Source organism: Pseudomonas sp. NPDC088322 (assembly GCF_044740745.1).
Classification (GTDB): Bacteria; Pseudomonadota; Gammaproteobacteria; order Pseudomonadales; family Pseudomonadaceae; genus Aquipseudomonas; species Aquipseudomonas shirazensis.
Genome location: NZ_JBIURK010000004.1, coordinates 571,564 through 629,234, shown reverse-complemented (window position 1 = coordinate 629,234; position 57,671 = coordinate 571,564). Strand labels below are relative to the sequence as shown.

Sequence of the window (57,671 nt, the reverse complement as noted above, 5' to 3'; positions counted from 1 at the left end):
GAGTTCAAGGAGATGGTCGCGCACCTGCACAACGCCGACCTCGAAGTGATCCTCGATGTGGTCTACAACCACACCGCCGAAGGCAACGAGCAAGGCCCGACGCTGTCGATGCGCGGTATCGACAATGCCTCGTACTACCGCCTGATGCCGGATGACAAGCGCTACTACATCAACGACTCCGGCACCGGCAACACCCTCGACCTGAGCCACCCGTGCGTGCTGCAACTGGTCACCGACTCGCTGCGTTACTGGGCCGGCGAGATGCGCGTGGACGGCTTCCGCTTCGACCTGGCGACCATCCTCGGCCGTTACCATGATGGCTACAACGAGCGCCACAGCTTCCTCGTCGCCTGCCGCCAGGACCCGCTGCTGAGCCAGGTCAAGCTGATCGCCGAGCCGTGGGACTGTGGCCCAGGCGGTTACCAGGTCGGCAACTTTGCGCCGGGCTGGGCCGAGTGGAACGACCGCTTCCGCGACACGGTGCGCAGCTTCTGGAAAGGCGACGAAGGCCAGCTGGCCGACTTTGCCGCGCGCATGACTGCCTCCGGCGACATGTTCAACAACCGCGGCCGGCGCCCGTATTCTTCGGTCAACTTCATCACAGCCCACGACGGCTTCACCCTGCGTGACCTGGTCTCGTACAACGACAAGCACAACGAAGACAACGACGAGAACAACCAGGACGGCACCAGCAACAACATGTCGTGGAACTGCGGTGCCGAAGGCCCGACCGAAGATCCCGAGATCGCCGCCCTGCGCATGCGCCAGATGCGCAACTTCTTCTCTACCCTGCTGCTTGCCCAAGGCACGCCTATGATCGTTGCCGGTGACGAGTTCAGCCGCACCCAGCACGGCAACAACAACGCCTATTGCCAGGACAGCGAGATCGGCTGGATCAACTGGGACCTGGACGAAGAAGGCAGCGAACTGCTGGCCTTCGTCAAACGCCTCACCCGCCTGCGCCTGAAGTACCCGGTGCTGCGTCGCTCGCGCTTCCTGGTCGGCGATTACAACGAAGCGATCGGCGTCAAGGATGTCACCTGGCTGGCGCCGGATGGCAACGAGATGAGCGTCGAGCAGTGGGAAGATCCGCACGGACGTTGCCTGGGCATGCTCATCGATGGCCGTGCGCAGGTCAGCGGCATCGCCCGCCCAGGCTCGGAGGCTACCGTGTTGCTGATCGTCAACTCGCACCACGACACGGTGCCGTTCCTGCTGCCTTCGGTGCCACAGGGCGAGCACTGGAACTGCCTGATCGACACCGACCGACCTGAGCTGCGCAAGGCTGAGCGGCTGGAGTTCGGCACCACCTTCGAGGTGACCGGCCGTTCGTTCGTGCTGATGGTGCTGGAGCATGACGACGACTGAGTGCGGGCTGATGACTGATGCACCTCTGCAGCGCTGTATCGCTGCAGAGGTGCAGGTCACACACCGAAAAGTCACACGCCGCTAGCAATGTTTCGGCATAGCCAATTCAGGGCAAATAGCGATCCTCGCTATGCGCCTTGAATTGTTCAACGATTCCAATCCTTTACCTCCATTTACAGTTCATCGACACGCCCTTCACAGATTCTTGACGCAAGCGCTGCGGTCTCCTTAGCTGAACTTACCAACTGAAGTAAAAATTTCGCGCCGGGCGCTCTGGCGCGCGCCTTCGTGCGCGTTGAACACGCCCTGCGTGCTGGTTTGGGTCGCCCTCTGATGTGTGCCGTACAGCCCGTGACAACAGGCCAGGCCCCTTGGCTGTATTCAATGACAACAGAGGAGAACCGCCATGAACAAGACAGCGCATCCATCACGGATGGAGCAGGTTTTCTACGCGGTTTCCACGTCGCTGCTTCTGGCAACCCCGGTGGAAACTTTTGCTTTCGATCAGCAGGACGACGAACCCTTCGCCAGCCTCTGGCAGCAACCGGCTGCGGCGCAGTTTGCGCTTGATCCGGTCAGCGCCAGCGGCTTGAACATCAATACCCTGAGCGCCCTCTCAGAACGGCTGAGCGAGCGTCAGCAGCGGCCCCGGCCTGACGTGGACGGCAACCAATGGGCGCTGCTTTTTCCCGGCCTGCCGCGCAGCAGCGCCCCAACGCAAAATCAGCTCGAAGCCCGCAGCCAGCAGTTGATCGTCGGCCCTGACCTGCTGGTGCGCGAATCATCCGCCGGCAACCTGCACCGCGCCGGCATCTTCGTCGGCCAGAACAACCTGCAGAGCTCGTTCAACGGCATGCGCCCGCTGCTTGGCGACAAGCAGCGCAATGCAGTCAGCCTCAGCGGCGAAAGCCTGGGCGTGTACTGGAGCATGAGCAATGACAAGGGCTGGCACCTGGATGCCGTGGCCATGGGCACGCGCATCGACGTCAGCGGCCGCAGCGACAGCGGCCAGCGCTTGGACGACAGCGGTCACGCCATGACCTTCTCGGTCGAGGGCGGTTTGCCTATTGGTCTGGGTGGTGGCTGGGTGATCGAGCCGCAGGCGCAGTTGATCAATCAGCAGTTCTTCCCCGGTAGCCAGGCGCAGGAGGCGACGTTGCAGGCGTTCGACAGCCAGCCGAACTGGAGCGGCCGCGTCGGGGCCAAACTGTCGGCCCGCTATGATGTACGCGGAACGCCGGTCGAACCCTACCTGCGGACAAACGTCTGGTACGACTTCAGCAATGCCGATGGCGTGCAGCTGGATCAGGTCGACAAGATTTCCAGCTCGCGCAAGTCGACCACGGTCGAACTTGGCCTGGGGCTGGTGGCGCGGATGACGCCGGATGTGGCGCTGTTCGTCAGCGCCGACTACAGCAGCGACGTCGACGACAATGACCTGAATGGGCTGATTGGCAGCCTGGGTGTGAAAATGCGCTGGTGAACCGACCCGGGCAAGCTGCAGCGAGGCTGCGGCTTGCCCGGACTGGATTCAGTTGGCTGGCTTAAGCACCAATACGCCCAGGGGCGGCAGGTTCAGCGCCAACGACAGCGGCTGCCCATGAGCCGGCAGCGCTTCAGTCGCTACGGCGCCCAGATTGCCGACGTTGGAGCCGGCATACTCCTGTGCGTCGGTGTTGAGCAGCTCTTGCCAGTGCTCGGCAAACGGCACGCCAACCCGGTAGCCCTCACGCGGCACTGGGGTGAAGTTGGCCACCACCAGCAATGGCTCGCCGCTGCTGCTCCAGCGTAACCAGGCAAATACACTGTTCTGCGCGTCGTCGCCGATCAGCCACTGGAAGCCCTGCGGCTGGCAATCCTGCTCGTGCAGCGCCGGCAGTTCGCGGTACAGACGGTTGAGGTCGCCAACCAGCTGTTTGACGCCCTGGTGCTCGGAGTACTGCAGCAGGTACCAGTCCAGCTGCTGGTCGTGGTTCCACTCACGCCACTGGCCAAACTCACAGCCCATGAACAGCAGCTTCTTGCCTGGGTGCATCCACATGAATGCCAGGTAGGCGCGCAGGTTGGCAAACTTCTGCCAGCGGTCACCGGGCATCTTGTCGATCAGCGAATGCTTGCCATGCACCACTTCGTCGTGGGAAATCGGCAGGATGAAATGCTCGGAGTAGGCATAGATCAGGCCGAAGCTCATCTCGTTGTGGTGGTGATTGCGGTGTACCGGGTCGTTCTGGATGTAATGCAGGGTGTCGTGCATCCAGCCCATGTTCCACTTGTAGTCAAAGCCCAGGCCACCCTGCTGGGTCGGTTGGCTGACGCCGGGCCAGGAGGTGGATTCCTCGGCGATAACCAAGGCCCCGGGCGCCTCATGGGCGACCACGCCGTTGAGGTGACGCAGGAAGTCAATGGCCTCCAGGTTCTCGCGGCCGCCATGCCGGTTGGGCACCCACTCGCCGGCCTTGCGCGAATAGTCGCGGTAGAGCATCGAGGCCACGGCATCGACGCGCAGGCCGTCGATATGGAAGTGCTTCAGCCAGTGCAGCGCCGAGGCCATCATGAACCCGCGCACCTCGTTGCGGCCGAGGTTGTAGATCAGCGTGTTCCAGTCCTGATGGAAGCCCTCCAGTGGGTTTTCGTACTCATACAACGCAGTCCCGTCAAAGCGTGCCAGGCCGTGCTCATCGGTCGGGAAATGCGCCGGCACCCAGTCGAGAATCACGCCGATGCCGCCCTGGTGGCAGGCGTCGATGAAGGCGGCAAAATCTTCGGCAGTGCCGTAGCGCGACGTCGGTGCGAACATCGACAGCGGCTGGTATCCCCACGAGCCCCCGAACGGGTGCTCCATGATCGGCAGCATCTCGATGTGGGTGAAACCCAGCTCCTGCACATAGGGCACCAGGCGCTCGGCCAGCTCACGCCAGTTATACAGTCGGGCTACTTCACCGCTGTCATTCAGCTCGCACTGCCACGAGCCTACGTGCAGCTCGTAGATCGACAGCGGCGCGTTGTAGGCATGGCGCTGGGCGCGTTGCTCCATCCAGTCCTGGTCGCGCCATTCGTGGCCCAACGGACCGGCCACTTTCGAGGCAGTGCTGGGCGGCAGCTCGGTGGCGCGTGCCAACGGGTCGGCCTTGAGCGGCAGTACGCCATCCTGGCCGAGCACTTCGAACTTGTAAGTTTCGCCAACGCCCAGGCGCGGCACAAACAACTCCCAGACCCCGGCCCCATGGCGCAGGCGCATCGGGTGGCGGCGGCCGTCCCAGTTGTTGAAATGGCCGACGACCGAGACCCGCTTGGCGTTCGGCGCCCACACCGAGAACAGCACGCCGTCGACGCCGTCGACCTGCATTGGCTGGGCGCCAAAACGCCCGGCCAGGTCACGGTGATTGCCTTCGGCAAACAGGTGCATGTCGATGTCGCCCAGCTGCGGGCCGAAGCTGTACGGGTCTTCGGTGACCTGTTCACCACCGGCCCAGTTGATTGCCAGTTGATAGTCCTGCGGCTGCGCCATGTGGGCGCTGAACAGGCCGGGCACGCTGCCCTGTTGCATCTCGGCAAGCACGCTGCCGTCGCTGCGCGAAATGACTTTGGCGCTCAGCGCGGCCGGTAAAAAAGCACGCACGAACTGGCCGCCCGCACCATCCGGGTGCGGCCCGAGCACGGCAAATGGATCGGCGTGCTCGGCGCGGGCCAGGGCGTCGATGTCCCGTTGCCGAAGGCCGCCGTTGTCACGCTTGATTGCGTTCATTTATGACTCTCCCCAGGTACTGATCAGTCCATGCAGACCATGCAAAGGCACGGCCAGCCAGCTTGGCCGGTTTTCGGCTTCATAAGTAATTTCGTAAGCAGCCTTCTCCAGGCAGAACAGCTCCAGTGCCGCGCGCTCGCCATCGGCCTGCTCCCAGGCGTGGGGCATGGCGGCAGTGGCCAGGCCATAGGCTTCGACGAAGGCGTGACGCGACTGGTGCAGGTACTGCCGGGCGACCCGCTGCCGGGCCTGCCGCGCGGCGTCGGACAGGTCTACTGCCGAGTCGCTGCGCAGAATCATCGCAGCAGCATAGTCGAACGAGCGCAGCACGCCGCTGACATCTTTGTACGGGCTGTGCTTGGCGCGGCGCTCCTGCAGCGGCCGGGCCGGCTCGCCCTCGAAGTCGATCAGGTAAGCGTCGCCCTGCACCACCAGCACCTGGCCCAGATGCAGGTCACCATGCACGCGCATGAGCAAGCCACCCTGGGCCTGTTGAGCCAGCTCCTCGACGCGCTTGGCAAGGCCGTCGCGCTGTTGCTGCAGGTCGTCGACCAAGGCCTGGCTTTCGCTGTCGAGGCTATCGCGGTGCTGCGCCAGCAGGTCCAGCGCGTGGGTCAGTTCGGCGCTGATCTGCTCGCCCCAGCGGGCGCTGTCGTCGGCGCTGCTGGCGCGTGGCGCGAACGCCTCGTCCTCGGTCGGCGTGGCCAGCAGCAGGTGCATTTCACCCAGACGCTGACCGAACAATGCAGCAAAGCCGTTGAGCTCGGTCAGGGCATCGGTGTGCGCTTCAGCGTCAGTACGGGTGGGCTCCATTTCATCGCGGATCGCGCGCTCCAGAGTGTTCTGAGTCCAGGCCCAGGCATCGCCCTGGTTGCTCAGGTAGCCCTGGGCGATCATCAATAGATTTGGCTCTTTCTGCGCATCCACTCGGCTGACCCACGCCAGCAGCGGCGAGATATTGGCAAAGCCGCCAGCGGTCAGGTAGGCGCTCATTTCCAGCTCGGGGTGAATACCCGGATTGACCCGGCGGATCAGCTTGAGTACTACACAATCGCCGATCACCACCGAGCTGTTCGACTGCTCGGCACTCAGGTAGCGCACCGGGCTGTCTTCATCCAGCCCAAGCGGCGCCAGCAGGTCAGTCGCCTGGAAGCGCAACTCGCCATGCTCATAAGGCAACACGGTGCCGTCCTGGCAGTTACGCAGCACCGCACGAATGAACGGCTCGAGCACGAAGGCGTCGGTGATGAGGCCAACCTGACTGCCCCGGCGCACGCGCGACAAGGCTAGTTGCTGCGGCAGCGCGCTGTGGATCTGGTCTTCAGGCAGCAGGCCGAATGGCAATTGATAATGGGTGGTCACGCCATTGCTGAGCACTTCCAGCTCGGCCAGCAACACCGGCGTGGTGGCCGTAGCCAGGCGGACGCCGTAGCTCAGCCGAACCTGGTCAATCGGTGCTTCCTTGCCGGCAAACCAGCGCCGCTTGGGCAGGTATTGCGGCAGTACCGAAGTTTCCAGGGCGTCTCGTGCGGGGGCATCAAGTAGCTCTTCCATACGTTTACGCAGCACCAATGTGGTCAGTTCAGGGAGGCTTTCTGCAGGTTCGGCATGCCAGCTGGGCATGCGCTCGCGCGAGGCGAGGACGAACCAGTAGAAGCCGTAAGGCGCCAAGGTCAACAGGAACGGCAACTGGCCTATCGGCGGGAAGGCACTGCCGCCGAGCATCTCCACCGGCACCCTATCGACGTACTGTGACAGGTCGAGCTCGGCCGCCTGCGCGGCGCGAGAAACGTTGGCCACGCAGAGGATGGTTTCGCTGTTGCCATTGGCATCGGTGTACTCGCGGATGTAAGCCAGAATGCGCCGGTTGCTCGGCGTCAGGGTCTTCATGCTGCCGCGTCCGAAGGCCTTTTGCTGCTTGCGCACGGCGAGCATGCGCCGGTTCCAGTTGAGCAGCGAATGCGGGTCGTGGGCCTGGGCCTCGACGTTGACCGTCTGGTAGCCGTAGAGCGGATCCATCACCGGTGGCAGCACCAGCCGCTGCGGGTCGGCGCGAGAGAAACCACCGTTGCGGTCCGGCGACCACTGCATCGGCGTGCGTACGCCATCGCGGTCGCCCAGGTAGATGTTGTCGCCCATACCCAGCTCATCGCCGTAGTACAGGGTCGGCGTACCGGGCATCGACAGCAACAGGCTGGTCAGCAGTTCGATGCGCCGGCGGTCACGCTGCAGCAGCGGCGCCAGGCGCCGGCGGATGCCCAGGTTGATCCGGGCGCGGCGATCTTCAGCGTAGTAATTCCATAGGTAATCGCGCTCACGGTCAGTGACCATCTCCAGGGTCAGCTCATCGTGGTTACGCAGGAAGATCGCCCACTGGCAGTCCGCCGGGATCTCGGGCGTCTGGCGCAGGATGTCGGTGATCGGGAAGCGGTCTTCCATGGCCAGGGCCATGTACATGCGCGGCATCAGCGGGAAGTGGAACGCCATGTGGCATTCGTCGCCAGTGCCCTCGCCAAAGTACGGCCGGGTGTCTTCCGGCCATTGGTTGGCCTCGGCCAAGAGCATGCGGTCCGGGTAGTTGGCGTCGATCTCGGCACGGATGGCTTTCAGCACTACATGGGTTTCAGCCAGGTTCTCGTTATTGGTGCCATCGCGTTCGATCAGATACGGGATCGCGTCCAGGCGCAGGCCGTCGACGCCGATGTCGAGCCAGTAGCGCATTACATCGATAACGGCCTTGAGCACCTGCGGGTTGTCGAAGTTGAGGTCTGGCTGGTGCGAGTAGAAGCGGTGCCAGAAGTACTGCCCGGCAACCGGGTCCCAGGTCCAGTTGGACTTCTCGGTATCGAGGAAGATGATCCGCGTGCCGTCGTACTTCTGGTCGTCATCCGACCACACGTAGAAGTCCCGCGCCTTGCTGCCACGCTTGGCATGGCGCGCGCGCTGGAACCACGGGTGCTGGTCGGAGGTGTGGTTGATGACCAGCTCGGTGATCACCCGCAAGCCGCGCTTGTGCGCCTCGGCGATGAAGCGCTTGGCATCGGCCATGCTGCCGTAGTCCGGGTGCACCGCCTTGTACTCGGCAATGTCATAGCCGTCATCACGCCGCGGCGACGGGTAGAACGGCAGCAGCCACAGCGTGTTGACGCCCAGCTCGGCGATGTAGTCGAGCTTGCTGATCAGCCCGGCAAAATCACCGATGCCATCATTGTTGGCGTCGAAAAACGACTTGATGTGCAACTGATAGATCACCGCATCCTTGTACCAGAGCGGGTCGTCGATAAAAGCTGCCGGGCGTGAACGCTTGGCCATGTGCGACTCCTGTACGAGATCAAGGCTACTGCGCGGCGCTGATACGCCAGATACCAAACGGCTGATAACTCGGGTCGATGCGCATCCACTGGGTCTTGCCGTGCCAGGTCCAGCGGTGGCCGTTCATCAAGTCCTCGCCGTAGGTGTCGGCGTTGTCATCCAGGCCCAGCTCCCACAGTGGTAGTTCAAAGTTCGCCTCCTGGACGTTGTCCGGGTCCAGGTTGATCGCGATCAGAATGTAGTTTTCGCGGTCGGCAGTGCGCTTGGCGAAGTACAGGATGTTGTCGTTCCAGCAGTTGAAGAACGCCACGCCCAGGTGCGTCTGCAAGGCAGGGTTTTGCCGGCGGATGCGGTTGAGCTGGGCGATCTCGGCAATGATGTTGCCGGGCGCGGTGAAGTCGCGTGGGCGGATCTCGTACTTCTCCGAATCGAGGTATTCCTCCTTGCCCGGAATCGCCGCCGCTTCGCACAGTTCAAAGCCTGAGTACATGCCCCACAGCCCTGAGCCCATGGTCGCCAGCGCGGCGCGAATCAGAAAGCCGGCACGGCCTGAGCGCTGCAGGAAGAATGGGTTGATGTCCGGCGTGTTGACGAAGAAATTCGGCCGGTAGCAGTGGCTCCATGGCGGCTGGTTCAGTGTCTCGAAGTACTCCTGCAGCTCCTGCTTGCTGTTGCGCCAGGTGAAGTAGGTGTAGCTCTGCGCATAGCCGACCTTGCCCAACCGGGCCATCATCGCGGGTTTGGTGAAGGCCTCGGCAAGAAACAATACGTCAGGGTACTGGCTACGCACATTGGCGATCAGCCATTGCCAGAACGGCAGCGGTTTGGTGTGCGGGTTGTCGACGCGGAAGGTCTTGACCCCCTCCTCGACCCAGCCGATGACCACATCGCGCAGCGCCAGCCACAGCGAGGGCACGGCGTCGGCGGCATAAAAGTCGACGTTGACGATGTCCTGGTATTTCTTCGGTGGGTTTTCCGCATAGCGGATGGTGCCGCCCGGGCGCCAGCTGAACCAACCGGGGTGCTCGACCAGCCAGGGGTGGTCTTGTGAGCACTGAATGGCGAAGTCGAGGGCGATTTCCAGGCCGTGCTCGGCGGCTGCAGCCACCAGCCGGCGGAAGTCTTCGCGGCTGCCCAGCTGCGGGTGAATGGCGTCATGACCGCCATCGGCACTACCGATCGCATACGGGCTGCCCGGGTCATCAGGGCCGGCCTGCAGTGAGTTGTTGGGGCCTTTGCGGTGGCTGCGGCCAATCGGGTGAATCGGCGGGAAGTACAGCACATCAAAGCCCATGTCACGGATCATCGGCAGGCGCGCATGGACGTCGTTGAAAGTGCCGTGGCGCGCGGGGTCGTCGGTGATCGAGCGCGGGAACAGCTCATACCAACTGGCGAACTGCGCCGCCGGGCGATCGACGTCCAGAGGGAATTCGATACTGCGGGTCAGGTAGCTGCGGTGCTCGGCCTCGGCCATCAGGCGCGCCGCATCTTCGCCGAGCAGCAATGCAACCTGGGCTTGCTCATCGAGCTCGGCCAGACGCGATTGCAGCGTCAGAATCTGCTCGCGCAAGGCGCCGTCCGTGCGCTCGGCGCCCTTGCCCAACAGCAGGCGGCCCTCCTCCAACTCCAGCTTGATCTCGACCGCAGCGTTGAATTTCTTTTCCAGGTCGTAGCAGTAGGTGGCGTACGGATCGATCCAGGCTTCGATGATGAACAGGTGCAGGCCCAATCCAGTCGGGGTGAATTGCCCAAGCCACAGATCATTGCCGGCGTCCTCCATCGGCACACTGTGCCACTCGCGGCTGCGCGCTTCACGCCAGTGCAGCAGCACCATCAGCCGATCATGGCCGTCGCTGTAGACTTTGCTGCTGACCATCACCGGCTGGCCGCTGATGGCCTTGGCGGCAAAGGTGCCGCCGTCGAGTACCGGTGCGGTGTCTTCAATGACCAGACGCGGCGCCAGCAACGCCTGGGCCAGGCTGATCGCCTGATCCGGGTGGTCATTGGCCATGGGCACGCTTTCGAAGGGCTCGTTGCGAGACATCGGACCTTGCTCCCTGTGGGCTTGAGGCGGTAAGGGTTCAGAGCCGTCGAACGCGTGGGGGGTTCAAAAAAAAATGAGCAAATGGCGCAGGCGTGGTTCAAAGCCTTTGCATCCCTCATTTACCCAGCGAGGTCAGGCCATGAACATTCCAATCCCGGCGGAGACACCCGATCCGAACATCGACGATCCAAGCTTGCCGCCGCCGGTGCCGCAGGATGATCCCGATGAGTTGCCGATCAAGCCGACCATGCCGCCTACGGTGGGCGATCCGCCGAGTGAGGAACCGCCGGTCAAGGTTTGAGCATAGTCAACAGGCGCGCTGAGCCTGTTTATGTTTGTTGTGGTGTGATATCCCGAGGGCCGCTTTGCGGCCCTTTTTGATGGCTCAGATGCTTGGAAAGCCTCCACAGGCAGACTAACGTTTACGTAAAGGTGATGCCGTGATTGACAGCCCTTGGCCGCAGGTTTACGTTAACGTCAACCCACACCACACCGTGTAGGAGCGGCCTTGTGTCGCGAAAGGGCTGCGTAGCGGCCCCAGATTGCAGCCTCGCCGCCGAGATTGCTGGGCCCGCTTTGCGGGCCTTTCACGACACAAGGCCGCTCCTGCACAGGGCGTGATGGTTTCAAGAACAATAAAGGTACCCAAGCATGCATTACCCCAGCCTGAACTTCGCCCTCGGCGAGACCATCGACATGCTTCGCGACCAGGTCCGCGCCTTCGTCGCCGCCGAACTGGCCCCGCGCGCGGCACAGATCGACCAGGACAACCTGTTCCCTGCCGACATGTGGCGCAAGTTCGGCGACATGGGCCTGCTCGGTATCACCGTGCCGGAAGAATACGGCGGCGCCGGCCTGGGCTATCTGGCCCACGTCGTGGCGATGGAAGAAATCAGCCGCGGCTCGGCTTCGGTGGCCCTCTCCTACGGCGCCCACTCCAACCTCTGCGTCAACCAGATCAACCGCAACGGCAGCCACGCGCAAAAGCTCAAGTACCTGCCCAAACTGCTCAGCGGCGAGCATGTCGGTGCCTTGGCGATGAGTGAGCCGAATGCCGGTTCCGACGTGGTGTCGATGAAGCTGCGCGCCGAACAGCGCGGCGATCACTACGTACTCAACGGCAGCAAGACCTGGATCACCAATGGCCCGGATGCCAACACCTACGTGATCTACGCCAAGACCGACCTGGACAAGGGTGCCCATGGCATCAGCGCGTTCATCGTCGAGCGCGACTGGAAGGGCTTCTCGCGCAGCAGCAAATTCGACAAGCTGGGCATGCGCGGCTCCAACACCTGCGAGCTGTTCTTCGACAACGTCGAAGTGCCGGCGGAGAACATTCTCGGCCAGCTCAATGGCGGCGTGCGCGTGTTGATGAGCGGCCTCGACTACGAGCGCGTAGTGCTCTCCGGCGGCCCGACCGGGATCATGCAGGCCTGCATGGACCTGGTGGTGCCGTATATCCATGACCGCAAGCAGTTCGGCCAGAGCATCGGCGAGTTCCAGCTGATCCAGGGCAAGATCGCCGACATGTACACCCAGCTCAATGCCAGCCGGGCGTATCTATATGCTGTGGCGCAGGCCTGCGACCGTGGCGAGACCACGCGCAAGGACGCCGCCGGGGTGATCCTCTACAGCGCCGAGCGCGCCACGCAGATGGCGCTGGAGGCGATCCAGATTCTGGGCGGCAACGGCTATATCAACGAGTTCCCGGCAGGCCGCCTGCTGCGCGATGCCAAGCTCTATGAAATCGGCGCCGGCACCAGCGAGATCCGCCGGATGTTGATCGGCCGCGAACTGTTCAACGAAACCCGCTGAGCACAAGGACCCGCGCCCATGGCTATTCTGCACACCCAGATCAACCCGCGCTCTGCCGAGTTTGCCGACAACAGCGCGGCCATGCTCGAACAGGTTCAGGCGCTGCGCAGCCTGCTCGCCCAGATCAGCCAGGGCGGCGGCGCCAAGGCCCAGGAGCGGCACACCGCGCGGGGCAAGCTGTTGCCGCGCGAGCGTATCGACCGCCTGCTCGACGCTGGCTCAGCGTTTCTTGAAATCGGTCAATTGGCCGCTTACGAGGTGTACGGCGAAGACGTGCCCGCCGCTGGCGTGATCGCCGGCATCGGTCGGGTCGAGGGCGTCGAGTGCATGATCGTGACCAACGATGCCACGGTCAAAGGCGGCTCGTATTATCCGCTGACGGTGAAAAAACACCTGCGCGCGCAGACCATCGCCCTGCAGAACCGCCTGCCATGCATCTATCTGGTCGACTCCGGCGGCGCCAACCTGCCGCGCCAGGATGAGGTGTTCCCGGACCGCGAACACTTCGGTCGGATCTTCTTCAACCAAGCCAACATGAGCGCCCTGGGCATCCCCCAGATCGCCGTAGTGATGGGCTCGTGCACCGCCGGCGGCGCCTACGTGCCGGCGATGGCTGACGAGGCGATCATGGTCCGCCAGCAGGCGACGATCTTTCTCGCCGGGCCGCCGCTGGTCAAAGCCGCCACCGGCGAAGTAGTGACCGCAGAGGAACTGGGCGGTGCCGACGTGCACTGCCGCATCAGTGGCGTTGCCGACCACTACGCCGACAACGACGAACACGCACTGGCCCTGGCCCGGCGCAGCGTGGCCAACCTCAACTGGCACAAGCTCGGCCGTCTGCAATGCCGCGCACCGGTTGCGCCGTTGTATAGCGCAGACGAGCTGTATGGCGTGGTGCCGGCCGACGCCAAGCAACCGTTCGATGTGCGCGAGGTAATTGCGCGGCTGGTCGACGGCTCGGTCTTCGATGAATTCAAGGCGCTGTTCGGCACCACCCTGGTGTGCGGCTTCGCCCATCTGCACGGCTACCCGGTGGCGATCCTGGGCAACAACGGCATCTTGTTTGCCGAGGCCGCGCAAAAAGGCGCGCACTTCATCGAACTGGCCTGTCAGCGCGGCATCCCGCTGCTGTTTCTGCAGAACATCACCGGCTTTATGGTCGGCAAGAAGTACGAAGAAGGCGGCATCGCCAAGCACGGCGCCAAGCTGGTGACGGCGGTGGCCTGCGCCCAGGTGCCGAAATTCACCGTGATCATCGGCGGCAGCTTTGGCGCTGGCAACTACGGCATGTGCGGCCGCGCCTATGACCCGCGCATGCTGTGGATGTGGCCCAACGCACGGATTGGTGTGATGGGCGCCGAACAGGCGGCCGGGGTGTTGGTCCAGGTCAAGCGCGAGCAGAGCGAACGCGCCGGTGCGGTGTTCAGCAGTGCCGACGAAGCCGCACTCAAGCAGCCGATTCTTGACCAGTACGAGCGCCAGAGCCATCCCTACTATTCCAGCGCGCGGCTGTGGGACGACGGCGTCATCGACCCAGCGCAAACCCGAGATGTCCTGGGCCTGGCGTTGTCTGCCGCACTCAATGCACCGATCGAACAGAGCCGTTTCGGCATCTTCCGGATGTGACCCAATGAGCGACTACAGCACCCTTGAACTGATCAAGGACCCACGCGGCTTCGCCACCCTGTGGCTGAACCGGGCCGACAAGAACAACGCCTTCAACGCGCAGATGATCCGCGAACTGATCGTCGCCGTTGACCGCCTCGGCGCCGACCCAAGCTTGCGCTTCGTGCTGCTGCGCGGCCGTGGCCGGCACTTCAGCGCCGGCGCCGACCTGGCCTGGATGCAGCAATCGGCGCAGCTCGACTTCAATACCAATCTGGACGACGCCCACCAACTGGGCGACCTGATGTACAACCTGTACAACCTCAAGCTGCCTACCCTGGCCGTGGTGCAAGGTGCCGCTTTTGGTGGCGCCCTGGGTCTGATCAGTTGCTGCGACATGGCCATCGGCAGTGAGGATGCGCAGTTCTGCCTGTCGGAAGTGCGCATCGGCCTGGCACCGGCGGTGATCAGCCCATTCGTGGTCAAGGCCATCGGCGAGCGTGCCACTCGCCGTTATGCGCTGACAGCCGAACGCTTCAGTGGCGTGCGTGCGCAGCAGCTGGGATTGCTGGCTGAAGCCTACCCAGCGGAACAACTCGATCAGCAGGTCGAGGCCTGGGTCGACAATCTGCTGCTCAACAGCCCGCAGGCACTGCGCGCCAGCAAGGACCTGCTGCGTGAGGTCGGCCACGGCGAGCTGACTCCGGCAGTACGCCGTTATTGTGAAAACAGCATTGCCCGCATCCGCGTCAGCGCCGAGGGCCAGGAGGGCCTGCGCGCCTTCCTCGACAAGCGCCGCCCCGCCTGGCAACCCACCGACAAGGAAGCACGCCCATGAGCCACGCCACCCTGACTACCTTGCTGGTTGCCAACCGCGGCGAAATCGCCTGTCGGGTGATGCGCACCGCCAAAGCCATGGGCCTGACCAGTGTCGCCGTGCACAGCGCCATCGACCGCGACGCATTGCACGCCCGCGAGGCCGATATCCGCGTTGATCTGGGGGGCAGCAAGGCTGCCGAGAGCTATCTCGATATCACTAAACTGCTGGCAGCAGCCAAAGCCAGCGGCGCCCAGGCGATCCACCCAGGCTACGGCTTTTTGTCGGAGAACGCCGGCTTTGCCCGAGCCATCGAGCAGGCCGGGCTGATCTTCCTTGGCCCACCGGCCAGCGCCATCGACGCCATGGGCAGCAAGTCGGCGGCCAAGGCGCTGATGGAGGCCGCGGGCGTGCCATTGGTGCCCGGCTACCACGGCGCTGCGCAAGATCTGCAGACCTTCCGCGAAGCCGCCGAGCGCATCGGCTACCCGGTGTTGCTCAAGGCCAGTGCCGGCGGCGGCGGCAAGGGCATGAAGGTCGTGGAAGAGGTCAGCCAGTTGGCCGATGCGCTGGCCTCGGCTCAGCGTGAAGCGCAGGCCTCGTTCGGCAATGCGCAGATGCTGGTGGAGAAGTACCTGCTCAAGCCGCGCCACGTCGAGATCCAGGTGTTTGCCGACCAGCACGGCAACTGCCTGTACCTGAACGAGCGCGACTGCTCGATCCAGCGCCGCCATCAGAAGGTCGTCGAGGAAGCGCCAGCGCCCGGCTTGGCGCCGGAGCTACGCAAAGCCATGGGTGAAGCGGCCGTGCGCGCTGCACAGGCAATTGGCTATGTCGGCGCCGGCACGGTCGAGTTTCTGCTCGATGCCCGCGGCGAGTTCTTCTTCATGGAGATGAATACCCGGCTGCAGGTCGAGCACCCGGTCACCGAGGCGATTACCGGGCTCGATCTGGTCGCCTGGCAGATCCGCGTGGCCCGCGGCGAACCGCTGCCGATCACGCAGGCGCAGGTGCCGCTGCGCGGCCACGCGATTGAAGTGCGGTTGTATGCCGAAGACCCGGCCAACGAGTTTCTGCCAGCCACCGGGCGCCTGACGCTGTACCGCGAGTCGGCGCCGGGCGAAGGCCGCCGGGTCGACAGCGGCGTCAGTGAAGGGGACCAGGTGTCCCCGTTCTATGACCCGATGCTGGGCAAGCTGATTGCCTGGGGTGAAGACCGCGAGCAGGCGCGTCTACGTTTGTTGGCGATGCTCGACGAATTCGCTATTGGCGGAGTCAAGACCAATATCGCCTTCCTGCGGCGGATCCTGGCGCACCCGGCGTTCGCTGCGGCCGAGCTGGATACCGGCTTCATCCCCCGGCATCAGCAGGCATTGCTGCCGGCAGCTGGTGAGCTGCCCGCGCAGTTCTGGGAAGCCGCAGCACAGGCCTGGCTGCAGAGCGAAGCCACGCGGGTTCGTGAAGATGATGCCGACTCACCGTGGGCGGCACGCACTGGCCTGCGCCTGGGCCTGCCTAGCCAGAGCAGCGTCCACCTGCACAGCGGCGGGCAGGCTCAAGCGGTGACGCTGCAGGCCAGCGCGCCGTCGACCCTGCGCCTTGAGGGGGAGCAGTTGTGCCAGGATCTGGACGGCGTGCGCCGGCGCCATCTGGCGATTCGTCGTGGCGCCACCCTGTACCTGCACTGGGACGGCGACATGCATGCCGTCAGCGCCTACGACCCGATTGCCGAAGCCGAGGCCAGCAACAGCCAGCACGGTGGGCTGAGTGCGCCCATGAACGGCAGCATCGTGCGGGTGCTCGTCGCGCCTGGACAGGCGGTCGAGGCCGGCACTGCGCTGGTGGTGCTGGAGGCCATGAAGATGGAGCACAGCATCCGCGCCGCCCAGGCGGGTACGGTCAAAGCGCTGCTGTGCGAAGAAGGTGACATGGTCGCTGAGGGCGCGGTACTGGTCGAGCTGGAGTAACGTCTGTGCGTGCTCCGTGGCCCGCTTTGCGGCGCCACGGAGCACGCCGATCAGAAGATGCCGTGCACGCGCACCACGACACCAAGGAATTCACAGCCCTCCTCGCACACCAGCGTTGGGTAGCTGCCATTTAGCGCCTTCAGGTAGCGTTGGCCACCCTCTTCCGTCAGCTGGCGGAAGATCGCCGATTTGCCAGGTTGGCGGGCCACAACCAAACGCCCTGGCTCCACGGCAACGCCACTGTCAACCAGCACCAGCATGCCCTCGGCAACGCTCTTGCCACTGACTGCGCTCATCGCATCGTTTTCTACCGGTAGCCACCAGGCGTTGCCCTTGGCCAGATAGTCGGTCTGCTCGAACACAGCAGGTTCGGCTGCCACCTCGCTGCCCAGTGCATCCCACGCCAGCAGCGGGTAACGAAAGCACACTATGTATTTGGTCCAGTCTTCATCTTCGACGCTGTCGTCGACGGCATAGCGCACGCGCTCTTCACCGATCTGCCCGGCCACCTGCAACTGCAGGCTGACGTGGTAGTGCGGCATGCCCAGTTCGACGAACACCTTGTTCATCGAATCGACCCGTGGTTGACGGCGTTTGCACAGCCAGTGGCCAATACTGCCCTGGGACACGCCAACGCGTTCGGCGAGCAGTTCCTGCGAGATGTCGAGCTCCTCCATCCGGTCACGGATGAGGGCAATCCATTTATCCATATTCATCGCTGGCACGATACGGACTGCCTCTAGGCGCTCAATACACATAAGGTAGTATTTCCTTGAAAGCACACAAATACATTAGGTATTAGAATCAGGCAGAGTCCTTCCCACAGCGCCGTTCCCGGTATCAGGATGAAACCCCATGAAAAAAGACGAAACAGATCTGGACAGTGAAGCTGCGCGCCGCGCGCTCGACTACTACCTCAACCCCACCCCGCCGCGGCCCAACCTGGACAACAAGGTGTGGACCTTGCAGCCCGGGGTTTCCATTGGCGAAGCCCATGACCATGCGCTGGCCCTGCTGCGCTGCGCGGCGGCAACGGCCCATGAAACCGCCACCCACCAGGACGGCATGACCCGCGAGGTGACACTGGCGCTGATGCATATGGTGAACATGGCAAGGTCACTGCTCGAGCACAAAAAGGCAGTGATGACGGACGATAGATAAGAGAAGAACGTGAAGCCAGGTAACGGCAATGGCCCCGATTGCCGGGACAGGATGAGGAGTGCAGGTAATTTTTTTACCGATTTCAACAAATATCGTTTGACTGGCAAATGATAACGATTATTATTGCACTCAGCAGGTCGCGAGACCCGCTGGATAACCTGGAGACCTTAGGTCGGACTCTCAGATTATCTCCTCATCAGGCTAATCACGGTTTTTGACCCGGCTTTTTGCCGGGTCTTTTTTTTGGTCTTCAGGCTAATGAAGATGGGTACCGCTTGATGGCCGCGATCATAGCAAAAGTGTTTCTACAGGTGAATGGATGTAACAGCCTTTTACGCAAACAGCACTTGAGAATCAATCTCGTTACGATTAAGCTGTTCGCGCATCAGGGAAGATGCCCCCACCCCTACACCTGAGCAAGGAGCCACCCATGACCCGCCTACTGCCCCTTGAACAGCACCTGCACAGCCAAACCGATGAAGACGCCTTGCTGCACCGTCTGCGCCGTCTACCGCGGCGGGTGCAACAAGTGTTTCTGCTCAGCCGCCTCGAACAATTGCCGTTCGCCGCCATCGCCGAGCGCCTCGATCTCAGCGTACACGCCGTCGAACGCCACATGCATCAAGCGTTGCAGGGCACTCAGGCTCGGTCTGACAGCTTTGCCAGCGCCGCCGGCCATTGGTATGTGCGCCTGCAAAACCCACAGGTCAGTGCCAGCGAGCGGATCGACTTCCGCCGCTGGCTGGACGCCGCCGACGAGCACTTGCAGGCCTTCCACCAGACCGAACTGCACTGGCGCCGCCTGCTCGCCCCGGCACGGCAACTGGGGCAAGACGGTTGGTACCGGCATGGTCAGGCAGCGCTGTCACTGGGCGGTTGCTCGATCGCGGCCGGCCTGGGCCTGGCCGCCCTGCTGGCGATGGCGTACTGGGTGTGAGTAAATCCAGCCCTTGAGCCAAGCGCGGCCTGGCTGCGTTGCCGAGCAATGCCGACACTCGATGAAACACCCCCTGCCAACCGGCAACACATTTGCAGTCCCAACCGGCGCTGCGAGCGGTGTAGAGTAACCGTCACAAAAAAGCCACAGGAGCCTGGCAATGACCGTGACGTCGCCCGCTGTAACCATCGACTGCGCTTTCGATTCCGGCAATATTCAGGTGCTCGACGCCAGCAATCCAGAGCAGGTGCATCTGGCCATTCGCCCGGACAGCCACAGTGGCCACTTCCAGTGGTTTCACTTCAAGGTAGATGGCCTGACGCCTGGCCACACTCACCGGTTCAGCCTCGACAACGCCAGCCAGTCTTCCTATCCCAATGCCTGGAGCGGTTATCAGGCCGTGGCCTCGTATGATCAGCAGGTGTGGTTCCGCGTCCCCAGCCGCTTCGACGGCGAGGCCCTGCACTTTGAGTTGCAGGCTACCCAGCCGCAGGCCTGGTTCGCCTACTTCGAGCCCTACTCGCGTGCCCGCCACAATCAATTGATCGACCGCGCCCAGCAGTTGCCGGGAGTCGAGTTGCTGGCCCATGGACGCAGCGTGCAGGGCCGTGATATCCCCCTGTTGCGCGCTGGTGACGGTGCGCCCGGCAAGCGCAAGCTCTGGCTGATCGCCCAGCAGCACCCGGGCGAGCACATGGCCGAGTGGTTCATGGAGGGCGTGATCGAACGCCTCGAAGCCAACGATACGCAGATTCAGGCATTGCTCGCTCAAGCCGACTTGTACCTGATCCCGAACATGAACCCGGACGGCGCCTTCCTCGGCCATCTGCGTACCAACTTCAAGGGCCAGGATCTGAACCGTGCCTGGCAGTCAGCCAGTGTCGACACCAGCCCCGAGGTGCTGTTTGCCCAGGCACAGATGAAGCAATACGGCGTCGATGCATTTATCGACGTGCACGGTGACGAAGAGATCCCCCACGTGTTCACCGCCGCCTGCGAAGGCAACCCAGGCTACACCCCGCGCCTGGCGAAACTCGAGGAGCAGTTCCGCAGCACCTTGGGCAGCATCACCGCAGACTTTCAGACCACCCACGGCTATACCCGCGACCAGCCTGCTCAGGCCAACATGACCCTGGCCTGCAACGCGGTCGGGCAACAGTACGACTGCCTCTCACTGACCCTGGAGATGCCCTTCAAGGACCACGACGACGCGCCCAATGTGCAGACGGGCTGGTCTGGACAGCGCTCGAAGGACTTGGCCGGTGCGGTACTGGAGACGTTGGCGAAAATCGCGCGTGATCTACGCTAGCTAGAACTGCACATCCAGAATCACGCTGTCGCTGTAGGTCGCAGCCGGCGGCGTCGGCTGATCGCTGTAGACCCGCGCGTTGTAGTTGAAAATCTGGCTACCGGTGCCAGTGCCTGCGCCCGGGTTGACGTTGGCATCGGTACTGGCACGCCTTGCTGTATTCAGCGAGCCCCAGCGCTCGCTGCCGGCGCTCTTGAAAATGTCATAGGCCAGATAGTTATTGGCCGGTGATTTCATCCGCCGACGGCCGCCAGCCGGGTTTACCCCATCATCCAGGCCAACGGTGTAGTTGCTGCCCTTGGTGCAGGAGATGTTGATGCTTTGATTGACCGTGGTAAACGCACTGACCACCGGCGCACTGTTGAAGACAATGTTCGGGGTGGTGATCTGGCAGTCATTGCTTACCGTCAGGCTGACGTTGAGGGTGCGGCTGCCATTGCCCTTGTCGCGGCCCAGGCAAATCGTGCCGGCACTGATGCCAGAGCAGTAGTCCCAGGCCCAGGCGATGGTCAGGGTTTCCTGGTACACGCCCGCAGCAACGTTGGCACCCAGGTTGGTCTTCACATACAGCGGCACGGTCTTGGGTGTGGTGCCATTGAGCAGGCCAAGCAGGTCGAGGATGCCATTGCGGGCGAAGTCGAACGCCACGCCACGGGTGATCGGAAAGCTCGTGCTGTTGTTGGCATACAAGGTGTAAGGGATCACATCACCGGTTGGCCCAACCAGCCCGCTGGTGCTGGAGGTGATGGTTGCGTAGAAGTGATCGCCCGAACTCAGCAGACTGAGCAAAGAACCGGTGCACTGCAAACCGGCATTGGTGCTCGAGGCGCTTTGCACAGTGCCGCGCACCAGGGTCGAATTGACCGTGCCGAAGCTCGCCGGCAGGGTATCGACCATATTGCACAGGCCCCAGGCCGGCGCCGCCATCACCGTCGCGAGCAGCGCCACTGCCCCTGCAGAGCGGTTCATTGACACACCAACGGACCAATCAACGGCACCGGCCCCTGCCCTTCCGGCAGATCAAAGGCCACCTGGCACTGGCCGCCCTCGGCCAGCTCGACCTGCAGGGTGTTGTGCGCCGAGAGGTTCTCCAGATACACCAGGCCGTCCCAGCCGACCACCGCCAGGCTGCCGCTCTGCTGATGGGTCACCCGGCTACCCAGCTTGAGGTTGTTCTGCTGCGCGTCAACCAGCACGATGCTCGCCGCCAGCACCCGCTTAAGCGGGAACTCCAGCAAGTAGCCGCTACCCCGGCGCACGGCGACCCGCTGCTCGACCTGCGGTGCCAGCACATCGGCCGACAGCTCCATTGGATCGATCTCATACTTGCCGCGGTAGTAACCGCTGCTGTAAGGCACCAACAAGTGGCCATTGCGGTCAGTGCGGCCGACCAGCTGATTCTCGTAGCGCACCGGGACATCGGCGTAACCGTCGGTACTGACAACTACAAAGGCATCGTCAATCCGGTTGGCGGCAAACAGGCCGGCGTCCATCCATACCAGCGAACCGCTGGCGTCGGCCCAGCGGGTCATGGCGTCACTACTGCCATAGGTGCCAGCCTGCAACTGCACCGACTGCAGGCGCCAGGTCGCGTCAGCCTGGCGATAGGCTTCGCGGTCGCCATCGGCATAACCGAGATTGAAACCGACACCGCCACCCACCGGTACGGCGCGGCTGTAGTTAACCCGCTGCTGGCGGCTGCCATCCTGGCTGCGCTCCATGCTCAGGGCCAGGTTGCCATGCAGGTCGAACGGGATCACCAGCTGCGCCTGCATGGCCCACTGGCTTTCGCCGATCTCGCGGTTGGCCGACAGGTACAAGCTGCTATTGCCCCACAACGAGCGGCTCCAGCTCAGGTTGAGCAGACGGGTACGCGAGCCGTCTGCGGCCTGCACATCGAAATAGCCGGCACCGAGGCTGCCATAGCGCTCAAGGTTCAGACTCAGGGTGACCTGTTCACTTCGCTTGGACAGCTGCGTATAGGGCGTGTCGACCCGCGACAGGTCGGCGTAGTCGCCATGGCGCTGCAGGCGCTGGTAACTGAAACCGAGGCGCTGGCTGTTGTATTGATACCCCAGTGCAACCTGCTGGCCCTGCTCGCCGTCGAAACGGCTTTGCGCCAACGCCGCATTGAGCACGCCAAAATTGCCCAGCCGTAGATTGCCACCCAGGCCGCCGAGGGCGAGGGTCTCGGCGGTCTCCAGATGGCCCTCGAGGGTAAAGCTGTCGCTGACACCGTGGCGCAGGCTGGCGCTGGCAACGCCTGTGCCGTAGCCAAAATCACGTACGCCGTAGTCGCGGCGCAGGCTGCCGGCCGCCAGGGAAAAGTCGCTCAGGCCTTTACCCAGCAGGCTGCTGGTGACGTAGAACGGCAGCGTGGTAGACACCTGGCGGCCGAGGGCGTCGGTGGTCACCACCACCGCTTCGCCGGCACCGTTGATGAACGGCACGTTGGTCAGGGTGTATGGCCCGGGTTGCAGGTCGGTGGTGCTCGCCTTGTAGCCGTTGATGAACAGGTCCAGCGACGTCGGTACCGCCGCCTCGCCGGCAAAGGCCGGCAGCGGATAGGTGACCAGGTCCGGGCGGGCGGCAAAATCACGCGAAAGCTGCAGGCCGCCGAGCCGCACCGAGCTGGTCCAGGGCAAGGCGCCGGTGACCAGGTCACCGGCCTCGATGGTCAGCAGGCGTTGCTCGTCGGTATAGCGCCAGGTAGTGTCGTAGCGCAGAAATCCCTGACGGGTATCGGCCTGCGGTGCGCTGTTGAAGGCCTGGCGCCACTGGCCGGTGGTGCTGAACGTGCCCCAGCTGTCGAACAGACGCAGCTCGTTCCAGGCGGCCAGGTAGGTGCCGCTCTCATCAGTGTCATTCAGGTAGACGTCGTAGTTGAGCAGCGCGCCGAAGCTGCTGCGGGCGTCGCTGGCCGAGTACAGGCCGCGCTCGCCAACCCGCTGCAGCGGCAACCAGGCAGCGGGTACCTGCAACAGCAGGCGCTGGTTGGCGCTGTCGTAGTCGGCATGCAGGTCGGCATAAGCATCCAGCGCCACCTCACCCTGAGTAACCCCCGGCAGGCTGATGCCCGCTGCAGTGAGCACCTCACTGGCGATAAACAAGCGTCCGGCGCGTTGCTGCACGGGCACCAGCTCAGCCCTGGGCATTTGGTTCACCAGCAGGTCGAGGTACAGCGTGGCATCGGTGACCGCGCTGCTCTCGCTCGGTGGCGGCGGCAGGCCGTTGGCCAGCGCCAGCTGTGGCCCCAGCAGCAAGCCCAGGCACACCTGATGGGCCATCCACGACAGCCATTTCACACACGGCTTCCAGCCATTGTCGGGTCCTCCGTGGCCCCTGACGTCGATTCATCGAAGTTTCACTTGCCCGGGCTGATGGCCTGGGCCACGTCCTGTCCGTTGACCCGGCCCTTGAGCACACTCGCTGCGGTGGGGACTGCGGGCACTGGCCAACGCATGCTGGCGCCGGGCAGCACATAGCCAAGCAGGCCTTCAACCACCGGCTTGTCCTGGCCGGCCTGCTGCAGCACTACGTCGGTCAGGCGCGCGTGGACCGGGCCGCTGTTGCGCAGCTCGACGTAGGGCTTGCCCTGCACATTGACCGCGCGCCAGCTCAGCTGCGGCTTGCCGACTCCATCGGCGCTGCGCTTGCCTTCCGGGTCGGGTTTGCCCCACAGGCCTTCGCCATACACGAACAACGGCACCGAGTAGCGCATCTGCAGGCGGATCGCCGCAGTTGGTGCCTGAGTACTGGCATCGACCGGCAAGGGTGAGGGGATTTCGTCGATGATGATGCGGTAGGCCTGCTCCTGACCGGCCGGCGAGCTGCCGGTACGGGTCAGCCGGATCAGCTGCTTTTGCCCCGGCCCGATATTCGCCACCGGCGGGCTGCCGATAATCTCGCGCTGGGCCTGGAACTGCTCCTCAAAGCCGCCCTGGCGCCAGGCAAATACACGCACCTGCAGGTTGGCCGGCGTAGTGCCGCGGTTTTCCAGCCACAGCGCCCCCGCCTTCTGATCTGCCTCCAGCACCGGGTCAATTGGCCAGATCAGCACCGAGGTTGCCGCCGCCGCTGGCTGACTGGCCAGCAGCAAGCCAACGACTATTGCTTGCGCCCACTTCGCGCCTGCCCCCATGCCATTCTCCTTGGTTTGTTGTGTTGATCCCTGCGTTCACCAGGTCACCGTGACCTGCACCACATCGGTATAGGTACCTGCCGGCAATGTCCCCGGCAGCTGCGTGCGACCGTAAACCGGCAGCTTGATCGCCGTCGGGTCGCTGTAGCTGACCGACGTCACCTGGCCGATTGCAAGGCTCTGACTGAAGCCGGCGTCGCGATACAGCTGGTAGGCGAGCAGTTGCGTACCACCGCTGCGCTTCAGGTTGCGGGTCCCGCCGCTGTTGTTCTGGCCACCGTCCAAGGCCATGCTCAATGCCACCCCCGGCGTGCACTGAAAGCTCACCGTGCTGCCACCCAGCGCTGCGCTGACGCTGGCCTTGGACAGGGCTGATTGCGTGCCGAAGTCGAGGCTGCCGTAAGCGCTCACCCCGCCCACCACCAGGCAGCCGGCCACGACCTGCGCGCTGACCTGAAAGGTACTGGTGGTCGCTGCATCCAACGGCAACGCCAGCACCAGGCCCAGCCCCGCCGTGGTTGCGCGAACCCAGCGATTCATGGCTCAGAACGTCAGCTCGACGGCAACCGTGTCGGTGTAGGTGCCCGCCGGCAGGCCAGCCTTGCCCTTGGCCTGGCCGTACAGGTTGACGGTCTGGGCAGCGCCGGTACTGGTCGGCACGGCGATGCTGCCGTCGATGGCCAGCGGCACGGTGTGTCCGGCATCGGTATAGAAGTCATACGGCACGAAGTTGCCATTGCCGTCGGCCAGCGCCCGCGTCCCTCCCGTCGACAAGCCATCATGAGCGCCGGCGCGCACGCGAATTGACGCCCCGGTGCCATTCGAGCAGAGGATGCTCATGGCGCCGCCACCCGGGCCCATGACCTGGGCATTGGCGGTACCGAACAAGGCGTCCTGAGTACCGAAGTTGAGGTTACCGAAGTTGACCCCGGAGGTACCGGCACTGCCGTTGACCTGGCAGGCGGCGATCAGGGTCAGGGTCGAGTTGATGGTCCCGGTCACGGTGGCTGCCTGAGCCTGGGACGCCAGCGCCAGGGCGAGCCCGGCGAGTACTGAGCAGGTGAGGTGTGTGCGCATCGGATTCTCCTTGGGTGTTACCAGTCCAGGGTCACGCTGAGGGTGTCGCGGTAAAGCCCGGCGGGCAGCGCGCGCGGCTGCGCGATGACCACGCCGTAGATCGGAATCGGGATCTGCTGGCTGCTGTTGACGGTGAAGGTGCGCGCCTGGCCTACCGGGTAACGGCTGTTGCCGCTGGGATCGACCGCCAGTTGGTAAGGGATCATCTCGCGACCGTTGCTCAGCCGGCGCACCCCATCGCCACCGTTCTGGCCAGCATTGATGCGCACGCTGAAGGCGCGCACCGACGGCGTGCAACTGATCTGCAGGCCACCATCGCCTGCGATTTCGTCGACCTTGCCCTGCAACGGCTCCTGCCAGCTCGGCCCGCGCGAACCAAAGTCCATGACCCCTGGCGTACCCAGCGTCGCCGGTGGCTGGTCGCTGCTGATCTGGCACGCGGCACGGATCACCAGGCGCGCTTCGATAACCCCGGTGGTGCTGCCATGCACGGCGCCTGGCAGCAGCAGCGGGCCCAGGCTCAGGAGCAGAATGCTGGTGCGACTCATGACGTAGCCTCCTTGCTCATGGCGATGCCCCTACCAGGTGACCGTGACTTTCAACAAGTCGGCGTACAGGCCAGGCCGTGGCACCCAGGCCAGGCTGTCGATGCGCGCATACAGCGGCAATTCGACCGAGCCACTGTCTGGCACCCGCGCCGATTGTGCGCTGCCAACACTCAGCGGCTGGCGCCAGCCTGCGTCGCTGTAAAGCCGATAGGGAATGGGCCTGGCTTGCGCATCCGCGCTGGCCAGGAAGCGCAGCTCGCCTACGCCGCCATGCAGACCGCCGTCGACGCGGATTTGATAAGGCGTGTCCGGGTTGCATTCGAGCCGTGGTGGCCGAGGGCTGAGCAGCACGCCAGTCAGCGGCGCTGCGGCGCCGTCAAGGCGTGCTGCGCTGCCCAGGTCGATCTGGCCCAATGCTTGCGCCGCCGCATCGCGGGGTTGGTTGACCAGCATGCAACCACGCTCGACCTGCACCCGCACCTCGACCAGAAAGTCCGCCGCCAGGCTGTTCACGCTCAACAACAGCCCCGACCACATGGCCACTCCGCGTACTTCCACCGCACTATCCCTGTTCCAGGCCCTGTTTCCAGGCTATGCCCTTGAGGGTAGCAGCGCAGTCTGATCCCGCCGGGTTTGCCCTACCCTTCATTGGCATTAACAACAATGGCTTAGGTGGCTATTTGCCGCGTTAAAGACCCCCGTTCCGCACCTTTCACGGCACTGCACGCTATTTTTGTACTCAAACGGCGAACCCCTGAACTAATCAGACCTCAAATGGCCATATGCCGGCAAAGCAGCCGACAATCTGATACTTTTGCAGCAGCAACAGCCTATGCCATGCGCTTTCCGCCGGGCGAGGACAGAATCACCAGGAGTACCGCTTTGACAACTGCCCCCACCGCATTCGACCAGGCTGTCGAGCGCTGCGCCCAGGAGCCTATTCAGGTCCCCGGCAGCATCCAGCCGCAGGGTTTCATGCTGGTACTCGACGAGCAGGACCTGTGCGTGCTGCAAGCCAGCGAGAACGCTGAGCGCTGGCTTGGGTCTGCGGCGCCCGAGCTGCTTGGGCGCACCTTCGCTGATCTGATCAGCGACAGTTTCGACCTGCGTGCACAGATGCAGTATCTGCCGGTCGATGAGGTATTCCCGTTTCATATCGGCGACGTTGAACTACGCCAGCCCAGCCCAGACTGCAGCCACATGCGCGTGCTGGTGCATCGTCACGACCAGGTCCTGATCACCGAATTCGAACCGATCCGCACGGCCAGCGGCCCGTCCGGGCATGGCGATTACTACCCGCTGGTACGCGCCTTCGTCGGCAGCGTGCACAACGTCAGCTGCATCGTCGAACTGTTGCAGCAGTCGGTCATGCAGATCAAACGCATTACCGGCTTTGGCAGGGTCAAGGCCTACCGCTTCGATGCCGAAGGCAACGGCGAGGTACTTGCCGAGGTCGCCGACCCCGGCTACCCGAGCTATCTGGGCCTGTGCTTCCCGGCCTCCGATATTCCACGCCAGGCCCGCGAGTTGTACCGAGTCAATCGGATTCGGGTCATCGAAGATGCCAACTACATTGCCTCGCCGCTGTATCCCCACAGCAACCCGCGCACCGGCAAGCCGCTGGACATGAGCTATGCGGCGTTGCGCGCGGTATCGCCGGTGCACCTACAGTACATGCGCAACATGGGCACCCTGGCATCGACCTCTTTGTCGATCGTCGTAGACGGCAAGTTGTGGGGGCTGATCTCCTGCCATCACGACCAGCCGCATGCCGTCGACCTGCCCACTCGCACGGCCTGCGAGCTGCTGGCCAGCGTGCTGTCGCTGCAGATCGAATCCCGTGAAGCGCACACCGGCACCCAGACCATGCTCGACATGCGCCAGCGCATCGTGCGCATGCTGGCCTCGATGGCCGACCACGACAGCGTCAGTGCTGGTTTGAAGGCCTTGCCTCAGGTCCTGCTGGACTTTGCCGGTGCCACTGGCGCGGCGATCATCAGTGCCGAGCGCTGCGACCTGATCGGCGTGACGCCGCCCGCTGCGCAGGTCAATGCGCTGGTCCACTGGCTGTCACAGCAAGACGCCGAATCGGTGTTCAGCACCGACAACGTGCGCCGCGACATCCAGGACTTACCAGAGCTGGCCAAGCACGTTGGCGGTGTGCTGGCGGTGGCGATTTCGCAGATCCACTCGCACTATCTGGTGTGGTTCCGCCCCGAGCAGGTACGCACGGTCAACTGGGCCGGGCGCCCGGAAAAAGCCATCAGCGCCGCGGGCGACCTCAACCCGCGACACAGCTTCGAGCGCTGGCAGGAAGACGTTGGCGGTTACAGCGAATCTTGGGACCCGCTGATCATCGAAGGCGTGGCCGAACTTCGCATAGCCGTACTGGGGATCGTGCTGCGCAAAGCCGAAGAGCTGGCGCAACTGGCCGGTGAGCTGCGCCAGTCGAACAAGGAACTCGAAGCGTTTTCCTACAGCGTGTCGCACGATCTGCGCGCACCGCTACGGCACATCGCCGGCTACACCGAACTGCTCACCGAAGTCGAAAGCGAGAACCTCAGCGAACGCGGCCAGCGCTTCCTCAAGCACATCGAAGAAGCCGCGCACTTTGCTGGCACACTTGTCGACAACCTGCTCAATTTCTCTCAGATGGGCCGCTCTGCCCTGCGCATGTCGGATGTCGACCTGAACGCCCTGGTCGACACCATTCGCAACGAGCTGACACCGGATTTTGCCGGCCGTACAATCATCTGGGACGTGGAAAAACTGCCCAAGGTGATCGCCGACCCGGCGTTCATCAACATGGCACTGCATAACCTGATCGCCAACGCGATCAAGTACACCCGAGGCCGCGATCCTGCGCGTATAGAGATCCGCGCCAAGCAACACCCGCACGAGACTGAAATCTATATACGCGACAACGGCGTCGGCTTCGATATGGCCTATGCCAATAAGCTGTTCGGCGTGTTCCAGCGCTTGCACCGCATGGAAGACTTCGAAGGCACCGGCATCGGCCTGGCCAGCGTGCGCCGGATCATCGAACGTCACGACGGCCGTGTATGGGCTGACGGCGAGATCAACCAGGGAGCGTCGTTCCATTTCGCCCTCCCGCGTCATTCATCGAACACCTGAGGTAACGTACACATCATGCTAAAACCGATCTTGTTGGTCGAAGACAACCCCAGGGATCTGGAGTTGACGCTTGTCGCGCTGGAGCGCAGCCAGCTGGCCAACGAAGTCATCGTACTGCGCGATGGCGCCGACGCCCTCGACTACCTGTTGCGCCGCAACGGTTACGCCGACCGCGACGATGGCAACCCGGCCGTACTTCTGCTCGACCTGAAACTGCCCAAGGTGGATGGCCTGGAGGTGCTCAAGGCGGTGCGCGAAACCCCAGAGCTGCGCAGCATCCCGACGGTGATGCTGACCTCCTCGCGGGAAGAACCCGATCTGCTGCGCGCCTATGAGCTCGGGGTCAATGCCTACGTGGTGAAGCCGGTCGAGTTCAAGGAATTTGTCACGGCCATCTCCGATCTGGGGATCTTCTGGGCCGTCCTCAATGAACCGCCGCCTGGCTCGTTGCGGCTGACTCGGCGTGGTAACAATTGAGTCCAACTAGCATGTTGTCAGGCCCGCTCAAGCTACTGATGGTCGAAGACAGTTCGATGGATGCCGAGCTGACCTTATTGCGCCTGGAGCGCAGCGGGCTGCACATCGAGTCGCAACTGGTGTTCGACCATATTGGCGTCGAGCATGCGCTGCACCACGGCCGTTTTGACCTGATCCTGTGCGATTGCGTGTTGCCTGGCTCGTCCGGCACCGAGGTGCTGGCGATTGCTCAGCGGCTGGCGCCAGATGTGCCGTTCATCTTCCTCTCTGGCATTTATGGTGAAGAGCACGCGGTGGAGATGATCCGCCTTGGCGCCACCGACTATGTCCTGAAGAAGAACCTGCCGCTGCTGCCCAAGGCCGTGCGCCGGGCGCTGACCGAAGTGCAGGAGCGCCATCGCCGCCGCCGCGCGGAGGAAGCGCTGGCCGAGCTTGAGGCGCGCGCCCGGTTTGCCATCGATGCTGCGGGCATGGGTACCTGGGACTATCGCCCGCAGGAAGATCTGCTGCTCTGGGATGACCGCTGCAAGACCTTGTTTGGCCTGCCTGTCGACACTCAGATGTCGTTGGATGTGTTCTACGCAGGCATCTATCCCGAAGACGTCGCGCTGGTTCGTGACGCTGTCGAGCAGGTCATGCAGCCCCAGGCAGGCGGTCACTACCGGGTCGAGTTTCGTATCAATCAGCGTGACGGCCTCGAGCCGCGCTGGTTGCTCTCGAGCGGCCAGACCCAATTCGTCGACGGCCGCTGCGTGCGCTTTTCCGGCGTATTGCAGGACATTCATGAACAACGCCAGGCGACCACGGCGCTCAAGCAGCTCAACGAGATGCTCGGCGAGCGGGTCGAGCGGCGTACCCGGGAGCGCGATCGCTCATGGGAATTGTCCCAGGACTTGCTGGCGGTACTGAACAGAGACCTGACCCCGGTCGCGCTCAACCCAGCCTGGGAAGTCAGCCTGGGCATCTCGCGTGAACGCCTGAGCCAGACCACCCTGCTGCAGCTGCTACCCGAGCCGGATCAGGAAGCCTTTCTCGCTGAGCTGGCCGCCCTCGGCCAGGGCCGCACCAGTGCCCGCTTTGTAGGGCGGATTCAACATGCCAGCGGCCAACAGCGCTGGTTGTCCTGGGTGATCGTGCCCGAGGACACCCTGCTCTATGTGGTCGCCCGCGATATCACCAGTGAGCGCGAATCGTCGATGGGCCTGGCCGAGGCCAACATGCGCCTGCGCGAGCAGATCGATGAGCGCGAGCGTATCGAAGCTGCGCTGCAGCAGATGCAGCGACTGGAGGCAGTCGGCCAGCTGACTGCCGGGGTCGCGCACGACTTCAACAACTTGCTGACGGTGATTCTGACCGGCGCGAGTTTCCTTGAGCGTGACCTGCAGAAAGAGAATTACGACAAGGCCCGCAGCCGCCTCAAGCACATCCGCGAGGCTGGCGAGCGCGGTGCCAAGTTGACCTCACAGTTGCTGGCCTTCTCCCGGCGCCAGCGGCTCGAGCCTGTGCCGCTGAACCTCAACCAGACCCTCACCGGCCTGGAAGAGCTGCTGCGACGCACCTTGGGCGGCAATGTCTCGGTACGCCTGGATCTGGATGCCAGCCTTTGGCAGGCACTGACTGACCCGACCCAGACCGAGATGATCATTCTCAACCTGGCGATCAACGCCCGCGACGCCATGGCCGATGGCGGCCAGCTGATCCTGTCGACGCGCAATACCTTGATCACAGAACGCGCCCAGCGACCGGAAGACCCGGAGCCTGGCGAGTACGTGATGCTGTCGATTCGCGATACCGGTTGCGGCATGAGTGAAGAGGTAGTCGGCAAGGTATTCGAGCCATTCTTCACCACCAAGGACATCGGTAAAGGCTCGGGCCTTGGCCTGGCCCAGGTGTTCGGCTTCGCCAAGCAATCGGGCGGCGGCGTGTCTATCGATACTGCGCCGGACCAGGGTACCTTGGTGTCGGTCTACCTGCCTGCGGTCAAGCAGCCTGTAGCCTTCGAAGCACCCGCGGCGCCTGCGGCGCCAGCCCTCTCGGCAGAGGGCCGTGATCGCACCGTGCTGTTGGTGGACGATGATCACCTGGTCCGCGACATGATCGGCGAGCTACTGCGCTCGCACGGTTATCAGGTACGCCAGGCGCACGGTGGCGAGCAGGCCCTGTGCTTGCTCGATGAACACGTCGATGTGCTGCTGACAGACTTTGCCATGCCCGAATTCAACGGCGCGCAGCTCGCGTTGGCGGCGCGTGAGCGCTTCCCGCAATTGCCGGTGGTGATTCTCACGGGCTATGCCGAGCTGCAAGGCTTCGAGCTGGGCGACAGTGTGGTCATTCAGAAACCGGTACAGGATCAACTGCTGGCGAAAACCCTGGACGATTTGCTGGGCGCGGTCTGAGCACCGCGCTCGGCCGTTGCTCAGCAACTGCAATACGGATGGGTAGCGTTGGTGGATTGCGCGGGATATATAGAGAGAGGGTAAAGCGAGGAAGATAATGGCAGGGGCGGCTGGATTCGAACCAACGCATGGCAGGATCAAAACCTGCTGCCTTACCGCTTGGCGACGCCCCTGTATCTGATGCAACGAGTGCGATGCACTGTCGCTCTGACAATTCCCGTGGCTGACAACATGAGTTGTTGTCGGGGAATGCGCGGCACTTTAACAACAATCCTTGATCATGAAAACCCCTTTTTTAAAAAAAATCTCAAAAAAACAGCAAGTTAGTCAGGCACCAGCCGCTGCGTGACCGCCTGTCGGCAAAGCTCGTCCAGCTAAAAAACCAAATCCCTGCAGCCCTGCCCAATAGTCAAGTAACCCAGCGCTTACAAGGAGGGCGCCATGCCAGTTTCCCATGACCTGTACCAAGACCTGCACTACCCCCGCGAAATCGTTCAGCAGCGTCGCCAGCAGGATCAGACCCTTGATCGCCTGCTCGACGAGTACGTCGATATCGACAACCAGGTGCTGGCTGCCGAGGCCATCTCGGCGGGCTATACCAGCGATGATGACCTGCACCGCCTCAAGGAGCGTCGCCTGTCGATCAAGTACATGATCGACCGTCAGCTCAAGCGCCAAGCCTGAGGCTGTTCATTTGGCAGTGGCGCATGACCAGTGCCAGCGGGCACTGACCGGCCGGTAGTCGCCCACAATCGCCTGGCTACCCGCCGGGATGATTGCCTGCCAGCGGTGCTTGCGGTGAAAATGGTCACTCACTGGAGGGCGCCAATCGCCCTGCCCCGCCGTTGAGGACCACCCGCTTGTCTGCCTGGATTTCCACGCCGCTTCGCCACTTGCGCCTCCGCTCGCGTACCGATGCGCAAGGCGACTGCCAGCTGTTGAGCTACTTCGAGGGCAAGGCCAGGCAGCGCGGCTATAGCTTGAGCGAAGGTCAACGGCGGGTTATCGAGCGCATGGCGCAACAGTTGGCCGCGCTGACTGACGGCCAGGCGCGCAGCTTGTATCTGTATGGGTCGGTTGGCCGCGGCAAGAGCTGGCTACTCGATGGCTTTTACCAGGCGCTGGAGGTGGAGGCCAAGCTGCGCCTGCACTTTCACGATTTCTTCGCTCGTCTGCATCAGGGCATGCACCGCCATCGCGGCGCCAACAATGCCATGGCGGCAACCCTGGATGAACTGATTGGCGACTGCCAGGTGCTGTGCTTCGACGAGTTCCATGTGCACGACATCGGCGATGCGATGCTACTCACCCGGCTGTTCAGCGCGCTGTTCGAGCGCAACGTGTTTGTCGTCCTGACTTCCAACTATGCCCCTGAAGGCCTGCTGCCCAACCCGCTTTACCATGAGCGGTTCTTGCCAGTGATCCGCCTGATCAACAGCCGCATGCTGGTGATGGAAGTGGGCGGCGACATCGACTTTCGCAGCCTGCCGGCCAACCGCGCGCACCAGCGTTTTACCCAGGGCCACTACGTTTGGCCCGGCACAGCTGAGCAACGCCTGGCCCTGGCGCTGCCTGAAGCCCAGCCGCTGACCCTGGACATCAACCATCGCCCGCTGCGCGCCCTGGCCAGCCAGGATCGACAGGTGCACTTCAGCTTTGTCGATCTGTGCGAGCAGGCCACGGCGGTGGTGGATTATCTGGAGCTGGCCAGCCGTTACGATCGCTGGATCATCGACGACCTGGAAGACCTGGCCGAATGTTCGCTCGCAGCGCAGCAACGCTTCGTCAACCTGGTCGATGTGCTGTACGACCAAGATTGCGAGCTGGTGCTGATTGGCCGCTATCCGCTCGAGCAGAGCCTGGGTGGCGCCATTGCCGACCTGATGCGCAGCCGCAGCCGTCTCGGCCAGCTGCATCAGGTCGGCACGACTGTGCTTTAACCTGCGCGGGGCAGATCGGCCAGCACCGCTTCGATTTCGCCAAGCACAGCCGGGTCATCCAGCGTTGACGGTGGTACATAGGCCTGACCGTCAGCGATCTTGCGCAGCACCGCGCGCAGAATCTTGCCGGAGCGTGTCTTGGGCAAGCGCTTGACCAACCGCACCCGGTTGAAGCATGCCAGCGCACCGATCTGCTCGCGCACACTGGCAACCAGTTCAGCCTGCAATTTTTGCTCGGCTAGCTCTTCGCCGTCCTTGAGTACCACCAACGCCAGCGGCACCTGGCCCTTGATGTCGTCGTGCACACCGATCACCGCGCACTCGGCAACCGCTGCATGGCGGGCGACCAGATCTTCCATTTCGCCGGTAGACAACCGATGCCCGGAGACGTTGATGACGTCATCGGTGCGACCCATGATGTAGACGAAGCCGTCATCGTCCAGATAGCCGCCATCACCGGTATGGTAGTAGCCCGGATAGGTGTGCAGATACGCCTGCAGATAGCGCTGATGATCACCCCACAGCGTCTGGCTGCAGCCCGGCGGCAACGGCAGGGCGATGACGATCGCGCCCTGTTGATTCGGCCCGAGTAAATGCCCGTCGTCGTCCAGCACCTGCACGTTGTAGCCCGGTACTGCGCGGTTGCTCGACCCGGGGCGTGCGGCGCTGCCTTCAAGGCCGACACAGGGTGCGGTCACCGGCCAGCCGGTTTCGGTCTGCCACCAGTGGTCATGCACCGGTTTGCCGGTGACCTGCTCCAGCCATTGATGGGTGCTTGAATCAAGCTTTTCCCCGGCGAGGAACAATTGGCGCAGGGAGCTCAGGTCATACCCGGCGAGCAGTTCGCCATGGGGGTCTTCCTTGCGGATCGCGCGCATCGCCGTCGGCGCGCAGAACAAGGCATTCACCTGATACTGCTCGACCACCCGCCAGTACGCGGCGGCGTCCGGGGTGCGGATCGGCTTGCCTTCATAGAACACCGTGGTGCAACCGGTCATCAGCGGCCCGTAGACGATCAGCGAGTGACCGACCACCCAGCCCACATCGGAAATCCCCCACCAGACATCGCCCGCCTGCATGCCATAGATATGGCGCATGGTGTAGCTCAAGGCGACCGCGTTGCCGCCGTTTTCGCGGACGATGCCCTTGGGTTTGCCGGTGGTGCCGGAGGTGTACATGATATATAGCGGGTCGGTTGCACTGAGCTCGACCGGCGCCACAGGCTGCGCGTTGACCAGTGCCTGTTGCCAGTCCAGGTCACGCCCAGGCTGCAGCGCGGCCTTGGCCTGTGGCCGCTGCAGCACCAGCACGTGGCGAGGCTGATGGCTGGCCAGTTGCAGCGCGCGATCGATCAGCGGCTTGTATTCGATGACCCGATCAAACTCCAGCCCGCAGGAGGCCGTGAGCACCAGCGTCGGCTTGGCATCATCGATACGCAGGGCCAGCTCGTTGGCGGCAAAACCGCCGAACACTACCGAGTGCACTGCGCCAATCCGCGCGCAGGCGAGCATGGCCATGGCCGCCTGCGGCACCATCGGCATGTAGATGACGACACCGTCGCCCTTGCGCACGCCCAACTCGCGCAGCAGCCCGGCCAGACGCGCAACTTCATCGCGCAGCTCAAGGTAGCTGAAACGCTGCTGGGTGGCGGTTACCGGCGAGTCGTAGATCAACGCGGTCTGCTCGCCACGGCCTTGTTCGATCTGGTGATCCAGGGCCAGGTAGCAGCTGTTCAGGCGCCCGTCGGCAAACCAGCAATGGCTGCCGTCGGTATTGTTGATCAGGGTCTGGCGCGGCTTGTGGTACCAGGCCAGCTGGTCGGCCTGCTCGGCCCAGAAGGCCACAGGGTCGGAAATGGAACGGGCGTAGCTGTGCTGGTAGGTCATGTCAGTCGCAACCCGATACTTGTTGTTATTGAAGGGCGAGCCTGCAGTATGGACCTGCCTGACGCCCCTGCCATGGGACTAAAGTCCATAACCGACCTGCAAATTCGCATCAGCAGGCACTATCAAGGCGGCGCTTTTGAAGCGCGCCAAGCAGCGAGCAAGGCTCTAGAATAGCCATCACCTTGATCAATGAGCACAGCATGGATATCGAACAGGCACGCACCTTTCTGGAGATTGTGCGCTGCGGCAGCCTGGTCGCCGCCGCCGAGGGCCTGTGCGTGTCGCAGACGGCAATCACCGCGCGGGTGCAGCGTCTTGAGCAGCAGCTAGGTTGCCAGCTGTTTGTCCGCAGCCGCAGCGGCGCCAGCCTGACCGCAGACGGCGAAGCCTTCGTCACCTACGCCCACCAACTGGTGGAAACCTGGGAGGCCGCCCGCCGTGACCTGCCGCTGCCGCAGGGTTGTCAGCAGCTGCTGCACCTGGGCGGCGAAACCAGCCTGGGCAACCCACTGCTGCTTGACTGGGTCAGTGCGCTGTACCGCGAGATGCCCAGCCATGCCATCCGCAGCGAGGTCAGCGACGGCGAATCGTTGCTGCGCAAGGTCGAGCGCGGCTTGCTCGATGCTGCGCTGGTCTATCAGCCCATCTACGGGCCTGGCCTGCAGGTGGAGCAGTTGATGGAAGAAAAACTGGTGCGCATCCGCCACGTAGAACGGCCAGAGCCTTATGTGTATATCGACTGGGGCGAGACGTTTCGCCGCCAGCATGATGCCGCCCTGCCCGACTGTGCCCGCCCAGCGCTGAGCTTCAACCTCGGCCCGCTGGCCTTGCAGTTCATTCTCGAGCACGGTGGCAGCGGTTATTTCCGTACACGGGTGGTGCAGGCTTACCTGGACAGCGGCGTGTTCGAGCGGGTGCCGCAAGCGCCGGAATTCACCTACCCGACTTTTCTGGTGTACACCCGCAAGCACGACAGCGCCGCCTTGCAGCAGGCCTTCGGCGTGCTGCGCCGGCAAGTCGCAGCGGGCGTCAGTGACTGGTCACAACGCTGGGACCCGCTCATCTGAAGCAAGCGTGCTGTGGTTGAGCAACTGGCGCTTGAGACCGGCAATCAGGTCGGTCTGGGTGATCACCCCGACCAGCTTGCCGTCATCGAGTACCGGCAGGCAGTGCAAGCCTTGCTCGCACAGCAATGGCAGCAGACGCTCCAGCGGGTGCTGGCTACTGACACTGATCACCCGCCGGCTCATCACCTGCTCCAGCACCACCGGCCTGCGCCGCCACAGCCCACGCCAGCTGAACCGCGCCCGCGCCATGGCCGCCGTCAGCACATCACTGAGGCTGACGATGCCGACCAGGCGCCCCTCCGCCAGTACTGGCAGCGTCTTCAGGTGGTGGCTGGCGAGCATCTGCCAGGCTTGCTCCAGCGTGGTCTGCGGGCTGGCAAATTGCACATCGCGGGACATCACCGAAGCCGCGGTGATACCGCCTAGACTGCGCTGCAAGGCATGCTGTTCAGTGGCCAGAAGAATACGCTCAAGCTCGTCACGGCTGACGTCAACGTACTCGCCGATGTCTTCCAGAGCCTGATCGAGGTCGTCGCTGCTGAAACCTACCCGGGCGCTGGGCACTGGGTCGTGGGTGTGGTGCAGATCCTTGCGCGGCAAGCCAGGCTTGGGATAGCGCACGCCCGTCAGGCGGTTGTAGACCACCGCCACTGCGACCAGCACCAGCGCATTGAGCATGATTGGCTCGAGCAGATGATCGCCCATGGCGACCAGCCCGGAATCGGCCAGTACCGCGCTGACCGCTACTCCGCCGCCCGGCGGGTGCAGGCAGCGCAGCAGGCACATGACCAACAACGACAAGCCCAGCGCAGCGCCAGCCACCCACAGCTCGCTGCCCAGGTGCTGGCGCATGACCAAGCCGATTACGCCCGCCAGCGCGTAGCTGCCCAGCACCGACCACGGCTGCGCCAGCGGCCCGGCGTGCACGGCGAAAACCAGCACGGCTGTTGCCGCCAGAGGGCCAAGCAGATGCAGCGCAATGGAGGGACCATAGGCCAGGCTGCATAGCCAACCTGCGAGGCACAGGCCGAGCAAGGCACCGACGCCTGCGCGCAGCCATTCTTTGGGAGGAATATTGAGGGGCGCCGGCATCAGGCGCTGCAACAGGGGTTCGGGACGCGAGGCAGACATCGGCAGAACGTGCTCTTCAACTTGGCCGGGATGAGCCATTTCAGAGCAAGAGTGTGCCGCGCGCACTATTGTGGGGCAAATTCAAAATAATGCGGTTTGGGCTCAATAATTTTGCAGCATCAGCGTAGGCCGTTCAGCGGCCTTTGCCGGGCAGCTCGATGCTCACTCGCAGGCCGCCTTGAGGGTTTTCCTGCAGGGCGATAGTGCCGCCCCAGGCGTCGACGATATCGCGCACGATACCCAAGCCCAGGCCGTGACCATTGACCTGCTCGTCCAGCCGCGAACCTCGCTCGAGCACGTGCACGCGTTTTTCCTCAGGAATGCCCGGGCCATCGTCATCCACCCATAACTGATAACCAGAGGCACTCGTGGCGATACCCAAGCGGACTTCGCTGTCAGCCCATTTGCAGGCATTGTCGAGCAGGTTGCCGAGCAGCTCGAGCAGGTCCTCGCGGTCCCAAGGCAGCAGCAGTCCGGCGGGCGTATCGCGTTCGAGCAGCAGACCTTCACCATGAATCATGCCCAAGGTTGCCAGCAGGCTTGGCAACTCCGCATCGCAATCAAACTGCGCGCCGGGCAGAGCATCGCCCGCCAACCGCGCACGGTTGAGTTCACGTTCCAGGCGCTGCTGGATCTGTTCGAGCTGCTCGCGCATTTGCGTGCGTACGTCAGGCAAATCGCGCAAGCGCTCGCTGGAGGCCAGGCTGAGCAGAACCGCCATCGGCGTTTTCAACGCATGGCCAAGATTGCCCAGCGCATTGCGCGAGCGGCGCAGGCTGTCTTCGGTGTGGGCAAGCAGATGGTTGACCTGATCGACCAGCGGCTGCAGTTCGCTGGGCACTTCGGCATCCAGCTGTGAACGCTGGCCTTGCTGCAGCTGCGCGATCTGCTGGCGGGCTCGCTCCAATGGCCGGAGCGAGCGGGTAACAGTGATGCGCTGCAATACCAGCACCAGCACCAGGGCGATCAGGCCCATGCCCAAGCCGATCTGCTGCATGCGCTGAAAGCCCTGGCGTACTGGTGAATAATCCTGCGCGACGCTGATCGAGATGTCCTGACCCAGGCGCCGATAGTCAGCACGCAGGGCCAGCAACTGTTGGCCTTCAGGACCTAGTACATGGGTATCTTCGAGTCCCGGCTTGGCCGGCTTGGGCATGTCCAGGTCCCACAATGAGCGAGATCGCCAACTGCCCTGCTCGAAATCGATGCGAAAGTAATACCCGGAAAACGGCCGCTGGTAGGCCGCCGAGATGCGCCGCTCGTCCAGCTGCAGACCATCCGGGCCGCGCACCAGCGCCACTAGCAGGTTCTCGCTTTCCTTGCGCAAACCGACTTCGAGGTAACGCTGCAGGCCGGCCTCGAACAGCCACAGGGTCAACTGTGCAAAGGCCAGCCCGATCACTACCAATACGGCGATAAGGCCAACACTCAAGCGTGCCTGGATCGACTTCACGGCGTGCTGCCGGCGTAGACGTAACCTTGCCCGCGACGGGTTTCGATGACGCTGCGGCCGAGTTTACGCCGCAGGTGATTGACGTGCACCTCAAGCACGTTGGAGTCGCGCTCGGTTTCGCCGTCATACAGGTGCTCGGCCAGATGCCCCTTTGACAGCACCTGGCCGGGATGCAGCATGAAGTAGCGCAGCAGGCGAAACTCCGCCGCGGTCAGTTGCACATCGACACCCTCGCGGCTGACACACTGGCGGCTTTCGTCCAAGTGCAGGCCGGCTGCCTCAAGCTTGGGCTGATTGGCCAGGCCGCGCGCGCGGCGCAGCAGTGCCTGAATGCGCAGTTGCAGCTCTTCAGGGTGGAACGGCTTGCTCAGGTAGTCGTCGGCGCCGGCCTTCAAGCCTTCGATGCGCTCGGCCCACGAGCCGCGCGCCGTCAGGATCAGCACTGGCGTGGCCAACCCGCCTGCACGCCACTGGGCGAGGACTTCCAATCCCGGCAAGCCGGGCAAGCCAAGGTCGAGAATGATCAGATCGTAGGGCTCGCTCTGGCCTTGATAGACCGCATCACGGCCGTCGGCCAGCCAGTCGACGGCGTAGCCCTGACGCTGCAGGCCGGCAGTCAGCTCATCGGCCAGCGGCACGTTATCCTCGACCAGCAACAGGCGCATTCAGTCGTCCTCCTCGTCTTTGAGCAACACACCGCTGCGGGCATCCAGCTTGATTTCGCGCACCACCCCTTCAAGGGTCAGCAGCTCGACCTCGTATTCATAGCGGCCATGTTTTTCTTCAAGCTCTGCCTCAAGCAGACGTGCCCCGGGGTAACGCCCCAGGGCAGAGTCGAGCAGATGCTCAAGCGGCAGGATGATGCCCTTTTGCCGCAGCGCGAGGGCTTCATCCTGGTCAAGATCACGCGCCAGCGCCAGTGAACACACGGCCATCAGGGCCAGCGCCAGGTAGCGCGGCTTGCGCGATAGCGGGCTCATTATTTGTCTTGGGCGTTTTTCAGTATTTCGCCGGTCTTGGCATCCAGATCAACGTCCCATTCAACGTTCTGCGCATCACGCAGTTCGACCTTGAGGATGTAGCGGCCGTATTCGTTTTCAAGCTCGGAGTCGGTGATGGTTGAACCAGGATGCTTGGCCTTGGCAGTCTCGGCCAGTTTCTGCAATGGCTGCACGGTGCCGGCTTTTTCCAGGGCGCTGATTTCATGCGCCGGCACGTCGGCCAGGGCAGCGGTGGCAGCAACAGACAGGGCAGCAGCAGTGAACAGGGCAGTCAAAGTTTTCATGAGTATCTCTCCATCGGGATATGCAAGTTGTCTACGGGGTTAAGATTAACCACGGCTCCTTAAGCCAACCTGAAATTGCTCGCGGGCATGATAGCGCATGACTCGAGCACTGTTGCAGTGGGTGCGCAAACGCCACCGGGCAGCTGACCACACAGGCACAACCACTCACTGCGGCCATGCTGGTAGAATCGCCGCCATTCTCGCTTGCAACAGAGTTACTACCCCGTGGAAATTTTCAAAGAGTTCACCTTCGAATCGGCCCATCGCCTGCCCAATGTCGCGCCTGGTCATAAATGCGGCCGCTTGCACGGCCACTCGTTCAAGGTCGCCCTGCACCTGACCGGCCCGCTTGACCCGCATACCGGCTGGATCCGCGACTTCTCCGAGATCAAGGCGATTTTCAAGCCGATCTACGAGCAGCTCGACCATAACTATCTGAACGACATTCCTGGCCTGGAAAACCCCACCAGCGAAGTGATCGCGGTGTGGATTTGGCAGCAGGTGAAACCGCTGCTGCCAGAACTGTCCAAGGTGCGTATTCACGAAACCTGCACCAGCGGCTGCGAGTACAGCGGCGCGTAGGCGGTTTCAGTCTATCGAGGGTTTCGGGTGCGGCGGCACGCATGGGTTGTCGATACACATCAGCAACACACCCGGCCTGCCGCGGCCTGTATTCAGATACCCTTGCCCGTTCTCTACCAGTCGGCGCACCTTGACAGCTTCAAGGCCGCCATAGAGAGACAGGTTCAGGTGCAGACCGCCCTCCACCAAGCGCTCCGGATTCAGGCATGCGATGTGCCAGAGCGGCGTCTTCAAGCCCTTTCTGAGTTTGTAGAGCGGCAAGTCGAGATCAATCTGCGTGTCTACCGGCAGTTTTACCACCGGCGCGACACCGATCGGATCTTTCAGGGCTATTACCCCTTCTTTATCGGTCAGGCTTCCAGCTTTGGCGTCTGTAGGGTAAAAACCCAGATAGCCGCTCCTGCTCACGTCCAACCAGTAGTTGAGCCTGGGATACTGGTCGCCGTTGCGGCCAGTATAGGCCGGGCGGATCTCGTAGACGTAGCCCAGCGCATGGCGATAGGTGCCGAACCAGAAGGTATCGACACCGAGCGATTGTCGTAAATCTTCACCCTGCCATTCGTCCGGCGGAAATGAATCTGGCCGTGTTCCGTCATAATTGCGGCTCGCTATCAACCAGCCGCTGTCGCTATTCCAGGTATCGAACTCGGTCCAGAGCGGCCGGGACAGGTCGTCGCCGTCCTCCCATACCGCAGGGGTCGAAACATAATCTGCAAGTTGCCAGCGGCAGCGGGCGGTAAAACTCAGTTCAGGCATGAATACAAGGCTGCTCATCACGTCACTCCAGCTTGAAGGAGCGATGAACGCTAAGGACTGCTGGCGCCGCGCGGCATCTGGAAGGCTACCCCAGCACGTCCTTGAGAAACGACGGTGCGATGTAGCGCTGGTAATGTGCTTCGGACAACAGGAAGAACTCCCGGTCGATGGCGTCGCGCAACTGTGGCAGATCCCAGCCACGAAACTCAGGCAACAGCGCCATGCCATAGGCCTCAAGGTCACGGATCATCCGCGCGCCCCTGGCAATCAATTGGTAGGCCCAGCAGTACTCTGACTGCTGCACCACAAAGCGGATCGAGCGCTGCTCCAGTTGTTGGCGCAGGCAGTCCTTGTCGAACACTTCCAGCTTGGCCATCATCACTTGCACCAGCAACTGCTCCAAGCGCAGCCAGACCGCCCGTTTGGCCTCTTCGCTGTAGCCATTCCAGTGAATCACTTCATGATGAAAGCGCTTGCAGCCGCGGCATACAAGGTCGCCGTAGACGGTCGAGCAGAGCCCGACACATGGGGTTTTGATGGACTGATTGGACATGAACAGACAACAGCTTGGCGGTGGCACACGGCTCCATGTTAGCCCTTTGTCTAACCAGGGTCACTTGTTAAAGTCGCATCCCGCGCCTTACTTTTGTTCAGTTTTTGCCGTAGAATCAACCCGCCTTTTCAAGGCAACAATGTCCGTTGGAAGCTGTTTTCAAAGCGTCACGAAGCACAGTTAATCCGGTAGAACGGTGTTGGCCGGCCCATGCAGCCCTCGCATGTGCCGCGCCAACCCCTCATCAGCGCTCCGTTCTACAGGCGTAAAACTTTGAAAACAGCTTCTGCAAGGATTTTCCGCACGCCTGGCTGGACGGCTCACGAAGCCGTATTGCGCATGGCCGCGTTGAATTCTGGATGAGCGTCCCGGACTCCCTTTAGGGACCACTGATGAGGGTAATAACTGTGCTTGAAGCCTACCGCAAACATATCGAAGAGCGTAAAGCCCTGGGCATCGTGCCCCAGCCGCTGAACGCCGAACAGACTGCAGGCCTGGTCGAACTGTTGAAAAACCCGCCAGCCGGCGAAGAAGCCTTCCTCGTTGACCTGATCACCAACCGCGTACCACCAGGCGTTGACGAAGCTGCCTACGTCAAGGCCGGTTTCCTCTCGGCAATCGCCAAGGGCGAAGCCACTTCGCCACTGCTCGACCGCAAGCATGCCACCGAGCTGCTCGGCACCATGCAGGGCGGCTACAACATCGAGACTCTGGTCGCGCTGCTGGACGACGCCGAACTGGCTGCCGTCGCGGCCGAACAGCTCAAGCACACCCTGCTGATGTTCGATGCTTTCCATGACGTCGCCGAAAAAGCCAAGGCGGGCAACGCCCACGCCAAGGCTGTGCTGGAGTCCTGGGCCAATGGCGAGTGGTTCACCAAGCGCCCTGAAATTGCCGAAAAGTACACCCTGACCGTGTTCAAGGTGCCTGGCGAAACCAACACCGACGACCTCTCCCCTGCACCGGATGCCTGGTCGCGCCCTGATATTCCGCTGCACGCCCTGGCCATGCTGAAAATGGCCCGTGACGGCATCGAGCCTGAGCAACCAGGCTCGGTCGGTCCGCTCAAGCAGATCGAAGCCATGCGCGCCAAAGGCTTCCCGGTCGCCTACGTCGGTGACGTGGTCGGTACCGGTTCGTCGCGTAAATCGGCAACCAACTCGGTACTGTGGTTCTTCGGTGACGATATCCCCAACGTGCCGAACAAGCGCGCTGGCGGTTTCTGCTTCGGCACCAAGATCGCTCCGATCTTCTACAACACCATGGAAGACGCCGGCGCCCTGCCAATCGAATTCGACTGCAGCAACCTGGCAATGGGCGACGTCATCGACGTGTACCCGTTCAAAGGTGAAGTACGCCGTCACGAAAGCGACGAGCTGGTCACCACCTTCGAACTGAAAACGCCAGTCCTGCTCGACGAAGTCCGTGCTGGCGGCCGTATCCCGCTGATCGTTGGCCGTGGCTTGACCGACAAGGCGCGCACCGAGCTGGGCATGGGTGCAACCGACCTGTTCAAACTGCCGGACGCACCGGTCGATACTGGCAAGGGCTTCACCCTGGCGCAGAAAATGGTTGGCCGTGCCTGCGGCATGCCAGAAGGCCAGGGCGTACGTCCAGGCGCCTACTGCGAACCGAAGATGACCACCGTGGGTTCGCAAGACACCACCGGCCCGATGACCCGCGACGAGCTCAAAGACCTCGCCTGCCTGGGCTTCTCGGCTGACCTGGTAATGCAGTCGTTCTGCCACACCGCTGCTTACCCGAAGCCAATCGACGTCACCACCCACCACACCCTGCCGGATTTCATCCGCACCCGTGGCGGCGTGTCGCTGCGTCCTGGCGACGGCATCATCCACAGCTGGCTGAACCGCATGCTGCTGCCTGACACCGTCGGCACCGGCGGCGACTCGCACACCCGCTTCCCGATCGGCATCTCGTTCCCGGCCGGTTCCGGCCTGGTCGCCTTCGCCGCTGCCACCGGCGTGATGCCGCTGGACATGCCAGAGTCGATCCTGGTTCGCTTCAAGGGCAAGCTGCAGCCTGGCATCACCCTGCGTGACCTGGTCCATGCGATCCCGTACTACGCCATTCAGCAAGGCCTGCTGACCGTCGAGAAGAAAGGCAAGATCAACGCCTTCTCGGGTCGCATCTTGGAGATCGAAGGCCTCGACGAGCTGACTGTCGAGCAAGCGTTCGAGCTGTCCGACGCTTCCGCCGAGCGCTCTGCTGCTGGCTGCACCATCAAGCTGCCGGAAAAAGCGGTTGCCGAATACCTGCAGTCGAACATCACCCTGCTGCGCTGGATGATCAGCGAAGGCTACGGCGATGCGCGGACCATGGAGCGCCGTGCGCAAGCCATGGAAGCCTGGCTGGCCAACCCGCAGCTGCTGTCTGCAGACGCCGATGCCGAATACGCCGAGATCATCGAAATCGACCTGGCCGACGTCAAAGAGCCTGTGCTCTGCGCGCCGAACGACCCGGACGACGCCCGCCTGCTGTCTTCGGTACAGGGCGAGAAGATCGACGAAGTGTTCATCGGCTCGTGCATGACCAACATTGGTCACTTCCGCGCTGCTGGCAAGCTGCTGGAGAAGGTCAAGGGCGGTATTCCGACCCGTCTGTGGCTGGCTCCGCCAACCAAGATGGACGCTCACCAGCTGACCGAAGAAGGCTACTACGGCATCTACGGCAAAGCTGGCGCGCGCATGGAAATGCCAGGTTGCTCGCTGTGCATGGGTAACCAGGCACGTGTGCAGACCGGTTCGACCGTGGTTTCCACGTCGACCCGTAACTTCCCTAACCGTCTGGGCGATGCCACCAACGTCTACCTGGCTTCGGCCGAGCTGGCAGCAGTGGCTTCGATCATCGGCAAGCTGCCGACCATCGAAGAGTACATGCAGTACGCCAAAGACATCGACAGCATGGCTGCCGACGTCTACCGCTACCTGAGCTTCGACCAGATCGCCGAGTTCCGTGACGCTGCGGAAAGCGCCAAGATCCCGGTTGTTCAGGCGTAACATCCGGCGGGAGCGTTGAGCTTCCAGCGGCATGAAAAAACCCGGCAGAAATGCCGGGTTTTTTTTGGGTTGTTGATGGAGGGATCATTCATTGCGTAACCGGCGGCGCCAGCAGAGCCAACAATTTTCAGCCTAACGGTCGATTCCGTCGACTCGGCCGGCCTCTTCGCGGGGCAAGCCCGCTCCCACAGGGTCGGGGAGTGTCTGGGTTGTATGATCGATGAGCGCGCCGACAAGCTACTCCATCAGGATTTCGACCAGCACCTGCGCTGGCGCACTCAACTCCACCCCCTGCCGCGTCACGACCTCGTACGGCTCACTGCGTGACTGCAATTGCAATGGCAGCCTCACCAGCATCCCGTGATCCAGCGCGACCTTGGCCACATCCCACGGCATCACCGCCAGCAAGCCCGGATCCTGCAACAGCATCGACAACGTGGTGAAGGTCGAAGACGTTTCGATCGGATACTGCGGAAAGCTCAACCCCGCCTCGCGAAACTCACGCTCCAGGGTCAGGCGCATCGGCATGTTCACCGGGAACACCACCCACCGCGAATCGGCCAGCTGTGCCAGGTTCAACGAAGCGCTGGCCGCCAGCGGATGCGCCGGGTTGGCCACCAGCACCAGCTGCTCCTGGTGCTTGACCCGGCTGTGGTACGCCGCCGGGCGCGGGCTGACACTGGTCCGGCAGATCACCACATCCAGTCGGCCCTGATCGAGCAGGGTCAACAAGCGGTCACTGGTGTCCTCGACCACCGCCACCGACAGGTCCGGCTGGCTTTCGCGCAAACGCGCCAGGCCCTCCACCAGAATCGGCACCGCCCCCATGATCGTGCCCACCGACAACCGCCCGCCATGGCCCTGGAGAATTCCCAGCATCTCTTCACGCAGGTGCGCCAGGTCGTTGCCGATCAAGCGCGCATAACGCACCACGCAACGCCCCAGGTCATTCGCCTGCAGGCCCTTGCTGGTGCGCTCGAAGAGCACCGCGCCCAGGGTCGATTCGATCTCGTTGAGGGCCTTGGTCGCCCCCGGCTGGGTAATCGACATGGCCTCGGCCGCCTTGTGGATCGAGCCCAGCTCGTCAAGGCTGATCAGCAGGCGTAGCTGGCGCAAGCGCAGGCGCGACGCCATGGAACTCAAAGGTGGCAGCATAGGGGATCACTAAAAGTTATCACGGGGTCAACAGCTCTCATTAGGCAGCAACGCCGCGCAAATTTAAAGTGGCCGCACGTGCTTCCCCACAACAACAAACCGGAGCCAGCATGCGCCTGATCCAATTCGAAACCGCACCCGCCCAGCGCCACGTCGGCGTGGTCGAAGGCGACCTGATCCAGGTCGTGCGTGACACCACCCACCTGCGTGAACTGGCCTTGGCCGCCATCCGCAACCAGCGCAGCCTAACCGCCGAAGTGCTCGAGCGCGGCCTGGACAGCAGCGACCAGCGCTACAGCCAAGCCCTCGCCGAATGCCGGGTATTGCCACCGCTGGACCACGAAGATCCGGCCCACTGCCTGGTCAGCGGCACCGGCCTGACCCACCTGGGCAGCGCCTCGACCCGCGACAAGATGCACCAGCAGAAAGTCGACGACAGCGCCGCCCTCACCGACACCGCGCGGATGTTCCAATGGGGCATCGATGGCGGCCGTCCCGCCGCCGGCAGCGCAGGCGCGCAGCCGGAATGGTTCTACAAGGGCGATGGCTCGTGCGTAGTACGTCCGGGCCAGGCCTTGCAGACCCCGGCGTTCGCCGAGGACGCCGGTGAAGAGCCGGAGCTGGCCGGGCTCTATGTGATCGGCGATGATGGCCAGCCCTACCGGCTGGGCTTTGCCATCGGCAACGAGTTTTCCGACCATGTGATGGAGCGGCGCAATTACCTCTACCTGGCCCATTCCAAGCTGCGCAACTGCTCGTATGGGCCGGAACTGCGCGTGGGCGAGCTGCCGCGCCACCTGCAGGGCACCAGCCGGATCCGCCGGGGCGACCAGGTGATCTGGGAAAAGGACTTTCTCAGTGGCGAGGACAACATGTGCCACTCGCTGGAGAACCTCGAGTACCACCATTTCAAATACGTCCAGTTCCTCCGTCCGGGCGATGTCCACATCCACTTCTTCGGCACCGCGACCCTGTCGTTCGCCGATCAGATCAAGGCCGGCGAAGGCGATGTGTTCGAGATCAGCCTGGACGAGTTCGGCGCGCCGCTGCGCAATGGCATTGCCCTGGCGCCGGCGGCCATCTCACCCGGAGCGGTGACCACGCTCTGACCCGACGGCGGCGCAGGGCCGCGCCGCCGCGGCATTTCATAACAATCACAAGAGTGAGATGAGCATGAACAACAGCCCTTACCCGGCGGCCCCCGCGCCCGCCCTGGCTACCGCCGACAGCGCCAAGCCGACCACCGTGCGCTGGCGGATCTTCCTGATCCTGCTGTTGCTGGCCGCGATCAACTACATCGACCGCGCCTCGCTGTCGGTGGCGCTGCCGTTGATTTCCGCAGAGTTCGAACTGACTCCGGCGCTCGAAGGCCTGATCCTCAGCGCGTTCTTCTGGTCGTACGCCTTGATGCAGATCCCTGCCGGGGTGCTGCTCGACCGCTTCCAGGTGCGCAACATCATTGGCGTCGCGACCATCGGCTGGGGCGCCTTCCAGGCCCTTGGCGGCTTCGCCCACAACTGGATCACCCTGCTGGTCACCCGCATCGGCCTGGGCGTCGCCGAGTCGCCGATCATGCCCGCCGGCGCCAAGCTCAACGGCGCCTGGCTGACCCCCAACGAGCGCGGCCGCGGCGCCACCCTGGTGGACGGCGGCGCGCCGCTGGGCACCGCCCTTGGCGCGATCATCATCGCCGGGCTGATCACCTGGTTCGACTCCTGGCGCATCGCCTTCATCATCGCCGGCGTCGGCACCGTGGCCGCAGGCCTCTGGGCCTGGTGGTACATCCGCAACCACCCCAGCGAACACCCGCAAGTGAACGCCGCCGAGCTGGCCTACATCACCCAGGCCAACGATGCCGCGAGCAAGGCCAACGGCAACCGCAAGGCGGTGCTCAAGGAGCTGCTCAAAAGCCGTTCGGTGCTGTGCATGTTCGCCGGCTACGCCTGCTACAACAGCGTGTTCTATGGCCTGCTGACCTGGATGCCGAGCTACCTGCACCAGGCCCACAACCTCGACATTAAGGCCATGGGCGGGGCGACCTTCCTGATCTTCATGTGCGGTTTCGTCGGCGAGCTGATCGGCGGCTGGATTTCCGACAAATGGAAGGCCAAGGGCGGCCAGCCCAACACCGTCATGCGCAGCATGTTCGCCGGCTCCGCTGCGGTCGCCGCGCTGTGCATCCTGCTGGTGGCCTACACCCCGGACGCCGGCCTGGTCATCGCACTGCTCTGCGTGGCGCTGTTCTTCATCCGCTGGTGCGGCATGTACTGGTGCCTGCCGGCGATTCTCGGCGGCAAGTCCAAGGCCGGCGTGCTCGGCGGCAGCATGAACTTCTGCGGCAACATGGTCGGCGTGCTGGTGCCGATCCTGATCGGCCTGATCGTGCAGTTCACCGGCTCCTACTTCCTGGCCCTGATCTTCTTCGTGGTCATGGCCTTCGGCCTGATGCTGTTCTCCGGCCTGATCGACTATCGCGAGCGCGGGCTGGCCTGAGCCACGCGCCCCATTGAGGTGATTGTCATGCAACTCATTACAACAACAGGCAGTGCAAGCGCTGCCAACGCCGTGATCCGACTCAACCCCCTGGACGATGTGCTGGTCGCCCGCCAGCCGCTGCCCGAAGGCCTTTTGCTGGATGAAGGGATCACCGTGCGCGAGCCGATCCCGGCGGGCCACAAGCTGGCCGCGCGCGCCCTGGTCACCGGCCAGCCGCTGCGGCGCTATGGGCAGATCATCGGCTTCGCCAGCCAGGCGATCGCCGCTGGCGAGCATGTTCACGTGCACAACCTGGCGATGGGCGACTTTGCCCGCGACTATGCCTTCGGTGTCGACGCCAAAGGTCGGCAGGCGCCGACCGACGACACCTTCATGGGCATCGTGCGCAGCGATGGCCGGGTTGCCACACGCAACTACATCGGCATCCTGACTTCGGTGAACTGTTCGGCCACGGTGGCGCGGGCGATCGCCGACCACTTCCGCCGCGACATCCACCCCGACGCCCTGGCGCCCTACCCCAATGTCGACGGCGTGGTCGCCCTGACCCATGGGGTCGGCTGCGCGGTCGATCCCGGTGGCGAAGCGCTGGCGATGTTGCGCCGCACCCTCGGCGGCTACGCCGTGCACGCCAACTTCGCCTCGGTGCTGCTGATCGGCCTGGGCTGCGAAACCAACCAGATTCCCGACCTGCTCGCCGCCCAGGGCCTGGAGAGCAGCCATGCGCTGCGCACCTTTACCATCCAGGGCACCGGCGGCACCTCGAAGACCATTGCCAGCGGCATTGCCCAGGTCAAGTCGTTGCTGGCCGAAGCCAACCAGGTCGAGCGCCAGCCGGTCAGCGTTCGCCACCTCACCGTGGGCCTGCAGTGCGGTGGCTCGGACGGTTACTCGGGGATCACCGCCAACCCGGCGCTGGGCAATGCGGTAGACCGCCTGGTCGCCGCCGGCGGCACTGCGATCCTGTCGGAAACCCCGGAGATCTACGGTGCCGAACACCTGCTGACCCGCCGTGCGGTGAGCCAGCAGGTAGGTGAAAAGCTGATTACCCGGATCCAGTGGTGGGAGGCCTATTGCCAGCGGATGGGCGCCGAACTGAACAACAACCCGTCGGCGGGCAACAAGGCCGGTGGCCTGACCACCATCCTCGAGAAGTCCCTCGGCGCCGTGGCCAAGGCCGGTTCCAGCGACCTGGTGGATGTCTACGAGTATGCCGAGCCGGTACGCGCCCACGGCCTGGTGTTCATGGACACGCCCAGCTATGACCCGATCTCCGCCACCGGCCAGGTCGCCGGCGGCGCCAACCTGATCGCCTTCACCACCGGCCGCGGCTCGGCCTACGGCTGCGCGCCCTCCCCGTCGATCAAGCTGGCGACCAACACCCGCCTGTGGCAAACCCAGGAAGAGGACATGGACGTCAACTGCGGCGGCATCGCCGACGGCAGCATGACCATCGAAGAACGTGGCGAATACATCTACCGCATGATGCTGAGCATCGCCTCGGGCGAGCGCAGCAAGAGCGAACAGCATGGCTACGGCCAGAACGAGTTCGTGCCGTGGCAGATCGGCGCCATTACCTGATTCCCAGTCTTGTCATTACAGGAGCCCGCATGACCCGCATCCTCGGTCACAACTACATCGCCGGCCTGCGCTCGGCGCAAGGCGACACGCTGCTCGAGAGCCTCGACGCCAGCACCGGCGAACCCTTACCGGGCGTCTTCAGCCAGGCCACGCAGGCCGAAGTCGACGCCGCCGGCAACGCCGCAGCGGCCGCCTTCCCGGCGTACCGCAACCTGCCCGCCGAGCGACGCGCGGCGTTTCTCGAGGCGATTGCCGACGAGCTCGACGCGCTGGGCGATGACTTCATCGCCACCGTGTGCCGCGAGACCGCCCTGCCCAGCGGCCGTATCCAAGGCGAGCGCGCCCGCACCAGCGGCCAGCTACGCCTGTTCGCCCAGGTGCTGCGCCGGGGTGATTTCTATGCCGCACGCATCGACCCCGCGCTGCCGGAGCGCCATCCGCTGCCGCGGCCCGACCTGCGCCAGTACCGGATCGGCGTGGGTCCGGTGGCGGTGTTCGGCGCCAGCAACTTCCCCCTCGCCTTCTCCACCGCCGGCGGCGACACCGCCTCGGCCCTGGCCGCCGGCTGCCCGGTGGTGTTCAAGGCGCACAGTGGCCACATGGCCACCGCGGAAGCGGTCGCCGACGCCATCCTGCGCGCCGCCGAGCGCAGCGGCATGCCGGCCGGGGTGTTCAACATGGTCTACGGCGGCGGGGTCGGTGAGTGGCTGGTCAAGCACCCGGCGATTCAGGCGGTCGGCTTCACCGGTTCGCTCAAGGGCGGCGAGGCCCTGAGCCGGATGGCCGCCGAGCGCGCGCAGCCGATCCCGGTGTTTGCCGAGATGTCCAGCATCAACCCGGTGATCCTGCTGCCCGCGGCGCTGCAGGCGCGTGGCGAAAGCCTGGCGCGCGAGCTGGCGGCGTCGGTGACGCTGGGCTGCGGGCAGTTCTGTACCAATCCTGGCTTGATCATCGGCATACGCTCGGCGGCGTTGGCCGACTTCATCGCGCTGTTCAAGGCGCAGATGGCCGAGCAGCCGGCGCAGACCATGCTCAACCTGGGCACGCTGGCCAGTTATCGCCAGGGGCTCGAGCAGCTGCACAAGCACCCGGGCATCCGCCACCTGGCGGGCGCGGCGCAAGGCGCGCGGCAGGCGCAGCCGCAGCTGTTCCAGGCGGACGTCGGCCTGCTGCTGGGGGGCGACAGGCTGTTGCAGGAAGAGGTGTTCGGCCCGGCCACGCTGGTCATCGAAGTCGCCGACCAGGCGCAGCTGGCCGCTGCCGTGCAGGCGTTGCGCGGGCAACTGACGGCCACCTTGATCGGCGAAGCGGTGGAGCTGCCGGACTACGCCTGGCTGAGTGAGTTGCTGCAGGACAAGGTCGGGCGGGTGCTGCTCAACGGCTACCCGACCGGGGTCGAGGTGTGTGACGCGATGGTGCATGGCGGGCCTTACCCGGCGACCTCGGATGCGCGGGGGACCTCGGTCGGCAGCCTGGCGATCGACCGCTTCCTGCGGCCGGTGTGTTTCCAGAACTACCCGGATGCGCTGTTGCCGCCGGCGCTGCAGGATGGCAATCCGCTGGGGATTTCACGGTTGATCGAGGGTCGACAGAGTCGGGCGGTGATTGTTCGCTGAGGTCAGGCAGGTCGGGCCTCTTCGCGGGACAAGCCCGCTCCCACAGGTACCGCGCTGATCTTGCGAACGGCGCAATACCTGTGGGAGCGGGCTTGTCCCGCGAAGAGGCCGACACTGGCGCCACACCTGTGCGACGCTCGCCTCAGATCACCCACAGCTCAACGAACGTGTGCACCGGCGTCGCCTCCAGGCGCGCCTGGGCCTTGCACAGCTCGAAGATCTCGGCACAGCGCTGCCCGGCAAAGCGCGTGGCGAGGTTGGCCTTGAACTTCTCTTCCAGCAACGGAATCCCCTCGGCACGCCGGCGCCGATGACCAATCGGATATTCCACGGTCACCTGCTCGGTGCTGCTGCCATCGTTGAAGAACACCTGCAGCGCATTGGCAATCGAGCGCTTGTCGGCCTCGAGGTACTCGCGGCTGAACCGCGGCTCTTCGACGATTTCCATCTTCTCGCGCAGACGGTCGATGGACGGGTGGGCGGCGTGGAAGCTGTCTTCATAGTGCTCGGCCACCAGGTTGCCGAAGATCAACGGCACCGCCGTCATGTACTGCAGGCAGTGATCGCGGTCGGCGGCGTTGGCCAGTGGGCCGACCTTGGAGATGATGCGGATCGCCGACTCGTGCGTGGTGATGACGATGCGCTCGATTTCGTGCAGGCGGTTACGCACCTTCGGGTGCAGCGTCACCGCCGCCTCGCAGGCAGTCTGTGCGTGAAACTCGGCAGGGAAGCTGATCTTGAACAGGACGTTTTCCATCACATAGCTGTCCAACGCCTGCGGCAGGCTGAAGCTGCGCTGGGCAGGCGGCTTGAGCGCGAGGTCCTTGTTGGTGTGGCTGAACAGCACATCATAGAAGCCCCACTGCGGCGCCGTGAGCACACCGGGAATGCCCATCTCGCCGCGCAGGGCGATATCGGCCAGGCGCACGCCGCGACTCGACGCGTCGCCCGCGGCCCACGACTTGCGCGAGCCGGCGTTGGGCGCGTGGCGATAGGTGCGCAACGCCTGGCCGTCGACGAAGGCGTGGGACAGCGCCGAGAGCATCTGCTCGCGGTTGGCCCCCATCAGCTTGGCGCACACGGCAGTCGAAGCGACCTTGACCAGCAGGACATGGTCCAGGCCGACCCGGTTGAACGAGTTTTCCAGGGCCAGTACGCCCTGGATCTCATGGGCCATGACCATCGCTTCGAGCACGTCGCGCATGCTCAACGGCGGCTCACCGCTGGCCACCCGGCGCTGCGAGAGATGGTCGGCCACCGCCAGGATGCCGCCGAGGTTGTCCGACGGATGGCCCCACTCGGCGGCCAGCCAGGTGTCGTTGTAGTCCAGCCAGCGCACGATACAGCCGATGTCCCAGGCCGCCTTGACCGGGTCCAGCCGATACGAGGTCCCGGGCACCCGCGCGCCATGCGGCACCACGGTCCCCTCGACCAGTGGCCCGAGGTGCTTGCAGCACTCGGGAAAACGCAGCGCCAGCAAGCCGCAGCCCAAGGTGTCGATCAGGCAGCTGCGCGCAGTGTCGAGGGCCTCCGCCGAGCCGACCTGGTAGTCGAGCACATAGTCGGCGATGGTCTGCAGCACCCGGTCGTAGTCCGGGCGGTCGTTCAGGTCAACGTTGGCACTCATCTTTCATGACTTCCTGTGGCAGAGGGTCGAACGAAAAGTCGAGCACCACACGCGTGCTAGGAGGCGTCGCCGGGCACTCGCACCCAGCCTTCCATCAACACGCGAGCGCTGCGGCTCATAATGGCCTTGGTCACGGTCCACTGGCCGTCTACCTGGCGCGCCTCAGCACCGACGCGCAAGGTCCCGGACGGATGCCCAAAGCACACCGCAGTGCGTTCACCACCGCCTGCAGCCAGGTTGACCAGCGTACCGGGGATAGCGGCTGCGGTGCCGATGGCGACTGCTGCAGTACCCATCATGGCGTGGTGCAGTTTGCCCATCGACAACGCGCGCACCAGCAGGTCGATATCTGCCGCCGCGACCGCTTTGCCACTGGACGCAGCATAAGCAGCCGGTGCCGCGACGAAGGCCACCTTGGGCGTGTGCTGACGTTCGCGGGCCTGCTCGAGGTTGCTGATCAAGCCCATGCGCAGTGCGCCATAGGCGCGAATGGTCTCGAAGCGCGCCAGCGCTTGCGGGTCAGCATTGATCGCATCCTGCAATTCGGTGCCGCTGTAACCGAGGTCTTGCGCATTGAGGAAAATGGTCGGGATGCCGGCGTTGATCAGAGTCGCCTTGAACGTGCCAACCCCTGGCACTTCCAGGTCATCAACCAGGTTACCGGTGGGGAACATCGCCCCACCGCCTTCATCATCGGCGGCCGGCTCGACGAACTCCAGTTGCACTTCGGCAGCAGGGAACGTCACCCCGTCCAGCTCGAAGTCACCGGTCTCCTGCACTTCGCCGTTGCTGATCGGCACGTGGGCAATGATGGTCTTGCTGATGTTGGCCTGCCAGATACGCACCGTGGCAGTGCCGTTGTGCGGGATGCGCGCTGGGTCGACCAAGCCGCTGCTGATAGCGAACGCGCCGACCGCTGCCGAGAGGTTACCGCAGTTGCCGCTCCAGTCGACAAACGCCTTGTCGATGGCGACCTGGCCGAACAGGTAGTCAACGTCGTGCTCAGGCTTGGTAGTGGTCGAGACGATCACCGCCTTGCTGGTACTGGACGTGCCGCCGCCCATGCCGTCGGTCTGCTTGCCGTATGGGTCGGGGCTGCCAATCACGCGCAGGATCAGCGCGTCCCGGGCAGGCCCGGGCTGGCGAGCGCGCTCCGGCAAATCTTGCAGGGAGAAAAACACGCCTTTGCTGGTACCACCACGCAAGTAGGTGGCGGGGATTTTGATCTGCGGTGCGTAGGTCATGATTGAGTCCTATGAATTCTGCGGTCTAGCCGGGGCCGCTGCGCACCCCTTCGCGGGTGAACCCGCTCCCGCAGGCACCGCGCAAACCCTGTGGGAGCGGGTTCACCCGCGAAGGGCCGCACAGCGGCCCCGGTACTCAGGCGGTAGCTTCGAGGAAATCCTGGGCGAAGCGCTGCAGCACCCCGCCCGCTTCGTAGATGGAAACCTCTTCGGCGGTATCCAGGCGGCAGGTCACCGGTACCTCGAGGCGCTCGCCGTTGCGGCGGGTGACCACCAGGGTGAGGGTCGCCCGCGGGGTGCGCCGGCCGAGCACGTCGTAGCTTTCGCTGCCATCGAGGCCGAGGGTGTTGCGGTCGGTGCCGGCCTGGAACTCCAGCGGCAACACCCCCATACCGACCAGATTGGTGCGGTGAATGCGCTCGAAGCCTTCGGCAACGATCGCCTCGACCCCCGCCAGGCGCACGCCCTTGGCGGCCCAGTCGCGTGACGAGCCTTGGCCGTAATCCGCACCGGCAACGATGATCAGCGGCTGCTTGCGCTGCATGTAGGTTTCGATCGCTTCCCACATGCGCACCACCTGCCCTTCCGGCTCAAGCCGCGCCAGCGAACCCTGCTGCACGCTGCCATCGGCCTTGCGCACCATTTCGTTGAACAGCTTGGGGTTGGCAAAGGTGGCGCGCTGGGCAGTCAGGTGATCGCCGCGGTGGGTTGCGTAGGAATTGAAGTCTTCCTCGGGCAGGCCCATCTTCGCCAGGTATTCACCGGCGGCGCTGTCGAGCATGATCGCATTCGACGGCGACAGGTGATCGGTGGTGATGTTGTCCGGCAGCACCGCCAGCGGGCGCATGCCGCGCAGGCTGCGCTCACCGGCCAGGGCGCCTTCCCAGTACGGCGGCCGACGAATGTAGGTGCTCATCGGGCGCCAGTCGTACAGCGGCGGGACCTTGGGCCCGGTGTCTTCTTCGATGGCGAACATCGGGATGTACACACTGCGGAACTGCTCGGGCTTGACCGCTGCACCGACCACGGCATCGATCTCGGCATCGCTGGGCCAGATGTCCTTGAGGCGGATTTCCTTGCCGTCGACCACACCCAGCACATCCTTCTCGATATCGAAGCGGATGGTCCCGGCAATGGCGTAGGCCACCACCAGCGGCGGCGAGGCGAGGAACGCCTGCTTGGCGTACGGGTGGATGCGCCCGTCGAAGTTGCGGTTGCCCGACAACACCGCGGTGGCGTACAGGTCGCGGTCGATGATCTCCTGCTGGATAACCGGATCGAGCGCGCCAGACATGCCGTTGCAGGTGGTGCAGGCGAAGGCGACGATGCCAAAGCCCAGTTGCTCCAGCTCATGTTCGAGCCCGGCTTCCTGCAGGTACAGCTTGACCGCCTTGGAACCCGGCGCCAGCGACGACTTGACCCACGGCTTGCGGGTCAGCCCAAGGCGGTTGGCGTTGCGGGCGATCAAGCCGGCGGCGATCACGTTGCGCGGGTTGCTGGTATTGGTGCAGCTGGTGATGGCAGCGATGATCACGGCGCCGTCCGGCATCTGCCCGGGCACATCCTGCCAGGCCCCGGCGATGCCCTTGGCGGCAAGCTCGCTGGTGGCCACGCGGGCATGCGGGTTGGATGGCCCGGCCATGTTGCGCACCACGCTCGACAGGTCGAAGCTGAGGACACGCTCGTAAACCGCGTCGACCAGGCTGTCGGCCCAGAGGCCGGCGACTTTGGCGTAGTTCTCGACCAGTTGCACCTGCTGCTCTTCGCGGCCGGTCAGGCGCAGGTAGTCGATGGTCTGCTGGTCGATGGCGAACATCGCCGCAGTGGCACCGTATTCCGGAGCCATGTTGGAGATGGTGGCGCGGTCGCCCAAGGTCAGCGCGCGGGCGCCCTCACCGTAGAACTCCAGATAGGCGCCGACCACCTTCTGCTTGCGCAGAAACTCGGTCAGGGCCAGAACCAGGTCGGTGGCGGTGATGTTTGGCTGCAGGCGGCCGGTCAGCTCGACGCCGACGATTTCCGGCAGGCGCATCCACGAGGCGCGACCGAGCATGACGTTCTCGGCTTCAAGGCCGCCCACACCAATGGCGATGACGCCCAGTGCATCGACATGCGGGGTGTGGCTGTCGGTGCCGACGCAGGTGTCCGGGTAGGCTACGCCGCGCTCGCTGTGGATCACCGGCGACATCTTCTCCAGGTTGATCTGGTGCATGATGCCGTTGCCAGGCTGGATCACATCAACGTTCTTGAAGGCTTTCTTGGTCCAGTTGATGAAATGAAAGCGATCTTCGTTGCGCCGGTCTTCGATGGCGCGGTTGCGTTCGAAGGCTTGCGGATCGTAGCCACCGCACTCGACGGCCAGGGAGTGGTCGACGATCAGTTGCACGGGCACTACCGGGTTGACCTGGGCCGGGTCGCCGCCCTTGTCGGC

At 63.6% G+C, this 57,671-nt stretch carries 46 protein-coding genes and 1 tRNA gene (2 of these 47 only partly in view); 22 read left to right on the top strand and 25 right to left on the bottom strand.

Annotation, left to right across the window (positions count from 1 at the left end; genetic code table 11):
• Positions 1–1,368, top strand: the 3' portion of a protein-coding gene (gene glgX / locus ACIOAU_RS13625; RefSeq protein ID WP_401182508.1) for a glycogen debranching protein GlgX. Its footprint begins 786 nt before the window's first position; the window shows 1,368 of its 2,154 coding nt (coding positions 787–2,154); its start codon lies off the left edge, out of view; it ends in the stop codon at positions 1,366–1,368.
• 406 nt (positions 1,369–1,774) lie between these two features.
• Positions 1,775–2,851 carry an autotransporter domain-containing protein gene (locus ACIOAU_RS13620; RefSeq protein WP_401182504.1) on the top strand — a complete coding sequence of 359 codons (1,077 nt, stop codon included), beginning with the start codon at positions 1,775–1,777 and terminating at the stop codon, positions 2,849–2,851.
• Between the two features lie 48 nt (positions 2,852–2,899).
• On the opposite strand, the gene glgB is transcribed toward ACIOAU_RS13620, so the two are convergent.
• The 3 genes from glgB to ACIOAU_RS13605 are packed head-to-tail and all read right to left on the bottom strand — an operon-like array spanning position 2,900 to position 10,469.
• On the bottom strand, positions 2,900–5,113 hold the full coding sequence (gene glgB / locus ACIOAU_RS13615; RefSeq protein ID WP_188036332.1) for a 1,4-alpha-glucan branching protein GlgB: 2,214 nt from the start codon (positions 5,111–5,113) through the stop codon (positions 2,900–2,902).
• Positions 5,114–8,425 carry a maltose alpha-D-glucosyltransferase gene (gene treS, locus ACIOAU_RS13610; RefSeq protein ID WP_101320932.1) on the bottom strand — a complete coding sequence of 1,104 codons (3,312 nt, stop codon included), beginning with the start codon at positions 8,423–8,425 and terminating at the stop codon, positions 5,114–5,116.
• A gap of 25 nt (positions 8,426–8,450) precedes the next feature.
• Entirely contained in the window at positions 8,451–10,469 is a 2,019-nt protein-coding gene (locus ACIOAU_RS13605) for an alpha-1,4-glucan--maltose-1-phosphate maltosyltransferase (protein WP_401182500.1), read from the bottom strand.
• Between the two features lie 139 nt (positions 10,470–10,608).
• Here ACIOAU_RS13605 and ACIOAU_RS13600 point away from each other — a divergent pair, with 139 nt between their 5' ends.
• The 5 genes from ACIOAU_RS13600 to ACIOAU_RS13580 all read left to right on the top strand — a co-directional run bounded on the left by ACIOAU_RS13600 (position 10,609) and on the right by ACIOAU_RS13580 (position 16,673).
• The gene (locus ACIOAU_RS13600; RefSeq protein WP_181003808.1) at positions 10,609–10,770 is read left to right on the top strand and encodes a hypothetical protein; all 162 of its coding nucleotides are present in this window, start codon (positions 10,609–10,611) and stop codon (positions 10,768–10,770) included.
• Between the two features lie 350 nt (positions 10,771–11,120).
• Positions 11,121–12,284, top strand: a complete 1,164-nt coding sequence (locus ACIOAU_RS13595) for an isovaleryl-CoA dehydrogenase (RefSeq protein ID WP_101320936.1) — start codon at positions 11,121–11,123, stop codon at positions 12,282–12,284.
• A gap of 18 nt (positions 12,285–12,302) precedes the next feature.
• Entirely contained in the window at positions 12,303–13,910 is a 1,608-nt protein-coding gene (locus tag ACIOAU_RS13590; RefSeq protein ID WP_401182497.1) for a carboxyl transferase domain-containing protein, read from the top strand.
• A gap of 4 nt (positions 13,911–13,914) precedes the next feature.
• Positions 13,915–14,727: a gamma-carboxygeranoyl-CoA hydratase gene (locus ACIOAU_RS13585; RefSeq protein ID WP_101320941.1), complete on the top strand. Its 813-nt coding sequence runs from the start codon at positions 13,915–13,917 to the stop codon at positions 14,725–14,727.
• Positions 14,724–16,673, top strand: a complete 1,950-nt coding sequence (locus ACIOAU_RS13580) for an acetyl/propionyl/methylcrotonyl-CoA carboxylase subunit alpha (RefSeq protein WP_401182494.1) — start codon at positions 14,724–14,726, stop codon at positions 16,671–16,673. The genes ACIOAU_RS13585 and ACIOAU_RS13580 overlap by 4 nt, the downstream gene beginning before the upstream one ends.
• A gap of 50 nt (positions 16,674–16,723) precedes the next feature.
• On the opposite strand, the gene ACIOAU_RS13575 is transcribed toward ACIOAU_RS13580, so the two are convergent.
• Positions 16,724–17,431 carry a LexA family transcriptional regulator gene (locus ACIOAU_RS13575; protein ID WP_101320946.1) on the bottom strand — a complete coding sequence of 236 codons (708 nt, stop codon included), beginning with the start codon at positions 17,429–17,431 and terminating at the stop codon, positions 16,724–16,726.
• Positions 17,432–17,528: 97 nt separating this feature from the next.
• Between ACIOAU_RS13575 and ACIOAU_RS13570 the strand changes: the two genes are divergently transcribed.
• The 3 genes from ACIOAU_RS13570 (at position 17,529) to ACIOAU_RS13560 (ending at position 20,080) form a co-directional block, all read left to right on the top strand.
• Complete coding sequence (locus ACIOAU_RS13570; protein ID WP_101320948.1) at positions 17,529–17,834, top strand: DUF6124 family protein; 306 nt, start codon at positions 17,529–17,531, stop codon at positions 17,832–17,834.
• 430 nt (positions 17,835–18,264) lie between these two features.
• A complete protein-coding gene (locus ACIOAU_RS13565; protein ID WP_401182490.1) occupies positions 18,265–18,771 on the top strand; it encodes a sigma factor-like helix-turn-helix DNA-binding protein in 507 nt (168 codons plus the stop codon).
• A 160-nt stretch (positions 18,772–18,931) separates the two neighbouring features.
• Positions 18,932–20,080 carry a carboxypeptidase family protein gene (locus tag ACIOAU_RS13560; protein ID WP_188036340.1) on the top strand — a complete coding sequence of 383 codons (1,149 nt, stop codon included), beginning with the start codon at positions 18,932–18,934 and terminating at the stop codon, positions 20,078–20,080.
• Here ACIOAU_RS13560 and ACIOAU_RS13555 read toward each other — a convergent pair whose 3' ends face one another.
• From ACIOAU_RS13555 to ACIOAU_RS13525, 7 genes are all read right to left on the bottom strand, one after another.
• Positions 20,081–21,049, bottom strand: a complete 969-nt coding sequence (locus tag ACIOAU_RS13555; protein WP_401182488.1) for a spore coat protein U domain-containing protein — start codon at positions 21,047–21,049, stop codon at positions 20,081–20,083.
• Positions 21,046–23,367: a fimbria/pilus outer membrane usher protein gene (locus ACIOAU_RS13550; protein WP_401182562.1), complete on the bottom strand. Its 2,322-nt coding sequence runs from the start codon at positions 23,365–23,367 to the stop codon at positions 21,046–21,048. The genes ACIOAU_RS13555 and ACIOAU_RS13550 overlap by 4 nt, the downstream gene beginning before the upstream one ends.
• A gap of 77 nt (positions 23,368–23,444) precedes the next feature.
• Positions 23,445–24,221 (bottom strand): molecular chaperone, encoded by a 777-nt coding sequence (locus tag ACIOAU_RS13545; RefSeq protein WP_401182485.1) that lies wholly within the window; start codon positions 24,219–24,221, stop codon positions 23,445–23,447.
• Between the two features lie 36 nt (positions 24,222–24,257).
• Entirely contained in the window at positions 24,258–24,761 is a 504-nt protein-coding gene (locus tag ACIOAU_RS13540; protein ID WP_150569860.1) for a spore coat U domain-containing protein, read from the bottom strand.
• Positions 24,762–24,764: 3 nt separating this feature from the next.
• Positions 24,765–25,298 carry a spore coat U domain-containing protein gene (locus ACIOAU_RS13535; protein ID WP_103437931.1) on the bottom strand — a complete coding sequence of 178 codons (534 nt, stop codon included), beginning with the start codon at positions 25,296–25,298 and terminating at the stop codon, positions 24,765–24,767.
• Positions 25,299–25,315: 17 nt separating this feature from the next.
• Entirely contained in the window at positions 25,316–25,846 is a 531-nt protein-coding gene (locus ACIOAU_RS13530) for a spore coat U domain-containing protein (RefSeq protein WP_101320964.1), read from the bottom strand.
• A 30-nt stretch (positions 25,847–25,876) separates the two neighbouring features.
• Positions 25,877–26,383, bottom strand: coding sequence for a spore coat U domain-containing protein (locus tag ACIOAU_RS13525; protein ID WP_188036386.1), 507 nt, complete (start codon positions 26,381–26,383; stop codon positions 25,877–25,879).
• Between the two features lie 345 nt (positions 26,384–26,728).
• Here ACIOAU_RS13525 and ACIOAU_RS13520 point away from each other — a divergent pair, with 345 nt between their 5' ends.
• The 3 genes from ACIOAU_RS13520 to ACIOAU_RS13510 are packed head-to-tail and all read left to right on the top strand — an operon-like array spanning position 26,729 to position 31,854.
• Positions 26,729–28,981, top strand: coding sequence for an ATP-binding protein (locus ACIOAU_RS13520; RefSeq protein ID WP_401182481.1), 2,253 nt, complete (start codon positions 26,729–26,731; stop codon positions 28,979–28,981).
• A gap of 15 nt (positions 28,982–28,996) precedes the next feature.
• Entirely contained in the window at positions 28,997–29,458 is a 462-nt protein-coding gene (locus ACIOAU_RS13515) for a response regulator (RefSeq protein WP_101320970.1), read from the top strand.
• Positions 29,459–29,469: 11 nt separating this feature from the next.
• Positions 29,470–31,854 carry a hybrid sensor histidine kinase/response regulator gene (locus tag ACIOAU_RS13510; protein WP_259072529.1) on the top strand — a complete coding sequence of 795 codons (2,385 nt, stop codon included), beginning with the start codon at positions 29,470–29,472 and terminating at the stop codon, positions 31,852–31,854.
• A gap of 98 nt (positions 31,855–31,952) precedes the next feature.
• Here ACIOAU_RS13510 and ACIOAU_RS13505 read toward each other — a convergent pair.
• Positions 31,953–32,027 (bottom strand) — tRNA-Gln (locus ACIOAU_RS13505).
• 268 nt (positions 32,028–32,295) lie between these two features.
• On the opposite strand from ACIOAU_RS13505, the gene ACIOAU_RS13500 reads away from it, so the two are divergent.
• A complete protein-coding gene (locus ACIOAU_RS13500) occupies positions 32,296–32,538 on the top strand; it encodes a DUF465 domain-containing protein (RefSeq protein ID WP_181108138.1) in 243 nt (80 codons plus the stop codon).
• A 6-nt stretch (positions 32,539–32,544) separates the two neighbouring features.
• Here ACIOAU_RS13500 and ACIOAU_RS13495 read toward each other — a convergent pair whose 3' ends face one another.
• Complete coding sequence (locus tag ACIOAU_RS13495) at positions 32,545–32,670, bottom strand: hypothetical protein (RefSeq protein WP_401182477.1); 126 nt, start codon at positions 32,668–32,670, stop codon at positions 32,545–32,547.
• A 44-nt stretch (positions 32,671–32,714) separates the two neighbouring features.
• On the opposite strand from ACIOAU_RS13495, the gene zapE reads away from it, so the two are divergent.
• On the top strand, positions 32,715–33,794 hold the full coding sequence (zapE, locus tag ACIOAU_RS13490) for a cell division protein ZapE (RefSeq protein WP_401182474.1): 1,080 nt from the start codon (positions 32,715–32,717) through the stop codon (positions 33,792–33,794).
• Here the strand turns inward: zapE and ACIOAU_RS13485 are convergent.
• On the bottom strand, positions 33,791–35,680 hold the full coding sequence (locus ACIOAU_RS13485; protein WP_401182471.1) for a propionyl-CoA synthetase: 1,890 nt from the start codon (positions 35,678–35,680) through the stop codon (positions 33,791–33,793). The genes zapE and ACIOAU_RS13485 overlap by 4 nt on opposite strands.
• Before the next feature lie 200 nt (positions 35,681–35,880).
• On the opposite strand from ACIOAU_RS13485, the gene ACIOAU_RS13480 reads away from it, so the two are divergent.
• Positions 35,881–36,747 carry a LysR family transcriptional regulator gene (locus ACIOAU_RS13480; protein ID WP_101320981.1) on the top strand — a complete coding sequence of 289 codons (867 nt, stop codon included), beginning with the start codon at positions 35,881–35,883 and terminating at the stop codon, positions 36,745–36,747.
• Here the strand turns inward: ACIOAU_RS13480 and ACIOAU_RS13475 are convergent.
• The 5 genes from ACIOAU_RS13475 to ACIOAU_RS13455 all read right to left on the bottom strand — a co-directional run bounded on the left by ACIOAU_RS13475 (position 36,721) and on the right by ACIOAU_RS13455 (position 40,616).
• Positions 36,721–37,878, bottom strand: coding sequence for an HPP family protein (locus ACIOAU_RS13475; RefSeq protein ID WP_150569855.1), 1,158 nt, complete (start codon positions 37,876–37,878; stop codon positions 36,721–36,723). The two genes, ACIOAU_RS13480 and ACIOAU_RS13475, sit on opposite strands and share 27 nt — an antisense overlap.
• 133 nt (positions 37,879–38,011) lie before the next feature.
• Positions 38,012–39,331: a sensor histidine kinase gene (locus tag ACIOAU_RS13470; RefSeq protein WP_401182467.1), complete on the bottom strand. Its 1,320-nt coding sequence runs from the start codon at positions 39,329–39,331 to the stop codon at positions 38,012–38,014.
• A complete protein-coding gene (locus ACIOAU_RS13465; RefSeq protein ID WP_101320987.1) occupies positions 39,328–39,996 on the bottom strand; it encodes a response regulator transcription factor in 669 nt (222 codons plus the stop codon). The genes ACIOAU_RS13470 and ACIOAU_RS13465 overlap by 4 nt, the downstream gene beginning before the upstream one ends.
• Positions 39,997–40,311: a PepSY domain-containing protein gene (locus ACIOAU_RS13460; protein ID WP_103437941.1), complete on the bottom strand. Its 315-nt coding sequence runs from the start codon at positions 40,309–40,311 to the stop codon at positions 39,997–39,999.
• Positions 40,311–40,616, bottom strand: coding sequence for a PepSY domain-containing protein (locus tag ACIOAU_RS13455; RefSeq protein WP_103437942.1), 306 nt, complete (start codon positions 40,614–40,616; stop codon positions 40,311–40,313). The genes ACIOAU_RS13460 and ACIOAU_RS13455 overlap by 1 nt, the downstream gene beginning before the upstream one ends.
• Positions 40,617–40,841: 225 nt before the next feature.
• On the opposite strand from ACIOAU_RS13455, the gene queD reads away from it, so the two are divergent.
• Positions 40,842–41,198 carry a 6-carboxytetrahydropterin synthase QueD gene (gene queD, locus ACIOAU_RS13450; protein WP_101320994.1) on the top strand — a complete coding sequence of 119 codons (357 nt, stop codon included), beginning with the start codon at positions 40,842–40,844 and terminating at the stop codon, positions 41,196–41,198.
• A gap of 6 nt (positions 41,199–41,204) precedes the next feature.
• Here the strand turns inward: queD and ACIOAU_RS13445 are convergent, their stop codons facing one another.
• A complete protein-coding gene (locus tag ACIOAU_RS13445; protein ID WP_401182462.1) occupies positions 41,205–41,972 on the bottom strand; it encodes a hypothetical protein in 768 nt (255 codons plus the stop codon).
• Between the two features lie 67 nt (positions 41,973–42,039).
• Entirely contained in the window at positions 42,040–42,507 is a 468-nt protein-coding gene (locus ACIOAU_RS13440; protein ID WP_101320998.1) for a DUF1289 domain-containing protein, read from the bottom strand.
• Positions 42,508–42,914: 407 nt separating this feature from the next.
• Here ACIOAU_RS13440 and acnB point away from each other — a divergent pair, with 407 nt between their 5' ends.
• Positions 42,915–45,524 (top strand): bifunctional aconitate hydratase 2/2-methylisocitrate dehydratase, encoded by a 2,610-nt coding sequence (acnB, locus tag ACIOAU_RS13435; protein ID WP_150573172.1) that lies wholly within the window; start codon positions 42,915–42,917, stop codon positions 45,522–45,524.
• Positions 45,525–45,761: 237 nt separating this feature from the next.
• On the opposite strand, the gene ACIOAU_RS13430 is transcribed toward acnB, so the two are convergent.
• Positions 45,762–46,679, bottom strand: coding sequence for a LysR family transcriptional regulator (locus ACIOAU_RS13430; protein ID WP_101321002.1), 918 nt, complete (start codon positions 46,677–46,679; stop codon positions 45,762–45,764).
• A 110-nt stretch (positions 46,680–46,789) separates the two neighbouring features.
• On the opposite strand from ACIOAU_RS13430, the gene araD1 reads away from it, so the two are divergent.
• The 4 genes from araD1 (at position 46,790) to ACIOAU_RS13410 (ending at position 52,369) form a co-directional block, all read left to right on the top strand.
• The gene (gene araD1, locus ACIOAU_RS13425; protein WP_401182458.1) at positions 46,790–47,788 is read left to right on the top strand and encodes an AraD1 family protein; all 999 of its coding nucleotides are present in this window, start codon (positions 46,790–46,792) and stop codon (positions 47,786–47,788) included.
• 64 nt (positions 47,789–47,852) lie between these two features.
• Entirely contained in the window at positions 47,853–49,172 is a 1,320-nt protein-coding gene (locus tag ACIOAU_RS13420; RefSeq protein ID WP_401182455.1) for an MFS transporter, read from the top strand.
• A gap of 27 nt (positions 49,173–49,199) precedes the next feature.
• A complete protein-coding gene (locus tag ACIOAU_RS13415; protein WP_401182452.1) occupies positions 49,200–50,753 on the top strand; it encodes a UxaA family hydrolase in 1,554 nt (517 codons plus the stop codon).
• 29 nt (positions 50,754–50,782) lie between these two features.
• Positions 50,783–52,369, top strand: coding sequence for an aldehyde dehydrogenase (NADP(+)) (locus ACIOAU_RS13410; RefSeq protein WP_401182449.1), 1,587 nt, complete (start codon positions 50,783–50,785; stop codon positions 52,367–52,369).
• Between the two features lie 142 nt (positions 52,370–52,511).
• Here the strand turns inward: ACIOAU_RS13410 and prpD are convergent, their stop codons facing one another.
• From prpD to acnD, 3 genes are all read right to left on the bottom strand, one after another.
• Complete coding sequence (gene prpD / locus ACIOAU_RS13405) at positions 52,512–53,996, bottom strand: 2-methylcitrate dehydratase (protein WP_401182446.1); 1,485 nt, start codon at positions 53,994–53,996, stop codon at positions 52,512–52,514.
• 56 nt (positions 53,997–54,052) lie between these two features.
• Positions 54,053–55,240, bottom strand: a complete 1,188-nt coding sequence (prpF, locus tag ACIOAU_RS13400) for a 2-methylaconitate cis-trans isomerase PrpF (protein WP_259072517.1) — start codon at positions 55,238–55,240, stop codon at positions 54,053–54,055.
• A 136-nt stretch (positions 55,241–55,376) separates the two neighbouring features.
• On the bottom strand, positions 55,377–57,671 hold the 3' portion of the coding sequence (acnD, locus tag ACIOAU_RS13395) for a Fe/S-dependent 2-methylisocitrate dehydratase AcnD (RefSeq protein ID WP_150569850.1). 294 nt of this gene lie beyond the right edge of the window; 2,295 of the gene's 2,589 nt are visible here — the last part of the coding sequence; its start codon lies off the right edge, out of view — the gene reads right to left on this strand; the stop codon is at positions 55,377–55,379.

Bases quoted from the DNA above. Each gene is read 5' to 3' on its own strand.
- ACIOAU_RS13410 (WP_401182449.1), top strand. From the start codon at position 50,783: ATGACCCGCATCCTCGGTCACAACTACATCGCCGGCCTGCGCTCGGCG.
- ACIOAU_RS13535 (WP_103437931.1), bottom strand. From the start codon at position 25,298: ATGCGCACACACCTCACCTGCTCAGTACTCGCCGGGCTCGCCCTGGCG.
- ACIOAU_RS13555 (WP_401182488.1), bottom strand. From the start codon at position 21,049: ATGAACCGCTCTGCAGGGGCAGTGGCGCTGCTCGCGACGGTGATGGCG.
- ACIOAU_RS13430 (WP_101321002.1), bottom strand. From the start codon at position 46,679: ATGCTGCCACCTTTGAGTTCCATGGCGTCGCGCCTGCGCTTGCGCCAG.
- ACIOAU_RS13585 (WP_101320941.1), top strand. From the start codon at position 13,915: ATGAGCGACTACAGCACCCTTGAACTGATCAAGGACCCACGCGGCTTC.
- ACIOAU_RS13540 (WP_150569860.1), bottom strand. From the start codon at position 24,761: ATGAATCGCTGGGTTCGCGCAACCACGGCGGGGCTGGGCCTGGTGCTG.
- ACIOAU_RS13525 (WP_188036386.1), bottom strand. From the start codon at position 26,383: ATGTGGTCGGGGCTGTTGTTGAGCGTGAACAGCCTGGCGGCGGACTTT.
- ACIOAU_RS13500 (WP_181108138.1), top strand. From the start codon at position 32,296: ATGCCAGTTTCCCATGACCTGTACCAAGACCTGCACTACCCCCGCGAA.
- ACIOAU_RS13480 (WP_101320981.1), top strand. From the start codon at position 35,881: ATGGATATCGAACAGGCACGCACCTTTCTGGAGATTGTGCGCTGCGGC.
- ACIOAU_RS13530 (WP_101320964.1), bottom strand. From the start codon at position 25,846: ATGAGTCGCACCAGCATTCTGCTCCTGAGCCTGGGCCCGCTGCTGCTG.
- prpF (WP_259072517.1), bottom strand. From the start codon at position 55,240: ATGACCTACGCACCGCAGATCAAAATCCCCGCCACCTACTTGCGTGGT.
- ACIOAU_RS13475 (WP_150569855.1), bottom strand. From the start codon at position 37,878: ATGTCTGCCTCGCGTCCCGAACCCCTGTTGCAGCGCCTGATGCCGGCG.
- ACIOAU_RS13420 (WP_401182455.1), top strand. From the start codon at position 47,853: ATGAACAACAGCCCTTACCCGGCGGCCCCCGCGCCCGCCCTGGCTACC.
- treS (WP_101320932.1), bottom strand. From the start codon at position 8,425: ATGGCCAAGCGTTCACGCCCGGCAGCTTTTATCGACGACCCGCTCTGG.
- ACIOAU_RS13575 (WP_101320946.1), bottom strand. From the start codon at position 17,431: ATGTGTATTGAGCGCCTAGAGGCAGTCCGTATCGTGCCAGCGATGAAT.
- ACIOAU_RS13605 (WP_401182500.1), bottom strand. From the start codon at position 10,469: ATGTCTCGCAACGAGCCCTTCGAAAGCGTGCCCATGGCCAATGACCAC.
- glgB (WP_188036332.1), bottom strand. From the start codon at position 5,113: ATGAACGCAATCAAGCGTGACAACGGCGGCCTTCGGCAACGGGACATC.
- ACIOAU_RS13600 (WP_181003808.1), top strand. From the start codon at position 10,609: ATGAACATTCCAATCCCGGCGGAGACACCCGATCCGAACATCGACGAT.
- ACIOAU_RS13565 (WP_401182490.1), top strand. From the start codon at position 18,265: ATGACCCGCCTACTGCCCCTTGAACAGCACCTGCACAGCCAAACCGAT.
- ACIOAU_RS13580 (WP_401182494.1), top strand. From the start codon at position 14,724: ATGAGCCACGCCACCCTGACTACCTTGCTGGTTGCCAACCGCGGCGAA.
- ACIOAU_RS13440 (WP_101320998.1), bottom strand. From the start codon at position 42,507: ATGTCCAATCAGTCCATCAAAACCCCATGTGTCGGGCTCTGCTCGACC.
- ACIOAU_RS13550 (WP_401182562.1), bottom strand. From the start codon at position 23,367: ATGGCCCATCAGGTGTGCCTGGGCTTGCTGCTGGGGCCACAGCTGGCG.
- ACIOAU_RS13560 (WP_188036340.1), top strand. From the start codon at position 18,932: ATGACCGTGACGTCGCCCGCTGTAACCATCGACTGCGCTTTCGATTCC.
- prpD (WP_401182446.1), bottom strand. From the start codon at position 53,996: ATGAGTGCCAACGTTGACCTGAACGACCGCCCGGACTACGACCGGGTG.
- ACIOAU_RS13485 (WP_401182471.1), bottom strand. From the start codon at position 35,680: ATGACCTACCAGCACAGCTACGCCCGTTCCATTTCCGACCCTGTGGCC.
- ACIOAU_RS13465 (WP_101320987.1), bottom strand. From the start codon at position 39,996: ATGCGCCTGTTGCTGGTCGAGGATAACGTGCCGCTGGCCGATGAGCTG.
- ACIOAU_RS13510 (WP_259072529.1), top strand. From the start codon at position 29,470: ATGTTGTCAGGCCCGCTCAAGCTACTGATGGTCGAAGACAGTTCGATG.
- araD1 (WP_401182458.1), top strand. From the start codon at position 46,790: ATGCGCCTGATCCAATTCGAAACCGCACCCGCCCAGCGCCACGTCGGC.
- ACIOAU_RS13570 (WP_101320948.1), top strand. From the start codon at position 17,529: ATGAAAAAAGACGAAACAGATCTGGACAGTGAAGCTGCGCGCCGCGCG.
- ACIOAU_RS13415 (WP_401182452.1), top strand. From the start codon at position 49,200: ATGCAACTCATTACAACAACAGGCAGTGCAAGCGCTGCCAACGCCGTG.
- ACIOAU_RS13455 (WP_103437942.1), bottom strand. From the start codon at position 40,616: ATGAAAACTTTGACTGCCCTGTTCACTGCTGCTGCCCTGTCTGTTGCT.
- ACIOAU_RS13590 (WP_401182497.1), top strand. From the start codon at position 12,303: ATGGCTATTCTGCACACCCAGATCAACCCGCGCTCTGCCGAGTTTGCC.
- ACIOAU_RS13460 (WP_103437941.1), bottom strand. From the start codon at position 40,311: ATGAGCCCGCTATCGCGCAAGCCGCGCTACCTGGCGCTGGCCCTGATG.
- ACIOAU_RS13445 (WP_401182462.1), bottom strand. From the start codon at position 41,972: ATGAGCAGCCTTGTATTCATGCCTGAACTGAGTTTTACCGCCCGCTGC.
- ACIOAU_RS13545 (WP_401182485.1), bottom strand. From the start codon at position 24,221: ATGGGGGCAGGCGCGAAGTGGGCGCAAGCAATAGTCGTTGGCTTGCTG.
- ACIOAU_RS13620 (WP_401182504.1), top strand. From the start codon at position 1,775: ATGAACAAGACAGCGCATCCATCACGGATGGAGCAGGTTTTCTACGCG.
- ACIOAU_RS13515 (WP_101320970.1), top strand. From the start codon at position 28,997: ATGCTAAAACCGATCTTGTTGGTCGAAGACAACCCCAGGGATCTGGAG.
- ACIOAU_RS13595 (WP_101320936.1), top strand. From the start codon at position 11,121: ATGCATTACCCCAGCCTGAACTTCGCCCTCGGCGAGACCATCGACATG.